General features: G+C 71.6%; 52 protein-coding genes and 1 riboswitch (1 of these 53 cut by a window edge). Of the genes, 25 read left to right on the forward strand and 27 right to left on the reverse strand.

Annotation, left to right across the window (positions count from 1 at the left end; genetic code table 11):
* Positions 1 to 803: heavy metal translocating P-type ATPase (locus tag ACGFZA_RS34720; protein ID WP_393684432.1), on the forward strand; the 803-nt coding region annotated here is incomplete at its 5' end.
* 31 nt (positions 804 to 834) lie between these two features.
* Here ACGFZA_RS34720 and ACGFZA_RS34725 read toward each other — a convergent pair.
* A complete protein-coding gene (locus tag ACGFZA_RS34725) occupies positions 835 to 1488 on the reverse strand; it encodes a GNAT family N-acetyltransferase (RefSeq protein WP_393684434.1) in 654 nt (217 codons plus the stop codon).
* Positions 1489 to 1637: 149 nt separating this feature from the next.
* Between ACGFZA_RS34725 and ACGFZA_RS34730 the strand changes: the two genes are divergently transcribed.
* Positions 1638 to 2786: a hypothetical protein gene (locus tag ACGFZA_RS34730; protein ID WP_393684436.1), complete on the forward strand. Its 1149-nt coding sequence runs from the start codon at positions 1638 to 1640 to the stop codon at positions 2784 to 2786.
* 10 nt (positions 2787 to 2796) lie between these two features.
* Here ACGFZA_RS34730 and ACGFZA_RS34735 read toward each other — a convergent pair whose 3' ends face one another.
* From ACGFZA_RS34735 to ACGFZA_RS34745, 3 genes are read right to left on the reverse strand one after another with little or no spacing between them, the layout of a single operon-like run.
* Positions 2797 to 3663 (reverse strand): biotin-dependent carboxyltransferase family protein, encoded by an 867-nt coding sequence (locus ACGFZA_RS34735; protein ID WP_393684438.1) that lies wholly within the window; start codon positions 3661 to 3663, stop codon positions 2797 to 2799.
* Positions 3660 to 4316 (reverse strand): allophanate hydrolase subunit 1, encoded by a 657-nt coding sequence (locus ACGFZA_RS34740; protein WP_393684440.1) that lies wholly within the window; start codon positions 4314 to 4316, stop codon positions 3660 to 3662. Before ACGFZA_RS34740 ends, ACGFZA_RS34735 begins: the two co-directional genes overlap by 4 nt.
* The gene (locus ACGFZA_RS34745) at positions 4313 to 5062 is read right to left on the reverse strand and encodes a LamB/YcsF family protein (protein ID WP_385288182.1); all 750 of its coding nucleotides are present in this window, start codon (positions 5060 to 5062) and stop codon (positions 4313 to 4315) included. The genes ACGFZA_RS34740 and ACGFZA_RS34745 overlap by 4 nt, the downstream gene beginning before the upstream one ends.
* A 428-nt stretch (positions 5063 to 5490) precedes the next feature.
* Between ACGFZA_RS34745 and ACGFZA_RS34750 the strand changes: the two genes are divergently transcribed.
* From ACGFZA_RS34750 to ACGFZA_RS34770, 5 genes are all read left to right on the forward strand, one after another.
* Positions 5491 to 5925: a hypothetical protein gene (locus ACGFZA_RS34750; RefSeq protein WP_385288155.1), complete on the forward strand. Its 435-nt coding sequence runs from the start codon at positions 5491 to 5493 to the stop codon at positions 5923 to 5925.
* The gene (locus ACGFZA_RS34755) at positions 5922 to 6692 is read left to right on the forward strand and encodes a hypothetical protein (protein ID WP_393684442.1); all 771 of its coding nucleotides are present in this window, start codon (positions 5922 to 5924) and stop codon (positions 6690 to 6692) included. Before ACGFZA_RS34750 ends, ACGFZA_RS34755 begins: the two co-directional genes overlap by 4 nt.
* Before the next feature lie 30 nt (positions 6693 to 6722).
* The gene (locus ACGFZA_RS34760) at positions 6723 to 7610 is read left to right on the forward strand and encodes a transporter substrate-binding domain-containing protein (RefSeq protein ID WP_385288150.1); all 888 of its coding nucleotides are present in this window, start codon (positions 6723 to 6725) and stop codon (positions 7608 to 7610) included.
* A gap of 37 nt (positions 7611 to 7647) precedes the next feature.
* Positions 7648 to 8295 (forward strand): hypothetical protein, encoded by a 648-nt coding sequence (locus ACGFZA_RS34765; RefSeq protein ID WP_385288147.1) that lies wholly within the window; start codon positions 7648 to 7650, stop codon positions 8293 to 8295.
* Between the two features lie 176 nt (positions 8296 to 8471).
* Positions 8472 to 9740 carry a Cmx/CmrA family chloramphenicol efflux MFS transporter gene (locus ACGFZA_RS34770; protein WP_385288145.1) on the forward strand — a complete coding sequence of 423 codons (1269 nt, stop codon included), beginning with the start codon at positions 8472 to 8474 and terminating at the stop codon, positions 9738 to 9740.
* A gap of 6 nt (positions 9741 to 9746) precedes the next feature.
* Here the strand turns inward: ACGFZA_RS34770 and ACGFZA_RS34775 are convergent, their stop codons facing one another.
* Positions 9747 to 10019, reverse strand: a complete 273-nt coding sequence (locus tag ACGFZA_RS34775; RefSeq protein ID WP_385288142.1) for a DUF4031 domain-containing protein — start codon at positions 10017 to 10019, stop codon at positions 9747 to 9749.
* Positions 10016 to 10384: a hypothetical protein gene (locus ACGFZA_RS34780; protein WP_326737818.1), complete on the reverse strand. Its 369-nt coding sequence runs from the start codon at positions 10382 to 10384 to the stop codon at positions 10016 to 10018. Before ACGFZA_RS34780 ends, ACGFZA_RS34775 begins: the two co-directional genes overlap by 4 nt.
* Before the next feature lie 157 nt (positions 10385 to 10541).
* Between ACGFZA_RS34780 and ACGFZA_RS34785 the strand changes: the two genes are divergently transcribed.
* The 3 genes from ACGFZA_RS34785 to ACGFZA_RS34795 all read left to right on the forward strand — a co-directional run bounded on the left by ACGFZA_RS34785 (position 10542) and on the right by ACGFZA_RS34795 (position 14069).
* On the forward strand, positions 10542 to 11462 hold the full coding sequence (locus ACGFZA_RS34785) for a MurR/RpiR family transcriptional regulator (protein WP_385288140.1): 921 nt from the start codon (positions 10542 to 10544) through the stop codon (positions 11460 to 11462).
* A gap of 67 nt (positions 11463 to 11529) precedes the next feature.
* A complete protein-coding gene (gene murQ / locus ACGFZA_RS34790) occupies positions 11530 to 12495 on the forward strand; it encodes an N-acetylmuramic acid 6-phosphate etherase (protein WP_385288139.1) in 966 nt (321 codons plus the stop codon).
* Between the two features lie 47 nt (positions 12496 to 12542).
* The gene (locus ACGFZA_RS34795; RefSeq protein ID WP_393684446.1) at positions 12543 to 14069 is read left to right on the forward strand and encodes a PTS transporter subunit EIIC; all 1527 of its coding nucleotides are present in this window, start codon (positions 12543 to 12545) and stop codon (positions 14067 to 14069) included.
* A 63-nt stretch (positions 14070 to 14132) separates the two neighbouring features.
* On the opposite strand, the gene ACGFZA_RS34800 is transcribed toward ACGFZA_RS34795, so the two are convergent.
* The 5 genes from ACGFZA_RS34800 to ACGFZA_RS34820 all read right to left on the reverse strand — a co-directional run bounded on the left by ACGFZA_RS34800 (position 14133) and on the right by ACGFZA_RS34820 (position 17586).
* A complete protein-coding gene (locus ACGFZA_RS34800; protein ID WP_385283426.1) occupies positions 14133 to 14738 on the reverse strand; it encodes a Uma2 family endonuclease in 606 nt (201 codons plus the stop codon).
* Positions 14739 to 14857: 119 nt separating this feature from the next.
* A complete protein-coding gene (locus ACGFZA_RS34805; RefSeq protein WP_393684448.1) occupies positions 14858 to 15742 on the reverse strand; it encodes an EamA family transporter in 885 nt (294 codons plus the stop codon).
* 122 nt (positions 15743 to 15864) lie between these two features.
* Positions 15865 to 16680, reverse strand: a complete 816-nt coding sequence (locus ACGFZA_RS34810; RefSeq protein ID WP_393684450.1) for an inositol monophosphatase family protein — start codon at positions 16678 to 16680, stop codon at positions 15865 to 15867.
* Between the two features lie 57 nt (positions 16681 to 16737).
* Positions 16738 to 17289, reverse strand: a complete 552-nt coding sequence (locus tag ACGFZA_RS34815) for a YciI family protein (protein ID WP_393684452.1) — start codon at positions 17287 to 17289, stop codon at positions 16738 to 16740.
* A gap of 51 nt (positions 17290 to 17340) precedes the next feature.
* Positions 17341 to 17586 (reverse strand): hypothetical protein, encoded by a 246-nt coding sequence (locus tag ACGFZA_RS34820; protein ID WP_385283437.1) that lies wholly within the window; start codon positions 17584 to 17586, stop codon positions 17341 to 17343.
* Positions 17587 to 17913: 327 nt separating this feature from the next.
* Between ACGFZA_RS34820 and ACGFZA_RS34825 the strand changes: the two genes are divergently transcribed.
* A complete protein-coding gene (locus ACGFZA_RS34825) occupies positions 17914 to 18270 on the forward strand; it encodes a hypothetical protein (protein ID WP_385283440.1) in 357 nt (118 codons plus the stop codon).
* Positions 18271 to 18440: 170 nt separating this feature from the next.
* Here the strand turns inward: ACGFZA_RS34825 and ACGFZA_RS34830 are convergent, their stop codons facing one another.
* The 3 genes from ACGFZA_RS34830 to ACGFZA_RS34840 all read right to left on the reverse strand — a co-directional run bounded on the left by ACGFZA_RS34830 (position 18441) and on the right by ACGFZA_RS34840 (position 21799).
* Entirely contained in the window at positions 18441 to 20834 is a 2394-nt protein-coding gene (locus ACGFZA_RS34830; protein WP_393684455.1) for an ATP-binding cassette domain-containing protein, read from the reverse strand.
* A gap of 82 nt (positions 20835 to 20916) precedes the next feature.
* Positions 20917 to 21327 carry a VOC family protein gene (locus tag ACGFZA_RS34835; RefSeq protein WP_385283446.1) on the reverse strand — a complete coding sequence of 137 codons (411 nt, stop codon included), beginning with the start codon at positions 21325 to 21327 and terminating at the stop codon, positions 20917 to 20919.
* A 10-nt stretch (positions 21328 to 21337) separates the two neighbouring features.
* On the reverse strand, positions 21338 to 21799 hold the full coding sequence (locus ACGFZA_RS34840; protein ID WP_385283451.1) for a helix-turn-helix transcriptional regulator: 462 nt from the start codon (positions 21797 to 21799) through the stop codon (positions 21338 to 21340).
* A 208-nt stretch (positions 21800 to 22007) separates the two neighbouring features.
* Between ACGFZA_RS34840 and ACGFZA_RS34845 the strand changes: the two genes are divergently transcribed.
* On the forward strand, positions 22008 to 22250 hold the full coding sequence (locus ACGFZA_RS34845) for a type II toxin-antitoxin system VapB family antitoxin (RefSeq protein ID WP_393684458.1): 243 nt from the start codon (positions 22008 to 22010) through the stop codon (positions 22248 to 22250).
* A complete protein-coding gene (locus ACGFZA_RS34850) occupies positions 22250 to 22669 on the forward strand; it encodes a PIN domain nuclease (RefSeq protein WP_393684460.1) in 420 nt (139 codons plus the stop codon). Before ACGFZA_RS34845 ends, ACGFZA_RS34850 begins: the two co-directional genes overlap by 1 nt.
* A gap of 63 nt (positions 22670 to 22732) precedes the next feature.
* On the opposite strand, the gene ACGFZA_RS34855 is transcribed toward ACGFZA_RS34850, so the two are convergent.
* The 3 genes from ACGFZA_RS34855 to ACGFZA_RS34865 all read right to left on the reverse strand — a co-directional run bounded on the left by ACGFZA_RS34855 (position 22733) and on the right by ACGFZA_RS34865 (position 25591).
* Positions 22733 to 24790, reverse strand: a complete 2058-nt coding sequence (locus tag ACGFZA_RS34855) for a glycosyl hydrolase family 28-related protein (protein ID WP_393684462.1) — start codon at positions 24788 to 24790, stop codon at positions 22733 to 22735.
* A gap of 326 nt (positions 24791 to 25116) precedes the next feature.
* Positions 25117 to 25359 (reverse strand): hypothetical protein, encoded by a 243-nt coding sequence (locus ACGFZA_RS34860; protein ID WP_393684464.1) that lies wholly within the window; start codon positions 25357 to 25359, stop codon positions 25117 to 25119.
* The gene (locus tag ACGFZA_RS34865) at positions 25349 to 25591 is read right to left on the reverse strand and encodes a hypothetical protein (RefSeq protein ID WP_385283464.1); all 243 of its coding nucleotides are present in this window, start codon (positions 25589 to 25591) and stop codon (positions 25349 to 25351) included. Before ACGFZA_RS34865 ends, ACGFZA_RS34860 begins: the two co-directional genes overlap by 11 nt.
* Positions 25592 to 25704: 113 nt before the next feature.
* On the opposite strand from ACGFZA_RS34865, the gene ACGFZA_RS34870 reads away from it, so the two are divergent.
* The 3 genes from ACGFZA_RS34870 to ACGFZA_RS34880 are packed head-to-tail and all read left to right on the forward strand — an operon-like array spanning position 25705 to position 27378.
* Positions 25705 to 26547: a helix-turn-helix domain-containing protein gene (locus ACGFZA_RS34870; protein WP_393684466.1), complete on the forward strand. Its 843-nt coding sequence runs from the start codon at positions 25705 to 25707 to the stop codon at positions 26545 to 26547.
* Complete coding sequence (locus ACGFZA_RS34875; protein ID WP_393684468.1) at positions 26528 to 26737, forward strand: DUF397 domain-containing protein; 210 nt, start codon at positions 26528 to 26530, stop codon at positions 26735 to 26737. Before ACGFZA_RS34870 ends, ACGFZA_RS34875 begins: the two co-directional genes overlap by 20 nt.
* Positions 26738 to 26787: 50 nt before the next feature.
* Entirely contained in the window at positions 26788 to 27378 is a 591-nt protein-coding gene (locus ACGFZA_RS34880) for a hypothetical protein (protein WP_393684470.1), read from the forward strand.
* Positions 27379 to 27469: 91 nt separating this feature from the next.
* Here the strand turns inward: ACGFZA_RS34880 and ACGFZA_RS34885 are convergent, their stop codons facing one another.
* The gene (locus ACGFZA_RS34885) at positions 27470 to 28840 is read right to left on the reverse strand and encodes a hypothetical protein (RefSeq protein WP_385283474.1); all 1371 of its coding nucleotides are present in this window, start codon (positions 28838 to 28840) and stop codon (positions 27470 to 27472) included.
* A 453-nt stretch (positions 28841 to 29293) separates the two neighbouring features.
* Here ACGFZA_RS34885 and ACGFZA_RS34890 point away from each other — a divergent pair, with 453 nt between their 5' ends.
* The 3 genes from ACGFZA_RS34890 to ACGFZA_RS34900 all read left to right on the forward strand — a co-directional run bounded on the left by ACGFZA_RS34890 (position 29294) and on the right by ACGFZA_RS34900 (position 38461).
* Positions 29294 to 30109 carry a hypothetical protein gene (locus tag ACGFZA_RS34890; protein ID WP_393684721.1) on the forward strand — a complete coding sequence of 272 codons (816 nt, stop codon included), beginning with the start codon at positions 29294 to 29296 and terminating at the stop codon, positions 30107 to 30109.
* A 155-nt stretch (positions 30110 to 30264) separates the two neighbouring features.
* Complete coding sequence (locus tag ACGFZA_RS34895) at positions 30265 to 34548, forward strand: S8 family serine peptidase (protein ID WP_393684472.1); 4284 nt, start codon at positions 30265 to 30267, stop codon at positions 34546 to 34548.
* A 226-nt stretch (positions 34549 to 34774) separates the two neighbouring features.
* Positions 34775 to 38461: a S8 family serine peptidase gene (locus ACGFZA_RS34900; protein WP_393684474.1), complete on the forward strand. Its 3687-nt coding sequence runs from the start codon at positions 34775 to 34777 to the stop codon at positions 38459 to 38461.
* 39 nt (positions 38462 to 38500) lie between these two features.
* Here the strand turns inward: ACGFZA_RS34900 and ACGFZA_RS34905 are convergent, their stop codons facing one another.
* On the reverse strand, positions 38501 to 39448 hold the full coding sequence (locus ACGFZA_RS34905) for a helix-turn-helix domain-containing protein (protein ID WP_393684476.1): 948 nt from the start codon (positions 39446 to 39448) through the stop codon (positions 38501 to 38503).
* A 298-nt stretch (positions 39449 to 39746) separates the two neighbouring features.
* On the opposite strand from ACGFZA_RS34905, the gene ACGFZA_RS34910 reads away from it, so the two are divergent.
* Together ACGFZA_RS34910 and ACGFZA_RS34915 are read left to right on the forward strand one after the other, a co-directional pair.
* Positions 39747 to 40475, forward strand: coding sequence for a DUF4232 domain-containing protein (locus ACGFZA_RS34910; protein ID WP_393684478.1), 729 nt, complete (start codon positions 39747 to 39749; stop codon positions 40473 to 40475).
* Positions 40476 to 40616: 141 nt separating this feature from the next.
* Entirely contained in the window at positions 40617 to 42446 is a 1830-nt protein-coding gene (locus tag ACGFZA_RS34915) for a DUF4157 domain-containing protein (RefSeq protein WP_393684480.1), read from the forward strand.
* Here ACGFZA_RS34915 and ACGFZA_RS34920 read toward each other — a convergent pair.
* Complete coding sequence (locus ACGFZA_RS34920) at positions 42443 to 44134, reverse strand: CocE/NonD family hydrolase (protein WP_393684482.1); 1692 nt, start codon at positions 44132 to 44134, stop codon at positions 42443 to 42445. The genes ACGFZA_RS34915 and ACGFZA_RS34920 overlap by 4 nt on opposite strands.
* Positions 44135 to 44243: 109 nt before the next feature.
* Between ACGFZA_RS34920 and ACGFZA_RS34925 the strand changes: the two genes are divergently transcribed.
* Together ACGFZA_RS34925 and ACGFZA_RS34930 are read left to right on the forward strand one after the other, a co-directional pair.
* Positions 44244 to 44960, forward strand: coding sequence for a TetR/AcrR family transcriptional regulator (locus ACGFZA_RS34925; RefSeq protein ID WP_393684484.1), 717 nt, complete (start codon positions 44244 to 44246; stop codon positions 44958 to 44960).
* 143 nt (positions 44961 to 45103) lie between these two features.
* Positions 45104 to 46459: an alpha/beta hydrolase family protein gene (locus ACGFZA_RS34930; RefSeq protein WP_393684486.1), complete on the forward strand. Its 1356-nt coding sequence runs from the start codon at positions 45104 to 45106 to the stop codon at positions 46457 to 46459.
* Positions 46460 to 46596: 137 nt separating this feature from the next.
* On the opposite strand, the gene groL is transcribed toward ACGFZA_RS34930, so the two are convergent.
* The 4 genes from groL to thrC all read right to left on the reverse strand — a co-directional run bounded on the left by groL (position 46597) and on the right by thrC (position 50934).
* Positions 46597 to 48222 carry a chaperonin GroEL gene (gene groL / locus ACGFZA_RS34935; protein WP_123524516.1) on the reverse strand — a complete coding sequence of 542 codons (1626 nt, stop codon included), beginning with the start codon at positions 48220 to 48222 and terminating at the stop codon, positions 46597 to 46599.
* Positions 48223 to 48666: 444 nt separating this feature from the next.
* Positions 48667 to 48873, reverse strand: a complete 207-nt coding sequence (locus ACGFZA_RS34940) for a cold-shock protein (RefSeq protein ID WP_003967346.1) — start codon at positions 48871 to 48873, stop codon at positions 48667 to 48669.
* A 447-nt stretch (positions 48874 to 49320) separates the two neighbouring features.
* Complete coding sequence (locus ACGFZA_RS34945; protein ID WP_148019364.1) at positions 49321 to 49599, reverse strand: MoaD/ThiS family protein; 279 nt, start codon at positions 49597 to 49599, stop codon at positions 49321 to 49323.
* Positions 49600 to 49638: 39 nt separating this feature from the next.
* The gene (thrC, locus tag ACGFZA_RS34950) at positions 49639 to 50934 is read right to left on the reverse strand and encodes a threonine synthase (RefSeq protein WP_393684489.1); all 1296 of its coding nucleotides are present in this window, start codon (positions 50932 to 50934) and stop codon (positions 49639 to 49641) included.
* Between the two features lie 17 nt (positions 50935 to 50951).
* A riboswitch (SAM riboswitch) is annotated at positions 50952 to 51078 on the reverse strand.
* A gap of 153 nt (positions 51079 to 51231) precedes the next feature.
* On the opposite strand from thrC, the gene ACGFZA_RS34955 reads away from it, so the two are divergent.
* Positions 51232 to 52179 (forward strand): glucosyl-3-phosphoglycerate synthase, encoded by a 948-nt coding sequence (locus tag ACGFZA_RS34955; RefSeq protein WP_393684723.1) that lies wholly within the window; start codon positions 51232 to 51234, stop codon positions 52177 to 52179.
* 53 nt (positions 52180 to 52232) lie between these two features.
* Positions 52233 to 53624, forward strand: coding sequence for a trehalose-6-phosphate synthase (locus ACGFZA_RS34960; protein WP_385283503.1), 1392 nt, complete (start codon positions 52233 to 52235; stop codon positions 53622 to 53624).
* On the opposite strand, the gene otsB is transcribed toward ACGFZA_RS34960, so the two are convergent.
* The 3 genes from otsB to ACGFZA_RS34975 all read right to left on the reverse strand — a co-directional run.
* Complete coding sequence (gene otsB / locus ACGFZA_RS34965) at positions 53601 to 54455, reverse strand: trehalose-phosphatase (RefSeq protein ID WP_393684492.1); 855 nt, start codon at positions 54453 to 54455, stop codon at positions 53601 to 53603. The two genes, ACGFZA_RS34960 and otsB, sit on opposite strands and share 24 nt — an antisense overlap.
* A 128-nt stretch (positions 54456 to 54583) precedes the next feature.
* Entirely contained in the window at positions 54584 to 54862 is a 279-nt protein-coding gene (locus ACGFZA_RS34970; protein WP_385283507.1) for a DUF3263 domain-containing protein, read from the reverse strand.
* Positions 54863 to 54978: 116 nt separating this feature from the next.
* A protein-coding gene (locus tag ACGFZA_RS34975; RefSeq protein WP_393684726.1) for an extracellular solute-binding protein crosses the window boundary here: on the reverse strand, positions 54979 to 55585 show its end. 608 nt of this gene lie beyond the right edge of the window; 607 of the gene's 1215 nt are visible here — the last part of the coding sequence; its start codon lies off the right edge, out of view; the stop codon is at positions 54979 to 54981.

Below are 55585 nucleotides of genomic sequence, written 5' to 3' on the forward strand. Positions count from 1 at the left end.
CCCAAGCCGTCGCCACCGGAGCCACCACCCGCACCGCAGCCCCCCTCCCCACCCCCGACGACTTCACCAACGTCCCCGGCCTCGGCGTCCAGGGCGTCGTCGAGGGCCACGCGGTCCTCGTGGGCCGTGAGCAGCTGCTGGCCGAGTGGGAGATCCACCTGCCCGTGGAGCTGGGGCGGCGCAAGGCCGAGGCGGAGGCCGCGGGCCGTACCGCGATCGCGGTCGCCTGGGACGGCGAGGCGCGGGCGGTCCTGGAGGTGGCCGACGCGGTGAAGGACACCAGCGCGGAGGCGATCGCGCGCCTGCGCGCGCTCGGTCTCAAGCCGATCCTGCTGACCGGTGACAACCGGGCGGTGGCCGAGGCGGTCGCCGCCGAGGTCGGCATCGACGAGGTGTACGCGGAGGTCATGCCTCAGGACAAGGTCGACGTCGTCAAGCGCCTTCAGGGCGAAGGCCGTTCGGTGGCGATGGTCGGGGACGGCGTGAACGACGCGGCCGCCCTCGCCCAGGCCGATCTGGGCCTCGCCATGGGGACGGGAACGGACGCGGCGATCGAGGCCGGCGACCTGACTCTGGTGCGCGGGGACCTGCGGGCCGCCGCGGACGCGATCCGGCTGTCGCGCCGGACCCTCGGCACCATCCGTACGAACCTGTTCTGGGCCTTCGCCTACAACGTGGCGGCACTGCCGCTGGCCGCGGCGGGTCTGCTGAACCCGATGATCGCGGGCGCGGCGATGGCGTTCTCGTCGGTGTTCGTGGTCGGCAACTCGCTGCGGCTGCGGGGGTTCCGGGCGAAGGCGTAGCGCCCCCGCCCTCCCCCGCGGGCGGCCGGGCTCAGCTCTCCACCGGGAGCCGGGCGTCCGGCCGCCCGCTGCCGCGAGCGAGGCGCTCTTCGAGCCGTGCCCGGCACTGCGGCCATTCGTCCGCCGTGATCGAGAAGATCGCGGAGTCCCGCAGGAGCCCGTCCTCGCCCGGGGCCCACGACCGGGACCAGTTCCTCAGTACGCCCTCGAAGCGCGCGCCCGCCGCTTCGATCGCGGCCCGGGAACGGTTGTTGCGGGCATCCGTCTTCAGGTCGACGCGCGCCACGCCCCACGCCTCGAACGCATGGCGGAACAGCAGGTACTTGGCCTCGGCGTTGATCCCCGAGCCCTGGGCGGAGGCGGCGAGCCAGGTGAAGCCGACCTCGACCGCGCTCAGCGTGTTCTCGTCCAGCCAGTGGCGGGGCTCCCAGTACGCCGTGACGCCGACCGCGCGGCCGGACGCCCGGTCGATCTGCGCGTACGGGAACAGCCTCCCGGTGGCGGTGCGGGCGAACTGGGATGCGAAGTACTCCTCGACCTCGTGGGCGCGGGGTACCCACGTGAACCGGTACGAACTCCGGTCCTCTTCCGCGGCGACCGCCAGATCCTCCGCATGCCGGCGCTCCAGCGGCTCCAGGCGCACGCGCGTGCCCTCCAGAACCGGTCCTTGCAGCGCGAAAGCCATCGCTCGTCCATTCAGTCGCCGTACGGAACGTCCTGGGCAGCCTCCCAGAGACCACGCGGCCCTGTCGTGCGATTTCGGCCGGGCCGAGGGTGCGGCAACGGGGCCTGTGGGCAGCGGCGTTGTCAGTGGCCGTGCCTACCATCGGAGCCATGACGACATGGCTGCACGACACGTTTCCCGGCCACGAGGTGAACCTCGCCTTCGCCCGGGGCCTGCCCGCCGACGCCTTCTTCGAGGGGCTGCGGGAGCAGAACCGCGAGCCGCTCGCCCGGGGCGAGGCGGACGGCTGGGCGTGGGCCGTGCACGACATGATCAACGAGGACGACGACACCGACTACGAAGAGGTCGACTACGGACGGCTCTGCCCGCAGGGGGCGGAAGTGGTCGTCTTCGTGACCGAGCCGTGCAGCGCGAAGGCGCACGGCCCCCACTTCGCGTACTACCGCGACGGGCGCACGACGCTCTTCTTCAGCTTCGAGGACTTCCGGCAGCAGCGGGTGGGCGACAACCCGGACTATCTGTCGGCCGAGCTGTTCGCGGCGGGCGTGATAGGCCCGGCGGCGGAGTGCGGGGAGTGGAGGGACGGCATACACGACTGCTACGACCACGAGGACACCGACGAGCTGCGACTGGTGCGGACGATCGGCGACGCCTTCGGCCTGCCCTCCCCGCCGCTGGCCGCACTGCCGCGCGACCCTTCTCCGCCCGCCGCGCCGCCCGTCGCCACGGAGCCGGTGGGCGCGGTGGGCGAGACAGGCCCGGCCGTCGCCCCGGGGACGTACGCCGTGCACGCCCGTGGCATCGATGTGACCGAGCTGGCCGCCGCGTGTGCGGACGCCGGGTATCCGGCCCGTACGCAGGGCGAGTCGGGCGGCTGGGCCTGGGTGACGTGGGACGCGGCGGCGGTGCGCGGCGGAGAGGTCTCCCAGCTGGCGGGCTTTCTCACCGGATTCCGCTACGACGAGCGCTTCGGCGGGCCGGACCGGGTCGAGACGGTCTTCCTGTCGGGTACGCCCGCATGCGCCTGCCCGAACGGGCGGAACTACAGCATCCAGCACTGCGAGGACCACCCGTTCCAGTTCCTGAACAGCCTGGGCGGGTTCGGGCGGACGTACTTCAACGTCGGCCGGGGCCGGGAGACGCAGCGCCACGGAGACCTGCTGGTGGGGGAACTGCTGGACGCCGGGATCGTCGGCCGGGAGACCCCGGCGTACGAAGCCGACCCCGGCTTCAACGCCGACGGCGCCGTCACGATGCGGATCATCGCCGACCACTTCGGTCTGCCCGCCACGGCCTGACCGCCACGGCTCACCTCCCGGCGCGCACGAACCGCACGACCGTTCCCGCCACGGCCTGCGCGGCCACCGCCAGCGCCGCTTCGGGGACGACGCCCACCACCGGGTAACCGCCCGTCGTCGGATGGTCGTTGAGGAACACCACCGGGCACCCGTCCGGCGGGATCTGGACCGCGCCGAGCACCATGCCCTCGCTGGGCAGTTCGCCGGTACGGGCACGCTCCAGCGGCGGGCCCTCGGTGCGCAGGCCGATGCGGTTGCTCTGCGCGGAGACGCGGTACGCCGAGGCGGTGAGCGTACGGAGAGCGGCGGGCGTGAACCAGGTGTGGCGGGGGCCGAGGTGCACCGGCAGCACGAGCACGTCGGGGACGCCCGGCCACGGCACCGTGTCGACGGGCGGCGCACCGGCCGGCGGGGGCGGCCCGAGCGGCAGGACGTCCCCGTCGCGCAGGGGTGCCGGGCCCAGCCCGGAGAGCAGGTCGGCGGATCTGCTGCCCAGCACCGGCTCCGGTGTCACGCCGCCCGCGAACGCCAGGTAGCCGCGCAGCCCGTGCACCGCGGGCCCCGCGTCCAGCACCGCACCCGCCGGCACGTGCACCGCGGCGCCCCACGCCACCGGCCGCCCGTCCACCGTCACCCGGCACGGCGCACCGCCGACGACCGCGCGCACCGCGCGGTCCGGGCGGACGGCGCAGCCGGTGGCGGTCGTCTCCAGGACGGCCGCGGTGACCGGGTTGCCGACGAGCCGATTGGCGAGTGCGGCGGCGGGTGCGTCGAGGGCGCCCGCCCGTCCGACGCCCAGGTGTGCGAGTCCGGCGCGGCCCTCGTCCTGCACGGTGGTCAGGGCCCCGGCGCGGACGACCTCGACGGACGCCGTCATCGCGCCGCCTCCACGAAGCGCACCCGGGCGCCCGGCCCCAGCAGGGCGGCCGGTTCGCGGTGCGGGTCCCACAGGGGGCCGGGGTCGGGCATCCGGCCGATGAGCTGCCAGCCGCCGGGGGACGGGCGCGGGTACACCCCGGTGTACGGACCGGCCAGCGCGACCGCGCCCGCCGGGACCCGGGTGCGCGGCGTCGCCCGGCGGGGCAGGTGGAGGTGGTCCGGCAGGCCGGTCAGGTAGCCGAAGCCGGGCGCGAACCCGCAGAAGGCGACCCGGAATGCGGTGCCGGCGTGGATGCGGGCCACCTCGTCGACGGCCACGCCCCAGGCCTCGGCCACGTGGGCGAGATCCGGTCCGTCGTAGAGGACGGGGAGCTCCACCGCTTCGCCGGCGTCCCGTTGCGGGGGCGGTACGGGCCAGGTCCGCAGCTCCCGGGCGAGGGCGGCCGCGCCCCGTGCGATGCCGTCGAGCAGCACCGTCCGCTCTCCGGGCACGATCTCGCGCACGTCCGGCAGTTCACCCGCCGCGCGGCGCCGCAGCACCTCGGCGTGGAAGGCCTGCGTCTCCTGTCGGCCGTCCAGTTCGACCAGCAGCGCGCGCGGTCCCGCCGGCAGCACGACGAGCGGCGGACCGGTGGGCCGTTCCGCACTCATGCGAACGCCCGGACCGCGACGCCCGCCTCTTCCAGCGCGGCCCGCACCCGCCGGGCGAGCGCGGCGGCCCCCGGGGTGTCGCCGTGGACGCACAGGGAGCGGGCGGCGACGGGTATCCGGCCGCCGTCGGCCCCGGTCACGCACCGGTCCACCGCGAAGCCCACGCTGCGGCGTACGACCTCGTCCGCGTCGTGCACCACCGCGCCCGGTTCCCCGCGCGGCACGAGCGTGCCCTGCGGGGTGTACGCGCGGTCGGCGAACGCCTCCTCGACGGCGGTCAGTCCGGCCTGTGCGGCCCGCACGAGGAGCCGGGAGCCGGGCAGTCCGAGGACGGCCGGGTCCCCGCCCGCCAGCCGGACTCCCTCGATCACCGCGGCGGCCTGCTCGTCGTCCCGGACGGTGCGGTTGTAGAGGGCGCCGTGCGGTTTGACGTACGAGACGCGAGACCCGGCCGCCTCGGCGAACACCCGCAACGCACCGATCTGGTACGCGACTTCGGCGGCCAGTTCGGCGGGCGGTACGTCCATGGCGCGGCGGCCGAAGCCCGCCAGGTCGCGGTAGGAGACCTGCGCGCCGATCCGTACACCCCGGGCGGCCGCCGAGTCGCAGACCCGACGCATCACGGAGGCGTCGCCCGCGTGGAAGCCGCACGCCACATTGGCGCTGGTCACGCAGGCGAGGAGCGCCTCGTCGTCGGTGAGCGTCCAGCGCCCGAAGCCCTCCCCCAGATCCGCGTTGAGGTCCATCACCGCGACGGGCCCCGCACCGTCCGCCGACGCGGGTCCGGCCGACGGCACGGGTCCGGCCGACACAGCCGGCCTGTCCGGCCTGCCCGTCCGTTCCGGACCACCCGGCCTGTCCGGCCTGCCCGTCCGTTCCGGACCACCCGGTCCGTCCGTCCTGCCCGTCCGGTCCGGACCACTCAGCCCGTACGGTCCGTCCGTCCTGCCCGGTCCGTTCGTCAGGTTCGTCAGATTCGTCACGGCCGCACGGTAGCGCCCGTACCGGCCGGGCGGGTCCGTCGCCCTCGGGCGAGGCGGAGTACGTGCGCCCCGGGCGCGCTCCCACGCGCACCGCCTCCGGTGCCATTCGAAGTTACGCACGAATGTGATTCACTCAACTACCCTGAGTATCAAGAGTGTTGGCAGATCCCTGACCCCCTTGTGGAGCCATCATGTCCCTGCTCGACCTGGCCGCCCAGCTTGCCCCTCACTTCTCCTTCTTCGCCGGCCGCATGGTCGACGGGGTGATGCAGAGCGCCGTGGAGCGGGTTGCCGACCGGAGCGTGGCAGCGGGCGAGGGCGTCTTCCGGAGCCTCGTCGCCCGGGGCGGGCCGGACACCGACGACGAGGCGGCTCTCACCACGGCGGACGCCGCCGAACTGGACCGGCTGCTCGACCAGCTGACCGACGGGGAACGGGCCCGGCTCGCGGCGGCGCTGGCCACGTGGCTGAACGGACCACCCGACCGCCAGGGCCTTGAGGAGCTGGTACGCACTCCGGATCCCGCGCCCGGCCCCTCGGTCCGGGTCGAGTCCCGGGGCAACCACAACACCGTGATCGGCAGCGTCGGCACCTTCAACCAGCACCTGAGAGACGACCGGTCGTGAGTCAGGACCCAGAGAGCCGGGGCCAGTTCTCCAACCAGTCGATCGGCGCCAACAACACGGTGGTCGGACGGGCCGACACCCTTCTCCAGATCTTCATCCAGCGGGCCTCCTTCGTGACAGGCTGGCTGTTCCTGGTCCTCGCTGTCGCCCTCGCCGGCTACGCCATCTGGAACTGGCCCGGCGGATCGCGCGGCCAGTACGTCGCCTTCTTCGCCTTCCTGCTGCTCGCCTTCCTGGCCTCCGTCATCCACATCACCCTGCGCCGGCCCGAACGCGGCCGGGCGTCCGGGGCTCAGGAGCGAGGCTCCAAGGACGGCTCGGGTCTCCGGCTTCCGGACCTGCTCCTCGTCGCCTCGCTCATCTTCTCCCTGATCAGCTGGTGGGCGTTCGAGGACGTCGCCCGGACCGGCGAGGTGGGGGCGACGATCCAGGTCCGCGGGACCCAGCCGTTGACCTCCGCCCCGGACAGCGTGCTCACCCTGACGCTGGCCGCGCCGGACCGTGCCGACCGGCGTGACCGGCTGCGGCTCACGCTGGAGATCGGGGAGGACGACCCGGACGCACCGGCCTGCTCCCACAAGACGAGAGTCCTGCTCACCGCGCTCACCGACGGCGTCACCCCGCGCCGGTCCGACCTGCCCGCCCGTTCCATCACCGATTTCGATCTCGCCGACCGGGCCGGCGTGACCTTCGAGCTGCGGGTACGGACCGCCGAGGGCTGCACCCTGCGGCTGGTGGACCGGCAGGGCGTCCTGCACGACGACTGACGACACATCACGGACGGAGTGAGGTATCAGATGGCAGCAGCAGCTCGGCGCCGATGGGCGGCCCTCACCGCAGCGGCCCTCCTGTACGTGACCGGTTGCACGTCCGACCCCCCGTCGATCCTGGGGAACGACACGGAGGTGGGAGCCAAGAGCGACCAGCCGGGCACGAGCTTCTCCCCGCACGACGGCGAGTACAACGGCTTCGACATCGCCGTCGTCGGAACACTCATGAACATGCTCGGCTACGAGACCCCGCGGTTCAGCGGTGTGCTGTCCAAGAACCGGGCCCAGCTGCTGCACGACGGAGACGTGCAACTGGTGGCCGCGACCTACTCGATCACCCCGACCCGGATGGCGCCCAAGGAAAAGGGCGGCGACGACCTCGACTTCGTCGGCCCGTACGCCTCCACCCACCAGGGCTTCCTCGTCCGTGCGAACGACCGGAGCATCCGCACCCTGGCCGATCTCTACGGCAAGGTGGTCTGCGTCTGGAAGGGCACGACCTCCGCCAACGAGCTCAGCAAGGCGGCGTACGACAAGATCGTCAAGCGCACCGAGGAGGACGCCGGCTACTGCGTGAACGCGCTCAAGGAGAAGGAGGTCGACGCGGTCTCCACGGACATGCTGATCCTCTACGGCTTCATGCAGGCCAACCCCTCGCTCAAGGTCGTACCCGGCATCAAGTTCGGGGAGCCCAACGACTACGGCATCGCCATGGCCAAGGGGCACCGCAAGGACTGTGTCCGGCTCCGCGACAAGCTCACGGAGTACGTGCGCCAGGCGACCTCCTGGGAACGCGATTTCCAGAACAGCCTCCCCGCCGTCCCCAAGGCGGTCCGTGACGAGGCCAAACCCGCCGAGAGCGACATCCAGGCCCTGTCCTGCGTCGACGAGCCGGGCGCGGCCACCGCCGACTGACCGGCACCGGCGCGCCGGGTCCCTCTACAGTCGCCCTATGACCGACAGCGTCCAGAGTCTCCGCAACCGCTGGCAGGAAACCCTCGTCGCCGCCCGGCGCGGCGACGAGGGCCCCGACGCGCTGCCGTACGCCGACAACCTGCTGGACCGGTGGGCCGAGCCCCAGCGGCGCTACCACACCACCGCCCACCTGACGGCGGTGCTCGACCACGTCGACACGCTCGCCGGTCACGCCGCGGACGCGGACGCGGTCCGGCTGGCGGCCTGGTTCCACGACGCGGTCTACCGGCCCGACCGTTCCGAGAACGAGGAGCGCAGCGCCGTCCTCGCCGAGCGCGCCCTGCCCGAGGCGGGTGTGCCCGCCGCGACCACCGCCGAGGTCGCCCGCCTGGTCCGGCTCACCGTCTCGCACGACCCGGCCGACGGCGACACCAACGGCGAGGTCCTGTGCGACGCGGACCTCGCGATCCTCGCGGCACCGCCCAGGGAGTACGCGCAGTACGCGGCCCGGGTGCGCGAGGAGTACGCCTTCGTCCCGGACGAGGCGTTCCGGGAGGGCCGGGCGGCGGTGCTGCGGCAGCTTCTGGAACTGCCGCGGCTGTTCCGTACCCCGCACGGGGCGGCCGAGTGGGAGGCGCGGGCCCGGCACAACCTGGGCACGGAGCTGGAGCTGCTCGCCCGCTGAGCGCGTATGCGCGCGTCCGTACACGCGTACAGCACGTACACGGACCGGAACCGGACCGGCGGACAGGCAGGCCGACGGACGGATCAGCGGGCGCGCGAACCGGCGGGCGGGGAATGCCACGGACCATTTCGCTGTTGGCACCTGTCATGCCCGACTCTGCCACTCGCCGCTCCCGTATGCCCCTGGCCGTATACATCCTCGGACTCTCGGTCTTCGCCCTCGGCACGAGCGAGTTCATGCTCTCCGGGCTGCTGCCGCCCATCGCCGATGACATGAACGTGTCGATCCCACGCGCCGGGCTTCTCATATCCGCGTTCGCGATCGGCATGGTGATCGGCGCCCCCCTGCTCGCCGTGGCCACGCTCCGGCTGCCGCGCCGCACCACGCTCATCGCCCTGATCTCCGTCTTCGGCCTCGGCCAGGTCGCGGGTGCGCTCGCGCCGACGTACGAGGTGCTCTTCGCGTCCCGCGTGGTCAGCGCGCTCGCATGCGCCGGGTTCTGGGCGGTCGGCGCCGCCGTCGCCATCGCGATGGTGCCGGTGAACTCCCGGGCCCGCGCGATGGCCGTGATGATCGGCGGGCTGTCCATCGCGAACGTGCTGGGGGTGCCGCTGGGCGCCTTCCTGGGCGAGAACCTGGGCTGGCGGTCGGCGTTCTGGGCGGTCGGGGCGGCCTCCGCCGTGGCGCTGGCCGGAGTGGCGACGATGATCCCCCGTATCCCGCTGCCGGACGAGAAGCCGCAGCTCAAGCGGGAACTGGCGATCTACCGCGACCGGCAGGTGTGGCTCTCCATCGTGCTCACCGCGCTCGCGGCGGGCGGGGTGTTCTGCGCGTTCAGCTATCTGGCGCCGCTGCTGACGGATGTCGCCGGGCTGGACTCGGGCTGGGTGCCGACCGTGCTCGCGCTCTTCGGGGTGGGCGCACTGGTCGGTACGACGATCGGCGGCCGGGTCGCGGACGCGCACCTCTTCGGGGTGCTGCTGAGCGGTATCGCGGCGTCGACGGTGTTCCTGGCCGCGCTGGCGCTGTTCGCGTCGAACCAGGCCGCCGTGATCGTGCTCTCGTTCCTGCTGGGCCTGTCGGCGTTCTACACGGCTCCGGCGCTCAACGCCCGCATGTTCAACGTCGCGGGCGCCGCCCCGACCCTGGCGGGCGCGACGACCACCGCCGCGTTCAACCTGGGCAACACGGGCGGCCCCTGGCTGGGCGGCACGGTGATCGACCTGGACTTCGGTTTCGAGGCCACCGCGTGGGCGGGTGCCGCGATGACCGTGCTGGCGCTGGTGACGGTGGTCGTCTCGCTGCGGTTGCAGCGCAGCCGCGCTTCCTCGTCCCTGCGGGTGGCAGGCGCCCCGGCCGCGGCGTCGCGGGACGCGGCGCGGCATCCGGCACCGCACGACGCGCAGGACCCGTCGCAGGTGTGCGCGCCCTCGTCGGCCGGCTGAGCGGACTCAGCGGGGCGCGGGCCGGCCCTTCGGGCGGCGCAGGCCCGCCTCCGTGATCCGGCGGACCAGTTCCTTGGAACCGATCTGCCGGGCACCGGCCCGGACCGCGTCCTCGTACCGGGCTTCGGGTACGTCGTAGTGGTCGCGTTCGAAGGCGCGGGGCGGGCAGCCGATGGCGGCGGCGAAGGCGTGGAGCTCCTCGAAGGAAACATCGCTGACCAGGTGCGACCAGAGCCGCCCGTGCCCCGGCCAGTCCGGCGGGTCGATGTAGACGGTCACGGGCGCAGTATCCCGGTCAGCGCGCCGACCGGGGCGACGGCCACGGCGGCCTTGGTGCAGACCCAGTGCGGGTCCGGGCCGAGCTCCGGCTCGACGTCGAGGGCGTGCGGGTCGCCCGCGTCGCAGACCGGGCACAGCGGCCAGCGGCCGTACTCCTCAAGCAGCGCGTCCTGGACGTCCTGGGCGACGAGGCCGACGACGAACTCCGCACCCTCCGGCCACTGCTCGACCCACCAGCGCCGGTGCGTCACCGCGTCCTCGACCATCGAGACGATCTGCGCCTCGGCGACGTCTCCGGCGGCGAGGTCGGCCATGACGAGTGCGCGGGCGGTGTGCAGCGCCTGCTCCAGGGGGTTCGGCTCCATGCACCCATTGTCCACCTGCGCCCACCACTCCCCTTGCGCGTTCCGCCGAAGCCTGCCGGGGGCCGGGACCCGCTCATCGGAAGCTCGGACCGGTTCCGCCAGAGGTCGGGACCAAAGGGGGGTTGACGGACACCGGGGTTGAAAATATCTTTCAAAGGTGACCAATGACCTGAAGGAAAGTTTCAGCGCCGATTCGCCGCCCGCCCCGGCAGCCCTCGCGGCCAAGGTGCGGACGCTCGCGCCGTCCATGACCCGCTCCATGCAGCGGGTCGCCGAGGCCGTCGCCGGCGACCCGGCCGGCTGCGCTGCCCTGACGGTCACCGGTCTCGCCGAGCTCACCGGCACCAGCGAGGCGACCGTGGTCCGCACCGCCCGCCTCCTCGGCTATCCCGGCTACCGCGACCTGCGCCTCGCGCTGGCCGGTCTCGCCGCCCACCAGCAGTCCGGCCGGGCGCCCGCCGTCACCGCGGACATAGCGGTCGACGACCCGATCGCCGACGTGGTCGCCAAGCTGGCCTACGACGAGCAGCAGACCCTCGCCGACACCGCCGCCGGGCTCGACACCGTGCAGCTCGGTGCCGTCGTGTCCGCGGCCGCCACCGCCCGCCGGATCGACATCTACGGCGTGGGCGCCTCCTCGCTCGTGGGTCAGGACCTGGCCCAGAAGCTGGCCCGTATCGGCCTGATCGCCCACGCCAACATGGACCCGCACCTCGCGGTGACCAACGCCGTGCAGCTGCGCTCCGGCGACGTGGCCATCGCGATCACCCACTCCGGCTCGACGGGCGACGTCATCGAGCCGCTGCGCGTCGCCTTCGACCGCGGCGCGACGACGGTCGCGATCACCGGCCGCCCCGACGGCCCGGTCACGCAGTACGCCGACCACGTACTGACCACGTCCACCGCCCGCGAGAGCGAGCTGCGCCCGGCCGCCATGTCGAGCCGCACGAGCCAGCTCCTGGTCGTGGACTGCCTCTTCATAGGAGTCGCGCAGCGTACGTACGAGACGGCGGCCCCGGCCCTGGCCGCCTCCTACGAGGCGCTGGCCCACCGCCACAACCCCCGCACCACCCGCTGACCAGCGGCAGACGCCCGCACCCGCACCCGCAGAACCGTACGAGTTCAAGAAAGCAGAGCCGCTCTCCATGACCTCCCTCACCGACGCCGACGCCACCACCCCCGACGGATACGGCGAACTGCGCGCCCAGCTCGCCACCCTCACCACCGAGGCGTTCCGCCCCGAGCTCGCCGAGATCGACCAGCTGGCCACCTCGGAAATCGCCCGGATCATGAACGGCGAGGACCGGACCGTCCCCGCCGCGGTCGCCGAGCGGCTGCCCGAGATCTCCGCCGCGATCGACGCCACCGCGGCGCGCATGGCGCGCGGCGGCCGGCTGATCTACGCGGGCGCGGGCACCGCGGGCCGGCTCGGCGTGCTGGACGCCAGCGAATGCCCGCCCACCTTCAACACCGACCCCGCCGATGTGATCGGCCTGATCGCGGGCGGCCCGTCCGCCATGGTCACCGCCGTCGAGGGCGCCGAGGACAGCAAGGAGCTGGCCGCCGCCGACCTCGACGCACTGGACCTCACCGCCGACGACACCGTGGTCGGCATCTCCGCCTCCGGCCGTACGCCGTACGCGATCGGGGCCGTGGAGCACGCCCGCGCCAAGGGCGCCCTGACCCTCGGCCTGTCCTGCAACGCGGACTCCGCGCTGGGCGCCGCCGCCGAGCACCCGCTCGAAGTCGTCGTCGGCCCCGAGCTGCTCACCGGCTCCACCCGTCTCAAGGCGGGCACGGCGCAGAAGCTCGTCCTCAACATGCTCTCGACGATCACGATGATCCGGCTCGGCAAGACGTACGGAAACCTCATGGTCGACGTCCGCGCCTCCAACGAGAAGCTGCGCGCCCGTTCCCGGCGGATCGTCTCGCTGGCGACCGGCGCCTCCGACCAGGAGATCGAGGCCGCGCTGGCCGCCACCGACGGTGAGGTGAAGAACGCCATCCTCACCATCCTCGGCCAGGTCGACGGCCCCACGGCCGCCACCCTGCTCTCCGCCTCGGACGGCCACCTCCGCGCCGCGCTCGCCGCGGCCCCCCGTACCACCTGACCCCCCGCTCCACCTCCGCTCCCCCGCACAGCAAGGCACCACGCACCATGGCTACAGAAGACAAGAACCGCGCCACTGCCGCCGCGATCCTTCCGCTCGTCGGTGGCGCCGCGAACGTCAGCTCCGTTGTCCACTGCATGACCCGGCTCCGGCTCGGTCTGCACGATCGTTCGCTCGTCCAGGACGAGGCACTGAAGGCTGTGCCCGCCGTCATGGGCGTGGTCGAGGACGACACGTACCAGATCGTTCTCGGTCCCGGTACGGTCGCCCGCGTCACCCCGGAGTTCGAGAAGCTCGTCGAGGAGGGCAGGGCCGCGGCCCCCGCCCCGGCCTCCGCCACCCCGCTCACCGCGGAGGAACTGGCCGCGCAGGGCGCGGAGATGAGGGCGGCCCGGAAGGCGAAGAACGCCACGCCGTTCAAGCTGTTCCTGCGCCGGATCGCCAACATCTTCGTACCGCTGATCCCGGCCCTGATCGGCTGCGGCATCATCGCGGGCCTCAACGGCCTGCTGGTCAACCTCGGCTGGCTGACGTCGGTCACCCCCGCCCTGGCGGCGATGGCGTCCGGCTTCATGGCACTGATCGCGGTCTTCGTCGGCTACAACACGGCGAAGGAGTTCGGCGGCACGCCGATCCTCGGCGGTGCGGTCGCGGCCATCATCGTCTTCCCGGGCGTCGCGAACATCGAGGCGTTCGGCCAGAAGCTCTCCCCCGGACAGGGCGGTGTGCTCGGCGCCCTGGGCGCGGCGGTGCTCGCGGTGTACGTGGAGAAGTGGTGCCGCCGCTGGGTGCCGGAGGCGCTGGACGTCCTGGTCACCCCGACCCTGACGGTCCTGATCTCCGGCCTGGTGACGATCTTCGGTCTGATGTACGTGGCGGGTGAGGTCTCCACCGCGATCGGTACGTTCGCCGACTGGCTGCTCTCCAACGGCGGCGCGGGCGCGGGTCTCGTCCTCGGCGGCTTCTTCCTCCCGCTGGTCATGCTGGGCCTGCACCAGGCGCTGATCCCGATTCACACCACGCTGATCGAGCAGCAGGGCTACACGGTCCTGCTCCCGATCCTCGCCATGGCCGGGGCCGGCCAGGTCGGCGCGGCCATCGCGGTCTTCTTCCGCCTCCCGCGCAACGAGTCGATCCGCCGCACGATCAAGTCCGCCCTGCCCGCGGGCTTCCTCGGTGTCGGCGAGCCGCTGATCTACGGTGTCTCGCTGCCGCTGGGCCGCCCGTTCATCACGGCGTGCGTGGGCGGCGCGTTCGGCGGCGCGTTCATCGGCTTCTTCAACCAGCTCGGCGACGCGGTGGGCTCCACCGCGATCGGCCCCTCCGGCTGGGCGCTGTTCCCGCTGCTGGACGGCAACCACGGCCTGGGCGCCACGATCGCGATCTACGCGGGCGGTCTGGTCGTCGGCTACCTGGCGGGCTTCGTCGCCACGTACTTCTTCGGCTTCAGCAAGGACCTGCTCGCGGAGTTCAACGTCTCCCAGGAACCGGCCGCCTCGACCGTCGCGGCCACCGGGCCGGCGACAGTCGGCGCCGGGCCCGAGACTCCCGCGAAGGAACCTGCGGGGGTCTGACGGACCACATAACAGCGGAAACGGCGGCACCCCTGCGGGGTGCCGCCGTTTCCGCTGTCCGCCTCAGACCGGAAAGGCGTCCGTGGCCAGCGTGACATCGAAGGGCGCCGGCATGACGAGGGGCTTGCCGAACGGCACGGGGTCGGAGCGCTTGTACGTACCGTCCTCGTTGGGCTCCGTGAACAGCGTGGCCATCGCCCCGCGCGTGTCGAACCGGTCGATCAGCAGGTACACCGGCACCCCGGCGCGGGCGTAGGCGCGGTACTTCTTGGTGCGGTCGTCGCGGGCGTTGCCCTTCGAGGTGATCTCGACGACGAGGAGTGCCTCGGAGACATCAACCGGATCGCTGCTCTCGGAGTCGGCGGCATCGATCAACTCGGCCGGCATGACCACGAGGTCGGGAACGTACAACTTGTCGAGGGGTGCCACGTGCACGCCCAGGGTCTGATAGATCTCCAGCTCTTCGGGCAGATTCGCGTAGAGACGGCGCTGGACCTTGGCGGCAATCCCGTTGTGATGCGCATGAGGCGGCGGTACCAAGACGATCTGCCCTTCGTCGATCTCGGCGCGCCACCCCTCGGGCACGTCCAGTTCCTGCCAGGTGCGCAGCAGGTAGTCCCAAGGGCGGTCTTCAGAGTCCTGCTGGTGCTCGACCATCGCGGCGGTCATCGCGGGTCCCTTCTTCTGAAGCCTGTCCAGGGAACATAGATCGACGGTTCAGCGGCTCGGGGCCGCTTGCCTCAGCGTCCCACGATCGTGTGGGCGGCGCACCGAACACCGCGCTCTGTTCACCGGCCGGCCGACGCAGGCTCGGCGGACCGGCTGACCGCCCCCACCGTGACGAGGGCGATCCCCCCGCAGCACACCGCCAGCAACAGCAGCTCGGCGGCGGACGGAGCCGACGCACTGCCCAGGGCCCAGTCGCCGAGCCGGACGGTGAAGGGCACCGCCAGCTGCACCGCGGCCGTGAAGACCGGGCCGCGGAGCAGAATCAGCCGGTGCTGGACGAGGTACGCGGGCGCGTAGACCGCGGCGCCCAGCAGCACGATGCCGCCCGTCGCGGCCGGGGTGGGCGGATGCGCGAGGAGTCCGGGCAGGGACATCGGGAGCAGCAGACAGGTGGCGGCTGCGAGGAGCACCGGCAGCACGGCGAGCGGCGGCAGCCCGGACAGCCGGTCCCGGTAGAGGAATCCGTACACCGCGAAAGCGACCGTCGCCGCCGCCACCAGCAGCAGTCCCCCCGCGTCCAGGTCCCCGGCGTCGGCCCCCAGCGCCGCGTATCCGGCGGCCGCCGCGCAGGCGAGGAACGCCCCCGCCGCCTTGCGCGGTCCGGACCGCTCGCCGAAGAACAGCGCACCGACGGCCACCGAGGCACAGGGCATCAGCGCGACGACGAGGTTGGTGAGCGAGGTCCCGATCCGCGGGATGGCGAGCAGGGTGCCGGCCGCGTATCCGGCGAAGCCGAGGAGGCCCAGCAGCCACACGGTCCCCGGCCGCGCGGCGGCCCGCCTCAGATCGGCCCGGCCGCTCGCGGACGACGCGGCGACGGCGGTCAGCACCAGACAGCACACGGCGGTCCGGCCCACGGCCACGGTCAGCGGTTCCGTACCGGTGACGAGAGCCCCGGAGAGCAGCCAGGTCCCGGCGAGCAGCAGGACGAGCACGACGGGCATCGGCGGCCTTTCCGTGCGGAGGGACGTGGGAAGCGAGCGCGCGAAGGGACTCGGGGAAGGGTTCCGCGGAGGGACTCGGGAAGCGGCTCAGGGAAGGAGCTCGCCGGGACGGGGTACGGAGATCAGCGGCCGGCCGGAGCCTGTTCCCTGACCAGCTCGACCAGCGCCGCGTGCGTCTCCCGGTCCGCCGCCGCGATCAGTCCGCCCGCTCCGGTGTGCAGCGGCTGGCCGTGGATGCCGGTCACCACGCAGCCGGCCGCTTCGCAGAGCGCGATCCCGGCGGCGAAGTGGACGCTGTCGCGCAGATCCCCGTCGGTGAGGTACGCGGCCCTGCGGCCGGCGGCGACCCAGGCCACGGCCAGCGTGGTGGAGACGACGCGCGGCCGGAACCGCTCGGCGAACCCCGGGGCGGCCAGGAGGCTGACCGCTCTGAAGTCCGGTGCGTTGGGGAACGGGGCATCGAGGTTGACGTCGACCAGCCGGGACCCCGGCGAGGGCGACAGCTCCTCGTCCACGCCGTCCCCGCGGACGCGGGCGGACCTGCCGTCGGTCCAGAACACCTCGCCGCTGAACGGGTCGGCGGAAGCGGCCGCCGTGGTGCGGGACCCCACCCGCAGGGCGACGTTCACCGCGACCAGCATGTTCTGCACGGCGTAGTTCAGCGTCCCGCACAGCGGATCGACCAGCCACCGGCGCTCCGCACCCGCCGCTCCGCTCTGTCCGCTCTCCTCGCCGGTCACGGCGTCATCGGGGCGGGCGGTCCGCAGCACGTCGAGGATGGCCTTCTCCGCCGCGAGGTCGGCGGCCGTCGCGAAGTCACCGCCGGACTTCTCCACGCGGGACAGCGACGTCCCGTACATGTCGCGGACCACCGCCGCGCCCGCTTGGGCCGCCCCGAGGGCCAGTTGCGCATCGCTTGCCGTGCTCATGCTGATCATGCACGCAGGCTATCGGCGGCCCTCCCCGGCACCGCACGGGGCCGCCGCTCCCCCACGTCAGGACGAGCGGCCGCCGAACTGCCAGCGGTGCACCTCGACTCCGGCGTAGCGGCCCTGGGTCAGGACGGCGCGTGCCGCGTCCGCGTCCGGAGCCCGGACCAACGCCGCCGTGCCCAGCCAGGTGGCCCCGTCGTCGGACAGCAGCGGCCCGTACGCGATCAGCTCGTCCCGGCCCGGCGGAACCTCCAGGTCGACGGCGCGCCCGTCCCCGACGCCGAGGCCCAGCACCAGATAGCGGTTGCCGTCGGTCGGGCCACCGGGGAATTCCCACATGGTGCGGCCCAGCGCGTTGCGCCAGCGCCGCAGCAGGACGTCGCGGTAGACACCGGCCTGGTAACCGGGTTCGTCGAAGGCGAACGCGCGGGCAGCGGCCGGATCGGGGACGTCGACGATGTGCACGCTGCCGGTGGCCGTGTCGCCGACGAGGGTCGGCCCCCGGGCGATCATCTCCTTCGCGTACCCGTCCATGTAGGACCAGTGCTCTTCCAGCAGTTCGTCACGCAGCGCCATGGAACCCGGCCGGTCGCGGTGGTAGCAGAGAAACTCCATGCGCGAAGAATCCCTTCCGTACGCGGCCAGGTCGAGCGGGTTTCCGCGATATCACCGCGGCAGCTGCCCCTGTCGGTTGATCTCCGTGACCCGCGCCCGCAGAGCGAGACCGGGCGGGGCCGGCCGGACGGCGTCGGGCGGACAGTCCCACTCCGCGCCGCCTCCGGGGGGCCTCAGCTGCACATACGGGCCGACCCACCCCATGACCCGGCCCACCCGGCCGTCGCGCACATCGACGGCGAACGTCCCCCGATCCGGCACGGAGGTCTCCGGGCCGCAGCCGCCCTCACCTGCCATGTCAGGCCGCCTTCCCGCACAGCGGCCTGTTCCGCTCCTTCATCTCCATGATCCATTCATTCCACGCTGAGTAACCGAAATGCATACTCAGCGTGTCAATCTTCCGCGGGCCCGAAATCAGCACATGTCACGCACTTCATGCACCGAACCGGAGCACGCCCCGCCGCGCCGCACGCAGCCGGTCACGCCAGGCGCTCTGCCGCCGCGCGACAGCCCACCCCTCCACGGGTATCACCATGCGAGACCAAATGTCCCACCCCTCAAGACGATTGATAGCGTCCAGGCTTCGCGTGACCAGCCGGGTCACCGAGCGGAAGGTTGAGCCGGATGCCCAAGACCGTCATCCACGTGTTCCACGACGACGACGCCTCGATCACCACCGGGACCCGCGTGGCCCAGCGCATCCAGGAGGTCGCCGCCGAGCACGACACCACCGTCGAGGTTCTGTGCTTCGGCCCGGCCCAGCGCCTCCTCGCCGACGCGGCCCGCTCCGAAGCGAGCGCGGTCTTCAACCGGCAGGTCGACGAGCTGATAGCCGAGGGCGTGACCGTGGGCGCCTGCGTCAACGCGGCCCGCGCGGACGGGACCGAGGCCGGGCTCGCCGGGCGCGGGCTGCGCCTGCGGGTGGCCCGGGACGAGTTCCTGCGCTTCACCCTCGAAGGCGCCACCGTCATTTCCTTCTGAGGCGCCACGTCCGCGTCCGCGCAACACGGCCGCCTCCGCCCGACGCACCACCGTCAACTCCGCCCGACGCGCCACGACAGCCTCCGCCCCCTCCGCCCCACGGGCACCCGGACGAAGCCGGGCCCGGGGCTCGTGCCCCGGGCCCGGCTTCGTCCGACACCGCGCCCGCGTCAGCCGCCGACGTACGCCGCCAGGTGCTCGCCCGTGAGGGTGGAGCGGGCGTCGACGAGGTCCGCGGGCGTGCCCTCGAAGACGACCTTTCCGCCGTCGTGACCGGCACCCGGTCCGAGGTCGATGATCCAGTCGGCGTGCGCCATCACGGCCTGGTGGTGCTCGACGACGATGACGGACTTGCCGGAGTCGACGAGCCGGTCGAGCAGGCCCAGCAGTTGCTCGACATCGGCGAGGTGAAGTCCGGTGGTCGGCTCGTCGAGGACGTAGACGCCGCCCTTGTCGCCCATGTGGGTGGCCAGCTTGAGGCGTTGGCGCTCGCCGCCGGACAGCGTGGTGAGCGGCTGCCCGAGGCTGAGGTAGCCGAGGCCGACGTCGGCGAGCCGGTCGAGGATGCGGTGCGCGGCCGGCAGATGCGCCTCGCCCGCGCCGAAGAACTCCTCCGCCTCGGCCACCGACATCGCGAGGACCTCGCTGATGTCACGGCCGCCGAGCTTGTACTCCAGCACCGCCGGCTGGAACCGCTTGCCCTCGCAGTCCTCGCAGGGCGTGGCGACCCCGGCCATCATCGCCAGGTCCATGTAGATGACGCCGGCTCCGTTGCAGGTGGGGCAGGCGCCCTCGGAGTTGGCGCTGAACAGCGCCGGCTTCACGCCGTTCTCCTTGGCGAACGCCTTGCGGATCGGCTCCAGGAGGCCGGTGTACGTCGCCGGGTTGCTGCGCCGCGAACCGCGGATCGGGCTCTGGTCGATCGACACCACGCCCTCGCCCGCCGGGATCGATCCGTGCACGAGCGAGCTCTTGCCGGAGCCCGCGACACCCGTGACGACGACGAGGACCCCGAGCGGGACGTCGACGTCGACCTTCCGCAGGTTGTTCGCCGTGGCGCCGCGGATCTCCATCGCGCCGGTGGCCTCGCGCACCGTCTCCTTGACGGCGGCCCGGTCGTCGAAGTGCCGGCCGGTGATCGTGTCGCTCGCCCGCAGCCCCTCGACGCCGCCCTCGAAGCAGATGGTGCCGCCGCCCGTACCGGCACCGGGGCCGAGGTCGACGACATGGTCGGCGATGACGATCGTCTCCGGCTTGTGTTCGACGACGAGCACCGTGTTGCCCTTGTCGCGCAGCCGCAGCAGCAACTTGTTCATCCGCTCGATGTCGTGCGGGTGCAGGCCGATCGTGGGCTCGTCGAAGACGTAGGTGACGTCGGTGAGGGAGGAGCCCAGGTGCCGGATCATCTTGACGCGCTGTGCCTCACCGCCCGACAGCGTGCCCGCGGGCCGGTCCAGCGAGAGGTAACCGAGGCCGATCTCCACGAACGAGTCGAGGGTCTGCTGGAGCGCGTCGAGCAGCGGCGCCACCGACGGCTCCTCGATCCCGCGCACCCACTCGGCGAGGTCCCTGATCTCCATCGCGCACGCGTCGGCGATGCTGATCCGCTTGATCTTCGAGGAGCGGGCGCCCTCGCTCAGCCGCGTGCCGTCGCACTCCGGGCAGGTGGTGAAGGTGACCGCACGCTCCACGAACGCCCGGATGTGCGGCTGCATCGCCTCCTTGTCCTTGGACAGGAAGGACTTCTGGATCTTGGGGATCAGCCCCTCATAGGTGAGGTTGACGCCGTTGACCTTGACCTTGACCGGTTCCCCGTAGAGGAAGTCCCGCAGTTCCTTCTTGGTGTACTTGCGGATCGGCTTGTCCGGGTCGACGAAGCCGGACTGGGCGTAGACCTGCACGGTCCACTGGCTGTCCGACTTCCAGCCGGGGATGGTGAACGCGCCCTCGGAGAGCGACTTGCTGTCGTCGTAGAGCTGGCTGAGGTCGATGTCGGAGACCGAGCCCCGGCCCTCGCACCGCGTGCACATCCCGCCGGTGCGGTGGAAGGTCGCCTTCTCCGCCTTCGTCCTACTGCCGCGCTCGACCGTGATCGCGCCGGTGGCCCGGACCGAGGCGGTGTTGAAGGAGTACGCGCTGGGCGGGCCGATGTGCGGCTTGCCGAGCCGGCTGAACAGGATGCGGAGCATCGCGTTGGCGTCGGTCGCCGTGCCGACCGTGGAGCGGGGGTCGGAGCCCATCCGCTGCTGGTCGACGCTGATGGCCGTGGTCAGCCCTTCGAGTACGTCGACCTCGGGCCGCGCCAGCGTGGGCATGAAGCCCTGCACGAAGGCGCTGTACGTCTCGTTGATCAGCCGCTGAGACTCCGCGGCGATGGTGCCGAACACGAGCGAGCTCTTGCCCGATCCGGAGACACCGGTGAACACCGTCAGCCGGCGCTTCGGGATCTCGACGCTGACGTCCTTGAGGTTGTTCACGCGTGCACCGTGCACACGGATCAGATCGTGGCTGTCGCCCACGTGCGGCGCGGCCGATGCCGTGTCCGCCCTCTTGGCCCTGCTCATCGTGTCTCCATCTGTTGGCGGGACCCGCTCGTGCGGTCCCGTCGGTGTCGTACGGGTCACGGTGGTGCGGTCGGGCGCCGGCTCAGCGCCGTTCCTGGATACGGATCAGGTTGCCGGCGGGATCGCGGACGGCGAAGTCGCGTACGCCGTAGGGCTGCTCGGTCGGCTCCTGAACGATCTCGGCGGTGCCGGCCTGCACCTTCTCGAACGTGGCGTCGAGGTCGGCCGTGTCCAGGAGGACGCGGGCGAAGGTGCCCTTGGCCATCATCGCGACGACGGTGGCGCGCTCCTCGTCGGTGACGGAGGGATCGGCGTACGGCGGCTCCAGCACGAGGGACGTGCCGGGCTGACCGGCGGGGCCGACCGTGATCCAGCGCATCGCGCCCTGGCCGACGTCGCCCCGTACCTCGAAGCCGAGCACGTCGCGGTAGAAGGCCAGCGAGGCGTCCGGGTCGTCGTGCGGAAGGAAGCTGGAGTGAAGGTTGATGTCCATGTCCTTCACGCTAATCCGGCTTCTTGACCGGCGCTTCTCGATTCCTGACCGGTCGTGTCACCTGCTTCTCCACACACGACGGCACCCCGCCCCCGGCCTGCTCGGCCCGCTCGGCCTGCTCCGCCTCGCGCCGGTAGACGCTGGGCGGGACCCCGACCAGTTCGGTGAAGCGACTGCTGAAGGTGCCCAGCGACGAGCAGCCGACCTCGAAGCAGATCTCGGTGACGCTGAGGTCACCGCGCCGCAGCAGGGCCATGGCCCGTTCGATGCGCCGCGTCATGAGGTAGCCGTACGGGGGCTCGCCGTAGGCGCGCCGGAACTCCCGGCTGAGATGCCCGGCCGACATGTGCACACCTCGCGCGAGCGCCTCGACGTCCAGCGGCTGCGCGTACTCCCTGTCTATGCGGTCCCGGACGCGGCGCAGCCGCGCGAGATCGCTGAGGTGCTGAGCAGGATCGGTTCTGCTGGTCACCCGTGGAATCGTGCCACGCCGGGCGGGCGGATGTCCGGTGTTCAGGCGTCACCCCCCTGCCCCGGGCGCCGGGCACCGGCACAGATGTGGCTGGGGAGGCGGCCAGGACAGCGAAACGATATCGCTTGACCCGCGTACGCGATATCGTTTGTGGAGGCATGACCAACAGGACGCGGTCAGCAGGCCGGGCAGCAGGAAGGTGGCGGACATGGCCAGGACAGTCATCGATCTCGACGAGGCCATGGTGGCCGAGGCCATGCGCATATTCGGCACGAAGACCAAAGCCCAGGCGGTGCGCCTCGCCATGGAGGACGCGGTCAAGCGTCATCTGCGGCAGGAGGGCTTCGACGCCATGGATGCCGGCGAGCTCGACTTCAGCGAGATCGTCGAGACCACCGGCCCCCGCAACGCCGACGGAAGCCTCAAGCGCGACGGGGGCCGGGCCGCCTGATGCAGGACCGCTTCCTGATCGACAAGTCCGCGCTCGCGCGCTGGACGAAGCCTGCGGTCAAGCAGGCCCTCAAGCCGCTGCACGAGCGCTACCTGCTCGCCGTCTGCCCGCCCACCGAGTACGAGATGATCCACTCCGCCCGGGACAGCTCCGAAGCGACCCGGATCCGCACCTGGCTCCACGCCTTCGACTATCTGCACATGACGGACGACATCTTCACCCGCGCGCTGGAGGTCCAGCGCCACGCCCTCCATGCGGGCTTCCACCGCGCGCTGTCGCTCCCGGACCTGCTGATCGCCGCGACGGCGGAGCTGAACCGGCTGACGGTCCTTCACTACGACGGCGACTTCGACATGATCACCTCCGTCACCGGCCAGCCCTCGCAGTGGGTTGTCCCCCCGGGCAGCGCCGACCGGTGAACGCCCGGTCCCCGTCCCCTGCCGCGGCATTCCGCGACCGGGGGCGAGACCGTCAGGGAGTGGTCACCACGTTCCCGGCGCCGGCGGCGGGACGACCGGCGGGCGGTCGTCGCAGGTGATCGTGTTCGGCAGCAGCCAGGGGGCGAGCCAGTCGCCGCCGTTGCCGCCCAGGTCCGCGAGGGAGAACTCCGAACCCGTTGCGGGGAAGTTGAACGAGCCGCAGTTGTTGACGCCGACCGCGCCCACGTTGCGCGCGTCCACGTTCTCGAAGCTCGCCCCGCCCGCCGCGCGGGCGCTCAGCACCGAGGTGCCCGTCCCGTCGACCCGGATGTCCTTGAAGTGGACCCCCTCGATGCCGTACTGGTCCTTCACGCCCCAGTCGGAGACGAGCATGATCGCGTTGTAGGTGCTGTCGAGGTAGTGATCACCGGTGACCCGGATGTCGGCGGCGTCGATGCTCCTGTCCAGGGCGAAGATCCAGAGCGCGCCGAGACCGATGTTCCAGTTCAGCTCGTACGTACCGGCGCGGACCGTCGTGTTGTCCGTGAGGTTCAGTTTCCCGGCGAACGGTTCGGAGCCGAAGCGGGAGCCGATGTGCAGGGCGCTGCCCTCGCGGACCGGGTCGGCGATCAGGTTGTCCGCGACGGTGTTGTCGGTGCCGCCGTAGATCGCGATGCCGTTGGCGAGGACCGGGGTCTGAACGGTGTTGTGGTCGAAGGTGTTGCGGGCGTTCGCGGTCTTCTCGGACCACATGGCGAGGCCGTCGTCGCCGGAGTTGCGTACGAAGGTCTGCGTCACCCGTGAATCGGTCACGCCGGTATGGAAGTTGATGGCGTCGGCGATCTGGTCGACGATGACGTTGTCGCTGATCCGCAGGTTCTGCATCGGCCCGTCGAACCACATGCCGACCTTGGTGTGGCTGATGTGCAGGCCCTCGATCGTCGAGTCGCTCATCGCGCCGCCGATGGCGTTGACCTGGTCGGTGTCGATGCGTTCCCGTACGTCGCCCTCGATGGCGAAGCCGGAGAGGTGGACGTTGCGGCTGCCGCCGTCGGCCGCGTCCTTGCCGTAGAAGCCGACGCCGGTGTGGGTCGAGCCGTCCGGCGCCGGGGCGGCGAGCGCGGTCTCCCGGCCCTTGATCTTCGTGTACCAGTTGCCCGCGCCGGTGATCGTGACGTCGTCGACGACGATGTGCCGGTCGACCCGGTACGTGCCCGGCGGGATGTACACCTTGAGGTGGGCGCGCCTGGCGAAGGCGATGGCCTTCTCGATCGCGGTCGCCGCGTCGCGCCGGCCGGTCGGATCCGCCCCGAAGGCAAGGACGTTGGCGGCGAGGAGTTCGACGTGCGGACGGCCGACGAGCTCCGAGTCCAACAGGTCGACCGTCGTCGACGCGGCCCGGCTCCCGGCCGGGACGGTCAGCCGTACGGTGTCGCCCGCGCGGTACGTCCGGCCGAGCAGGAGCCGCTGCTCGTCGTAGAAGTGGCTGGGCCGGAAGGGCTTCGCGACGACCGGCGCCGGGGTCGTGGCCGCGGGCACGCAAGAGCACTCGGTGATCCACCAGTCGGGGTGGAGCAGCCCGGCGCCCGGGTCGTTGGAGAACGGGTACTGGTTGTACAGCCAGGAGTACTGCGAGGTCAGCGTCATCGTGGAGCGCTTCGTGCCGTTCACCGCGACGTCCAGCGGCGCCGTGATCCCGCCGCCGCCCGGCGCGTCCGGAATGCTGTAGCGCACGGTGATCGCGTTGGCCGCCGAAGGCAGCGTGAACTCGACGTGCTCGCCCGGGGCGAGTGAGACCGCCTTACGGCCGGACGCCTCGGCCGGGAGCGTGTACGCGGTGCGGTCCGGGCCGATGACCCTCCCGTTCGTCACCGCGTTCTCCGCCTCCTGCTCGGCGAACGCCACCTTCGCTCCCCGTCCCGCGACGAGGGCCGGGTCGAGGGCGGCCCGGGTGACGACGGGCGCCGGGGCGGCGGCCGGACGGGCCCCCGCAGGCGTACCGGCCAGCACGCCGAGGCCGAGCGCGGCCACGGTCAATGAGGAAACGGTGGCCGCGTACACGCCTGTGGGGCGTCGCGGTCTTCGTGCCCGCGATCCGAAACCGGTGGTCTTCCGTGACATCGCAGGCCCGTTTCTCTGAGGAGGAGGGAGGAGGAGAGGAGGAGGACGGAGGAGGAGGGGCGGTGCGCGACCCGGACGTCCGGGTGGAACGGCCGCCGGGAAGGTGAGGCGACAGTAGGACCCGTACGTCCCGCCCCACAAGACTCCTGTAGGGAGATTTTCGCGAGCTTGCCGATTAACTGCGTGTTCTCATCCTCTTTTTGCGTTCCCAGGCCGCCCGGTTACAGAAGCCGACCCGTGCCCGGCGAGCGGCCTCGCACCGCGCGAGGAGATCGGTCGCACGCCGGTGCGCCACTCCCTCACCCTGCGGGAGGAGAACGGGGAGCTCACCGAGGCAGCTGCCCCTCCCGGTTGACCTCCGCCACCCGCGCCCGCAGCACGAGCCCCGGCGGCGCCGGGCGCACACTGGCGGGCGGACAGTCCCACGCCGCCCCGCCGCCGGGAGGACGCAGCCGCACAGACGCGCCCACCCGGCCCATCACCCGGCCGATCCGTCCGTCCCGGGCATCGACCGCGAAGGACCCGGGCTCCGGCGTGCACGCCTCCAGGCCGTCGGCGTCAGCCGTCACGACCGGCCCCCTTGTCCTCCAGCACCTGTGACAGCCTCAGCGCCGTGTCGAGGTTGCAGCGGCCCAGATCCAGGAGCGGAACCGGCTCGTCACCCGAGATCGAGACCGGGTCGATCCGCAGCGAGGGCAGTACGACCCCGACCCCCGCGAACCCTCCCCGCAATCGCGCCACCAGCTCCTCCGCCTCCCGCACCCTGCCCGCCGCCGCCTTGCGCCGCTCTGTAGTCGCCATGATCCATTCCTTCCACTCTGCGTGGTTCCGATGCATACCCAGCGTGGTCAATCACTCGATAGCCTGGAAGAGGTGCCGTTCCAACAACCGCACGTGTGTCACGGGGAGTTGTCATGCCAGGTCCCAGGAAGCTCGACCCCTCCTCCTCTCCACGCGCCCTTCTCGGCGCCGAACTCCGCCACCGAAGAGAGAACGCGGGCCTCTCCCAGACCGAACTGGGCGCCCCGCTCTTCGTCAGCGGCTCGTCCATCGGACAGTTGGAGTCCGGGGTGCGCCGGATGCAGATGGACCAGGCGGAGAAGTTCGACGAGGCGCTGGGCGCGGACGGCTTCTTCGTGCGGAACTGCGCGGCGCTGAAGAAGTCGAAATACCCGGACCACTTCGCCGAAACAGCGGAAGCGGAGGCCCGCGCCACGACGATCAAGGAATACGCACCGCAGCTCATCCCAGGCCTGCTCCAGTCAGAGGCCTACGCGCGGGCGGTGTTCCGGGAGTACCGGCCGACAGCGGTCGCCGCCGCGATCGACGAATTGGTGGCAGCCCGACTGGAGCGCGCGCAACTCCTCGCCGATCCAACACAGCCGATGTTGTGGGCAGTCCTGGATGAGGCGGTGCTACGACGGACCGTCGGCGGACCTGAAGTGATGTCAGGCGCCCTTCAGCACGTCGCCGAGCTGGCCCAACAGCGGCGAATCATCGTGCAAGTACTCCCCTTCTCTGCCGGAGGTCATGCCGCAATGGGAGGCGGACTGAAGCTCATGGCGTTTCCCGATGCGCCTCCGCTTGCCTACCTGGACGGGCTCGGTTCCGGACAACTCCTGGACGATCCAGGCACGGTGGGCGGCTACGAACTGACCTACGATCTGGTGGTGGCCAGCGCGATCTCACCGGCAGCGTCCCTGGCCTTGATCGAGTCGGTGGCGGAGGATTACGAGCATGAAGCTGAGCGGTTCTGACTACGACCTTTCCACGGCCGTCTGGCGCAAGTCCACGTACAGCGATGGCAGCGGCGGCAACTGCCTCGAAGTCCTCGACGGCGTCCCCGAGGCCCTCCCCGTCCGCGACTCCAAGGTGACGGACGGGCCGGTGCTGGTGTTCCGTACGGGGGCCTGGTCGACGTTCGTGGCCGGCCTGAAGAGGTCCTAGCCGGCTTTTCAGCCGCGTTCGCGGGCCGGGGCGCACGAGTGGGGGCGAGAGTGTCAGTCAGAGCGAACGCAGCCGGCAGCACCGCGCGTGCCTGGCTGGGGCCGGGCCTGGCGGTGGTGCTCCTTCTGCTGCCCTTCGGCGGCTACGGACTGGCCCGGGCCGGGGCCGTACCCGAAGGGACTCCGGTCGTGCTCGGGCTGCTGTCCGCCGCCGTCGGCTTCCTTCTCTTCCCTGCGCTGTACGAGGAACGGGCCCCGTTCCGGCACTCGTCGTCGCGTCTGGTCGCGCGCACCCTGACCGGCGAACGCTCCGTCGACCTGGACCGGATCGCCACGGTCCACCTGCTGACGACCTTTTCGTACGGCAGGGTGTACCGAACCTTCGTCGTGCGCGACAGCCACGGCGTGCGCCTGGGCATCACGACCGAGCGCAGCCGTCGGAAGCTTCGCCGCGCAATCGAGAAGGCGGACGCGAACCCCTCGCACGACGCCCCCGGCCCCCGTGTCAGCCGTGCGGCCCGGACCTGTCTGGGCCTCGCCCCGGGGCGAGGACTCGTCAGCCATACGGCAGTCGCCCTCCTGCTGCCGGCGGTGCTCATGCCTCTGTATCTCGTCATTGCGTTCCGGCTCGGCGGGCATTGAGCCGTGCCCCGGTGCCGGGATCGGGCGCCGGGACACGCACGGCCCGCCGGGTGTCCGCCCGGCGGGCCGTACGCACAGGGGTGATCAGCCGTCAGTTCCGTGCCGCGCGGCGGCGCATCAGCAGGACCGTGCCCGCACCCGCCGCCAGGGTCGCGGCAGCCGCGCCGGCCAGGGGGAGCGTCGAACCGGAGCCGGTGTTCGCCAGGCCGCCGCCGGTGGCCGAGGAGCCGGACGTACCCGAGGTGCCGGTCGTCGCGGAGCCGGTCGCCGCCGAGCCTCCGGTGGACGCCGAGCCGCCGGTGGTCGCCGAGCCGGAACCACCGGTGGAGGACGTCGAGCCGTCACTGCCGGTCGAGCTGCCGCCCGTGGAGGACGTCGAGCCGTCGCCACCCGTCGAACTGCCGCCCGTGGAGCCCGCACCACCGGTCGAGCCGCTGCCGTCGTCGAGCAGCAACGTGGCCGTGTCGTTCTTCTTGTTCTTGTCGTAGGGGCGCGCCTCGCCTTCGAGGGACACGGATACCTTGGCTCCGGCCACCGCCTTGTCGATGCGCAGCGTGAAGGCCCAGGTGTCGGTGAAGCCGGCCTTCACATACGGGGAGGTGTAGGGGTAGCAGCTGTAGCTCCCGGTCCCGACCTTCGTGCAGCGGTTGTCCTTCTTCGTCACCGTCGTTCCGGCGGGCACCTTGACCAGGGCCGTGACCAGCGGCGCGACATCGTCTTCGTAGTGGTACACCCAGCCCGGTCCCGCGTTGGTGAACTTCGTCTCCAGCGTGACCGTCTTGTCGACGCGGCCGGTCTGCTGTGCCGACACCTGGAAATCGGCCGTGTTCACCACGTTCACCCCCAGGGAGGAGGAGTCCCACTGGTCCTCACCGGACCGGGACGGGTGATCACCGTCTCCCACCGGTGTGGTCGAGGGCAGCTCGACCAGATTCACCGCAGGTCCGCGCCCGGGGAAGCTGTGGATGGGGCCGCCCTCGGAGGGGTCCATGCTCTTCCTGGGGTCGTAGGTGCTGACCGTCACGGAAACGCTGTCGTTCAGCGCGTGGTCGAGGACCTTCACCGACAGCGTCTTCTCCGGGGCGTAGATGCCACCGGCCTTCACGGCCTGGTCGTACGCACAGACCACGAGCCCGGCGTTGGACTCGATGTCGCGTCCCACTCGATCACAGTTGGAAGGCAGCTCCGGTATGGCGAGCCCGGCGCCGACGCCATAGCTCAGGTAGACCTTGTCGAGTGGAGTGGCGCCCTTGTTCGCGAAGGTTCCGGGCAGTTCGACGCTGCTGCCGATCTTCACTCCGTCGAGGGACGTCACCGGTCCCAGCAGCAGATCCCCGGTCGCGGCGCCACCTGCCGCGGAAGCCGGAGCAGCGGCCGCGGCCATGGCGATCAGGGCGACGGCCCCGACCGCGGCGGCGGTCGTGCGCAGCGGGCGGAAGCGGTCGGCAACAGTTCCGGGCATGGGCGATCCCTTACAGCGAAGCGATGAATACGTACGGGGGAACTGCGGCGAAACATCAGTTCCGGTACACCAGACGCGCCACGACGACAGACGGTTGTACACATCGGCACCACCGGAGGTCCGTCCACCGCGACGGATGGTCCCGCCGCCCCCGGGCGGGCGCTCACGGTCCGGGGCTCAAGCGTCGAGATCCGAGCGCTCTTTCAGTGGAACGGGTGGCGGGATTGATTCCCACCCACCCTCCCTGCCTGCCGGGTTGACTTTTAGCGATCGACTTGCGACGGAGGGTAGCGACGCTCTAGCGTCAGCCGGGACACGACGGCCCCCGCCGGTGCGCAAACACCGAGCAGGGGCCTGACCAGTTCGATCGAAACGAGCGATCTCATGGCTGCCGGCCAGTTTAGTGCTGCCCCTCCTTCCCCGCCCGGGCCCGCGCCCGCGCTCGGCCATCCGATGGCGAACCCCGGATACGGCAAGCGTTCCGCGCCCGGTCAACGCCCCCTCACCGGGGACGACTTCGCCCACCTCCTCCCCCGTGACGCCGCTGTCGCCGCGTACATCGACGGCCTGTGCGACGGCGCCGACATCTCCGTGAAGACCCTCGCCAAGGTGCTCCCGTACGGGCAGTGCGCGCTGCGGACCACGCTGAACCGGCTCCAGGAGGCCGGGCACCTGCGCCGGGGCAGCGAATGCGTCGCGACGGACGAGGTGCTGCTCTGGGTCACGCGGACGTTCTTCTCCCGCACCGCGCGGGACGACACGTGGTGGGCGGCGTACATCCGGGGTGACGTACCGCAGACGCCCCCACGCCCGACCCGCTCCCGGTCGTTCATCCTGCTGGCCGCTCTCGGGAAGGCCGCGCCCGCACTGTCGCTGCCCGAAGTGCACTGCGTGCGACTGGAACCGCAGGTCAGCGAGTGGTTCGAGCGTGGCGCCACCGAGGCGGAGATTATGTGCGCGCTGACCCAGGGGCTGCCGGTGGAGGTCTACAGCCCGGTCGGGTTCGTCGGCCGGAGGCTGCGCGACAAGCTGCCGCCCGCCCGCGTCGCCCCCGTGCGCCAGGTCGTCCTGCGAACCCTGGAGTGCAGAGAGTGCCGGGCCCCCGGCAGCCCCGAGGCGCTGCGCGGCGGCATCTGCGGCGCGTGCCGGGGCAAGCCCGCCGACGTAACCGGCGGTCCGGCGGGGGCCGTTCCCGTACAGGGCGTGCGGGCCAGGATGAGCGCGGTGCGGGCGGGCCTGGTCCCGCGAGCGGACCGCACCCGCAGGTGACACCCGGGCGGAACCGCCCTCACCGGTAGCGCCCTGCCCCGTTCCATGGCGGCTCTACGACATGTCGAATTGTCGCCACCTCCATCTGGTGCGCCGGGCCCGCCCGACTCTGTAGACCCGGGGAGCACACCCACCCCGGAAGGAGCAGGACAACCATGTCCCGCAAAACAACCCCTGCCAGACGACGGCTCACCGCCGCCGTCCTCGCAGCCGGGCTGACCGGTCCCCTGTTGGGCCTGTCCGCTCTTCCCGCCCAAGCGGCTCCTGTGCCGCGCCCACTGGGCGCCGCCGTACCCGATGTGCCGAAGCAGGCCCTCAAGTCCGAGCGGGACAAGCTCGGTTCACACGACCGCACCCTGCTCCAGAAGGCCGAGAGCAAGAAGGCCGCCACGGTCACCCTGCTGCTGGCCACCGATCGCGGTGACACGGCCGACGTGCGTCGCCGCATCACCCAGCTCGGCGGCACCGTCGGCGAGGTCACCGACAAGCTCGGGTACGTGCGCGCCACCGTGCCCACCGGCAAGGTCTCCGAGCTGGCCGCACTGTCCTCGGTCCGCGCCGTCGACCTGAACGAGACGTTCAAGATCCCCGATCCGTCGCCGGTCACCGGTGAGGACCGGAAGCAGGACCACTCGTCCGGCACGGAGAGCGGCAGCACTCCCGCCGCGCCCGGCAAGGGGACCCCAGCCGACAACCCGTATCTGCCCACCGGCGAGACGGGCGCCACCGACTTCACGTCCGCCCACCGCGACTGGGACGGGCGCGGCGTGACCATCGGCATCCTGGACACCGGCGTGGACGCCGCGCATCCGGCGCTGCAGAAGACCACGACCGGCGAGCCGAAGATCAAGAACTGGCTCACGGCGACCGACCCGCTCACCGACGGCGACCCGACGTGGCTCCAGATGAGCCGCAACGTCACCGCCACCGGCGGCGCGTTCCGCGTCGGCAGCGTGGACTACAAGGCGCCGGACGGTGCGTACGAGTTCCAGACCTTCGCCGAGAGCACGACGTACGGCGGCGAGCTGGGCGGCGACGTGAACCGCGACGGCGACTACAAGGACACCTTCGCCGTCCTCTACCGGCCCGCCGACCACCGCGTGTGGGTCGACGCCGACCTGGACCACACCTTCGGCGACGGCGACGTCGTCGAACCGTACGCGCAGAGCGGGAAGTTCGCCTCGTTCGGCACGGACGACCCGAGCACCCCCGTCGCCGAGTCGATGCCGTTCACCGTCGAGTACCGCGACGACGTGGACCTGTCGCCGCTGGGCGGCACCAACGCCGGCAAGAGTGCCGACTACGTGAACATCGGCATCGTCTCGGGCGCGCACGCCACGCACGTCGCCGGGATCAGCGCGGGCAACAGCCTGTTCGGCGGGAAGATGAACGGCGCCGCGCCCGGCGCGAAGATCGTCTCCGAGCGCGTGTGCCTGTTCGCGTCCGGCTGCACGGCGTACGCACTCGCCGAGGGCATGATCGACGTGGTCGTGAACCAGCACGTCGACGTCGTCAACCTGTCGATCGGCGGACTGCCCGCCCTCAACGACGGCAACAACGTACGGTCCGTGCTCTACAACCGGCTCATCGACGACTACGGCGTCCAGATCGTGTCGTCGGCCGGCAACGACGGGCCCGGCATGAACACCATCGCCGACCCCGCCGTCTCCGACAAGGTGCTCGCGGTCGGCGCGTCCGTCAGCAAGGACACCTGGTGGGCCGATTACGGCTCCCGGGTGCGCGCCTCCCAGTCCCTGTTCCCGTTCTCCGCGCGCGGACCGCGCGAGGACGGCGGCATGAAGCCGGAGATCGTCGCCCCGGGCGCCGCCGTGTCGTCCATACCCACCTGGATGCCCGGCGAGAGCGTGCCCGACACCGGCTATGAACTGCCCGCCGGATACGGCATGTTCAACGGTACGTCGATGGCGTCCCCGCAGGCCGCGGGAGATGTCGCGCTGCTCCTGTCGGCCGCTCGGCGCTCCGGTACGAAGGTGACGCCGGCCGCGCTGCGCTCCGCGCTGACGAGCTCGGCGACGTTCCTCGCCGACCAGCCCGCGTATGCGCAGGGCGCGGGACTCATCAACGTTCCGAAGGCGTGGAAGCTGCTCGCCAAGGGCGCCGAGCCGACGTCGTACACCGTCGACGCCCCCGTGTGCGGGGCGCTCGCCGGAATGCTCGCCACCCCGAAGTCCGGCACCGGCGTGTACAACCGCTGCGCCCCCGAGGACGGCGGCCAGACCACCACCCGCACCAAGGAGTACGACGTCCGGCTGACCCGCACCGGCTCCGGCAGCGGTGTCGCACTGCTGTCGTGGCTGGGCAATGACGGCACGTTCAGCGCCCCGCCCGTCGTGCTGCTCGGCAAGGGCAGGGCGACCACCGTCACCGTCCGCGCGCGGACCGGCTCCACCGGTGCGCACTCGGCGCTGCTGCGCGTCGACGACCCGGCGACCCCCGGTGTCGACAAGCTCGTCCCGGTCACCGTCGTGGCCGCCGCCGACCCGGCGAAGTCCTCGTACACGGTCAGCTCCAAGGGTTCGGTGGACCGCAACCAGACGCGTTCGGTGTTCGTGTCCGTGGCCGAGGGCGCCTCGGCGCTGAAGGTGGACCTGAGCGGGATCGCGGGCGACAGCCAGACCCGGTTCCTCGCCGTCGACCCGCAGGGCATGCCCGTGGACGAGACCGCCGTCAGCCTCTGCTACACGAACTTCTCGGACGCCGGGACCTGCGACCCTGCCTCGCGCACCTACGAGCAGCCGATGCCCGGCATCTGGGAGTTCGAGGTGGAGGCGCGGCGCACGTCGCCCGTCATGGAGAACCCGTACCGGCTGAGCGCGTCCGTTCAGGGTGCCACGTTCGACCCGGCGTCGTCCGTGGTCGCCGAGGCCGCCCTGCACGCGCCCACCGAGCAGGCCTTCACCGCCGTCAACCGGTTCGCGCCGGTGACCGCGCACGCGACCGGCGGCTCGCTCGGCGCCCTGTCGCAGGCCAGGCCCACCGTCGCCTCCCAGGTGACGACCGGCAAGCAGATAACGGTGCCGCGCGACGCGACCCGCCTGGAGGTCGTGCTGGGCAACGCCTCCGACAAGGACGCCGACCTCGACCTGTACCTGGTCGCCCAGTCCGGTGCCCTGGTCGCCTCGTCCACGCACGGCGGCTCGCGTGAGTCGCTGACCATCAACAACCCGAAGCCCGGCTACTACTACCTGTACATCGCGGGCACCGACGTGCCCTCCGGCTCCACCGAGTTCGACATCCAGGACACGATGTTCTCGAAGTCGCTGGGTGCGGTGACGGTGGACGACGAGAAGCCGGTGAAGCTGGCCACGGGACAGTCCATGAAGATCGCCGGGCGCCTCGTCGCGGAGACCGTGCCCCCGGCCGGCCGCCGTCTGGTCGGCCGGTTCTCGATGGCGAACGACGCGGGTACGCCCCTGGGCAGCGCGGACGTGCTGCTCGGCAACGTCACCGTGCCGTCCCTCGACGTCACCGGGTCCTTCGGCCCGGCCAGCGGCTTCGGCTTCAACGACCAGGGGCAGGTGGCCGGTTCGGCGCAGGTCTCCGCGGTCACCCGGCCGGTCCGCTGGGACGCCGAGCACGGCGTCACGCTGCTCGACAACACCGGGGTGCGCAACGGCAGCGCCCTGGGCCTGAGCCAGTCCGGCGCGTACACCACGGGTCAGGTGACGCTGACGGCCGGCGGCACCCGCGGCGCCGTGTGGGACGCGGACGGCAAGCTCACCACGCTGCCGCTGCCGGACTGGGAGGCGTACAGCTTCGACCGCGGCTTCGCGGTCGACAACGCCGGTAACGTCGTCGGCAACGCCACGGGGTACATCAAGAACCCGGCGACCGGCGGCAACCTCCAGGTCAACGACCCGTTCATCTGGTCCGCGAAGGACGGGTTCCGCAGGCTGCAGCACCTGACCGACCAGCGCACCCTGACCGAGCCGCTCGCGATCAACGAGTCGGGCGTCATCGTCGGCCACTCGTACAAGGCGGGCGTCCGCCACGCGGTGAAGTGGAGCATGGACGGTTCGGTCACCGACCTGGGCACGCTGCCCGGCATGACCGACAGCACCGCCGAGGGCGTCAACGCGTCCGGTGTGATCGTCGGCAAGAGCGGCGACGACGCGTTCGTCCTGAAGCCGGGCGGCACCATGACCCGGCTGCCCGACCTGGGCTTCGACGCCCAGGCGCTGGCGGTGAACGACGCCGGCTGGATCGCCGGCACCGCCGAGTTCGAGCCCGATGTCGAGACGGCGGTGCTGTGGGACCCGCAGGGCCGGATGTACGACATCGGCTCCATGGTGGACCGCAAGCACTGGGTGGCCCTGGAGGGCCTCGGCATCAACAACCGGGGTGAGGTGGCGTTCTACGCCACCGACGTGACGGCCCAGGGATCGACGAAGATCGTCATCGCCAAGCTGCCGTCCTGACCGTGTCCTTCCCGGCTGCCCGCTCGCGGGCAGCCGGGAAGGCACCTGCGCCTCACCCGGCCGGCGGCTGACGGGTTCCGTCGGCCGCCGGCCGCTTTTCGTCGGCCGCCTGCCCTCATCCGTGAGCCGGCGGCCAGGGGAATCTCGGCGTCCGATTCTCGCCATGGCGGGAACTCGACACCGTCCGCCGGTGCGCCAGGTGCCCCGCACCGGATAAACCGTTCCCATGCGATCCATACCCAGACGCCGCTACCTCCCCGCCGCGACCGCGCTCACCATGGCGCTCATCGGTTGGGGATCGGTCACAGCCCCGGCGGCCGACGCCGATCCGGCCGCCGGGACCGGGGCCAGTGCGCCGGCCGGCAAGTCCTACGCGATCACCCTCGTCACCGGTGATCTCGTGCACTACACCGACCTGCCCGGCAACCACGACGTGGTGACCGTGGACCCTGCCGAGGACGGATCCGCCGGCGTCGAGGTGCAGACCCGCGGCGACGACACGTATGTCATCCCGCGCCAGGCCATGTCGCTGCTCGCAGCCGGAAAGCTCGACGAGCGGCTGTTCAACGTCACCGGACTGGTGGCGATGGGCTACGACGACGCGCACACGGACACCGTCCCGGTGATCGCGACCGCCCCGGCCGCCGCCCGTACGGCGAAGGCCCCGGCCACGCCCAAGGACGCCGAGTCGGTCCGTACGCTCTCCTCGATCCACGCGAACGCGCTGCGCGCCGACAAGGGCCGGGCCACATCGTTCTGGAAGGGCATCGCGCCCGGCTCCGACCCGAAGTCCCTGTCGGGCGGCATCGGCAAGCTGTGGCTCGACGGCAAGGTCGAGGCCTCGCTCGCCACCGAGACCGCGCAGATCAAGGCCACGGACGCATGGCAGCAGGGCCTGGACGGCACGGGCGTCAAGGTCGCCGTGCTCGACACCGGCGCCGACCTCGACCACCCGGACCTCGTCGGGCAGGTCGACGCCACCGCGAGCTTCGTGCCCGGCCAGAGCGTCGACGACGGCAACGGCCACGGCACGCACACCGCCTCCACCATCGCCGGTACCGGAGCCGCCTCCGGCGCCAAGGAGAAGGGCGCGGCCCCGGGGGCCCGCCTCCTGGTCGGCAAGGTGCTCGGCAACGAGGGCACCGGCGAGGAGTCGTACTCGATCGCGGGCATGGAGTGGGCCAAGGCGCAGGGCGCGGACATCGTGTCGATGAGCCTCGGCACCCCTAGCGGGTCCGACGGCACGGACCCGACGTCGCAGGCCGTGAACGAGCTCTCCGCGGACGGCGGTCCGCTGTTCGTCATCGCGGCGGGCAACGCCTACGACCCGGGCACCATCGGCTCCCCGGGCGCCGCCGCCTCCGCGCTGACGGTGGCCGCGGTCGACAGGAACGACGACCGCGCCGCGTTCTCCAGCCAGGGCCCGCTGATCCGCACGCACAGCCTCAAGCCGGACGTCTCCGCGCCCGGCACGGACGTGTCCGCCGCCGCCTCGCAGTCGGTGCCGGGCTGGACGGGCGGCCTGTACCGGACGATGAGCGGTACGTCGATGGCGACGCCGCTCGTCGCGGGATCGGCCGCGATCCTCAAGCAGCGGCACCCCGACTGGACGGGCGAGCGCATCAAGAACGCGCTGATGTCGACGTCGGACAAGACCGCCGAGACGCCGTACGCGGCGGGCACCGGCCGGGTGAACGTGGCCTCGGCCATCAGCTCCACCATCGAGGCGACGGGCTCCGTGGAGGCCGCCGCGTACGACTGGCCGAACGCCGACGCGAAGACGGAGACCCGCACGGTCGCCTACCGCAATGACGGCGACGCGGACGTCACGCTGGCCCTCGCCCTCGACACGGACGCCGACGCGTACACGCTGTCGCAGTCCTCGGTGACCGTCCCCGCGCACGGCACCGCCACGGTGACCCTGACCCTCGACCCGTCGAAGGTCCCCGCGGGCACCACGTTCTCCGGCCATGTCGTCGCGACGGACACCGCGACCGGCCAGGCGGTCGCGCACACCGGCTTCGCCCTCTTCAAGGAGGCGGAGATGTACGACTACACCATCAAGCTGACGGGCCGGGACGGGAAGCCGCAGGCCGGCAACGTCACGCTGCACACGGCGGACTCCACCGACGCCGCGGTCATCGCCGTCGACGGTACGAAGACGCTGCGTCTGCCGCCCGGCCGCTACACCACCACGTCTTACGCCGAGGTGCCCGGCGACACCGCCGACTCGCTCGGCCAGGCGCTGCTGATCTCCGACGAGGCCACGCTCGGCGACGGCCACTCGTCCGGCACGGCCGACCTGGACGCGACGAAGTTGCGGAAGGCATACGCGGTCCCGGAGCGGGAGAGCGAGGAGACGCAGGCCGTCTTCAACCTCCAGCGCACCTACGACGCCGGCGCGGGCATCAACTGGTCCACCTCCTGGATTCTGGCCGCCAAGTACGACTCGCTGTATCTGGCGCCGACGAAGAAGGTGTCGGACGGTTCGATGCGCGCGTTCCTGCACTGGCGGCTGCGGCAGAAGGCCCTCGACGCCGAGACCGGCACCGGGCGGGACATCGAGCTGACGTCCCAGCCGAACACCACCTACCACGACGGCTCGTCGACCCTGCGCACCGTGTACGCGGGCCGGGGCACGGCGGCCGACTACACCGGCCTCGACGTCCGCGGCAAGGCCGTGATCATCGACCGGACCGCCGACGTCACCCCGGCCGAGCGTGCGCAGGCCGCCGCCGACGCGGGCGCGACGCTGCTCGTCGTCGTCAACGACGCCCCGGGGCGCCTGTACCAGAGCTACGGCGTCGCCGGCGGGCTCACCGTCGCCTCCGTGCGGCAGGGCGACGGCGCACGCCTGGTCTCGGAGGCGAAGTCGGGGAAGGGCCGGCTGCACGTGAAGCAGCAGCAGTACCCGGACTACAGCTACGACCTGGTGCAGCAGTTCAAGGACGTCATCCCGGACAAGTCCCTGGCGTACAAGCCGGACGACCACGATCTGGCCCGCGTGAACAACAGCGTGTACGCGGCGCCGGGCACCCTCGGCTACGGCGGGCGCTACTTCATCCCGGCGTGGGGCGCGGGTCTGGGCGGTGACGCCTACGAGAAGTGGTCGCGGACGACGACGGAGTACGTCACCGGCGACACCACCGCCGTCGGGTCCTGGTACGAGCAGCACACCGGACTCGACGCGGCGGACGGCTACTTCGAGCGCGGTTCGACGGACTCGTACGCCGGTGGCCGCCGCTACGACGGCGGCTGGTTCAAGCCGGTCCAGGGCGCGCGCCTGGGCGACACGTACGTCCCGTACCAGACGAGCACCAACACCCTGAACTGGAACGTCGCGATGTGGTCCGGCGGTGACGACGGCCATGTCGGGGCCGGCGGCGGCACCAAGCAGACCACGCTCTACCGCGGCGACACCCAGCTGGCCACGTCCAAGGCCCAGTCGGGCCGTGCCTCCAACATGACGGCGGGCTCGTACAAGCTCGTCGCGACCGGGCAGCGCACCACCGCCGCCTGGCCCGGCACCACGAGCACGAGCACCACGTGGGGCTTCGACTACAAGCCGCTGCCGACGGGCACGGCCCGTGCCAATGTGCCGATGCTGAACCTCACCTACGACGTCGCCACGGATCTGCAGGGCACGGCCAGGGCGGGCAAGCGCCTCACCCTGGGCCTGCGCTCGGCAACGTACGACGGGGCGAGCGCCGCCACGTCGGCCACCCTTCAGGTCTCGTACGACGACGGGGCGACCTGGCGGGACGCCAAGCTCAAGCGGGCCGGTGACGGCCGCTGGACGACGGTCCTGGACACGCCGCGCACCGCGAAGTCGGTGTCGCTGCGGGCCGCGGCCGGGGCGCCGGACGGGCTGACGATCGGCCAGGACGTGATCCGGGCGATCACGCTGAAGTAAACAGGGCCTGGATCAGGGTGGGTGTGGCCCGAGGGGGGGTCACACCCACCCGTGCTGTCCGGCGTACCAGCCCAGCTGGAGCCGCGAGGTCGCGCCGGCGTGGGTCATCATCAGCTGGATGCGGCGCTGCACGGTCCGCGCCGAGAGCCCCACCTGGGTGGCGACGGCGGTGTCCGTGAGCCCGGCGAGCAGGAGCCGCAGAATGTGCACGTCGACCGGGTCGATGCCGACGTCCGCCGCCTCCTGGTAGGGGCTGCCGCGCTCCCACACCTGCTCGAACAGTTCCCGGGCCATGTGGGCAAGGCCGCCGCGCAGCACGACCGCCGGGTCGACGTCGGCGTCCCGACCGTGCAGCGGCAGCATCGCCACAGATTCGTCGCAGAGGATCAGCTTGTACGGCACTTCGGTGACGGTCCGGACCTGGACCCCGTCGGCCAGGGACTGCGCGACGTTCTCCGCGGCGCCCGGTTCGCGCAGGAAACCCTGGTCGATGACGGCGCGGACCCGCACGTCGCGGGCCATGGCCGTCACCTCCTCGCTGTCCGCCGGGGTGACCGCCTGGGGCCTGCCCGCCGAGAAGATGTCGATGGTGCGGCGTGCGGACAGCTGCAACTGTCGGTAGCGGGTGCCGATGGCCTCGCTGCCCTCGACGATCTCCACGAGCTCGCGCTGGGCGCGGTCCGCGGTCGCCATGCGGTACGTCTCCGTGAGCCGCGCCACCGTCACCTCGGCGCGCTGCAACCGCTCGCGGTGCGCTGCGAGCTCGGCGCCCAGCGCGACGGCCGGGGGCGCTGCGGAATACCGGTGCCCGTCGACGGCGCGGACGACGAGGCCACGGGCCACCAGGGAGCGCAGTGCCGCATCGACCCGTCCGGCGGGCAGACCTGCGGCCTCGCCGATCGCTTCCGCCCCGGCCGACGGCTGAGCGATCAGGATCTGGTAGACGGCCGCTTCATCCGGCACGATCCCGAGCTCGTCGAGTTCCATGCCCTCACCCTCCGCTGTTCGGTGACCATCGGGGCACCGAGTGCATGGTAAGCCCAGGGCGTGTCAGCCGTGTGGCGCTGAGTCATCGCGGGATCAGCCGCCCCGCACTCAACTCCCATCCCATTTCTTGGATCTTGGCCTCTCCGGACATCGTCACCTCACGGTCGGCGGTTCATCCGGGAGCGGTAACAGATCCGGATTCCGCGTGACCTCACCGCTCGGCCACGGTCACACTCGCCTGTATCGCTTGCACACAGGCCGACCCCGGGGGCCGGTCACGGGGGAAGAGGACTGCACCATGAACTCAGGCACGTTCAGATCCGGTTCCGTACGTCGGACGCTGCGCAGCACCCTCCTGGGGGCGGGCGTCGTCGCGGCCCTGCTGGCGGCCACCGCCTGCCAGCCCTCCGGGGATGACGACCAGTCCGCCGGCCCGTCGAGCTCCGCCCCGGCGGCCGAGAGCCCGTCGAAGGCCGCCGAGCCCTCGGGCGACTCCGGGACCGGGAGCAGCGGCGCGACGGACGAGGCGAGCGGGGACAGCGGCGAGACCGGCGGCGGGAACGGCACCAGCCACCAGGACTGCAAGACCACCGACCTCACGACCGCAGTCGAGCTTCAGGACGCGTCCGGGGAGACCCCCCGCCACTTCCTGCTGACGGTCACCAACGGCAGCAGCGCGCCGTGTGTCCTCAACGACGCACCGCTGGTGCGGCTCGGAGCCGGTGACAGCGCTCCGACCGTCGAGCTGCTCGAAGAGCCGGACACCGAGCCCGTGGTCGTCGAGGGAGGCGGCAAGGCGTACGCCGGTCTGTACGTCTTCGGCAACGACGAGGGGGGCGAGGCGGAGTACGACCAGTCCACCCGGTTCACCGCCACCCTGGTCGCCGGTGAGGGCACCGAGCTCAACGGCACTCTCGTCTTCGGCCTGCCGGGCGGACTCCGCTCCGTCTCCTACGACGACGCGGCGCGGGTGAACGGCTGGGCCGGCACCGAGGGCCTGGCCATGCGCCCGATCAACCAGCTCTGACCGCTCCGCGCAGCGGGCCCGGCGCCGGCGCCCCACCGCCCCGCCGGGCAACGCTCTCTGCCCCCGGGGTACCTGGCCCCGCCCCGTATGTCCCGGGTATACAGGAAAGGTTCACCCCGCCCAGCCCGGAAGGTCACCCGGATGCGCCCGCACGCTTCCAAGCCCGCCCATGACGACGCAGGCCCCGATCGTGCGGCGGCGGGCAAGCCTTCGCGTACGCCGGAGAGAGCCGCAGGCGCCGCGCGGCAGGAGTCGCTCCCGCAGGGGCCGCCGCTCCAGCTTCCGCTTCCGCGCGCGGCGGGAAACGCTGCCGTGGTCCAGCTGCTGCGGCAGGCGGGCCACCCCGGAGCCGAGGAGGCTCACCAGCACGGCGGGGACTGCGGGCACGGGCATCAGCAGGACGGGCCGGCCTCGGTGCAGCGCTCCGCCGTGCATGACGTGCTGCGCTCCGCCGGGCAGCCGCTGGACAGCGGAACCCGTACGGACATGGAGGCCCGGTTCGGCGCCGACTTCACCGACGTACGCATCCACAACGACGGTGCCGCCCGCACCTCGGCCGCCGAGATCGGCGCTCGCGCGTACACCTCGGGAAGCCACATCGTGCTGGGCGAAGGCGGAGGCGACCGGCACACCCTCGCCCATGAGCTGACCCACGTCATCCAGCAGCGCCAGGGACCGGTGAGCGGCAGCGACAACGGCGGCGGACTCCGGGTCTCCGATCCCTCCGACCGGTTCGAGCGGGAGGCGGAGGCGCAGGCGACGCGCGTCCTGTCCGGCAGCGCCCCGGTCCGTGCGGCAACCGACGCGACGGCCCACACGCACGGCTCCGGCGAGCCGTCCGTGCAGCGGATGCGCAGCGACAACCCCCACGCCTCCGGCGGCGCGCACAACGGCTGGGAGCTGACCGCGCACCACGTCGTCGCCCACTCCCAGCTGACCGGCGCCCTTGAGTCCATGGACGGCGAGAAGCGGGCGACGCTGCTGCGCCAAGCGGTTCCCGAGGTGATCACCGACACGATGCTGGCGAATCTGAAGGTCGAGATCCCGCCGCACATGAACCGGGACGACTTCAGGACCCGGTTCCGCGCCGCGCTGGTCAAGAAGGGCGGAGGCGACACGGCCGAGTTCCTGGGGAACAACCTGAACGAGATCCGCTACGCCTTCTACGAGTGGCAGGGCGGCAACCAGTTCCTCGGCCCCAACACCAGCCTCCGCGCGGAACCGACCGCCAGCGGCGAGGACACGGACTACGACGGCCAGTCGTTCTCTCCGCTCGGCGACGCACGGTTCACGCAACTCACCGCGCTGGGAGACGAACTGAAGGCCGCGAACGCGGCCGGGGACAAGAAGAGGCAGGCTCGCCTGCTGCGCGACATCCTGAGCATCACCGTGAACGCCGCCCCGCGTCCGTTCGACGCCGGGGCCTGGACCGAGGTCACCTCCGTGGCCGAGGTGGACCGGCTGGCCGGCGCCCTGGGCCGGGACCACATGCGGGACTACACGTACTTCATGATGCGGATGGACGACATCGAGAACGGGAGGTACACGGGGATCTCCCAGAACGAGGAGAAGACGAAGTTCTTCTACTACGGCGAGCCGATCCATCCCATGGAGATCAAGGGCTCGTTCATCTACGTCAAGCTGAACACCGCACAGGAAACGGTCGTCACGAAGGAAAAGGTCTCGCTCACCGAACTCCTGCCGGGCGCCCAGCTCGTCGCCGGCACCATGGAATTCGGCCTCCCGGCCGGCGGCCGCGTCAACAACGGCTCCCTCACCCTGCCCGGATACGCCGGATCGGTCCCCGTCGAGGAGGTGGCGCCCGGCCGCTACCGGGTGAGCCAGAACATCTACCGGAACCGGAAGCTCGATACCGACGCCGCCGGAATGAGGCTGGCCGACTTCTGCGTGGAGGTCGGCGTCCCGACCTCCACCTTCCTGCCCCGCGTGCTGGTGGAGGCGCTCGCCTAGAGTTCCTTCTCCGCACCGTACGGCAGCACCAGCGCGGAGTCCGCGTGCACGGTGACGCGCACGGACACGAACTCCGTCGCCTCCACGCGGGGTTCGCCCGTGCCCGGGTTCGGCGCGTAGCGCGGGTGTGCACCGGCGCTGATCTGCCAGCGGATGCGGTGTCCCGCGGCGAAGCGGTACGCGGTGACGCTCATCGGGACGGTGACGTGCGCCGGGTCCTCGTCCGGCGTGCGCAGCCGGGCCATGCCGTCGCAGACGTTGGTGGAGCGGCCGGCCGCGTCCACGTCGCACAGCCGGGTGAAGACGTCCCCGTGCCCGGTGTCCGTGGACGCGCTGATCCTCGCGGAGACCGCGCCCAGCACCGTGACGGGCTCGGTCAGGACCGGGCCGGTGAACGTGAGGACGTCGCCGCGGGATTCCAGGGTGCTGTTGTCGCGGGCGCCCGCAGTGCCGGAGAGCAGGGGACCACCGAGGGAGGGGGTGGGGTCGGCCGGGTCGTGGCGGAAGGCGGCCAGGGGTGCGGTGTCGGTGGGCGGCTGCCGGGTGAGGTGGCCGTCGCCGGTCGGGTACCACGCGGTGGTGACGGGGGTGAGCGGCCAGGCGTCGAGGTCCTGCCAGGCCGCGTCCGCACCGGCCGTGTGGATGCGTACGGGGGTGGGGCGCAGCTCGGAGGGGTCGTCGCACAGGTGGGCGCGGAGCCAGGCCAGGCTCTCGGCGAACACCTCGGGCCAGCCCCGTTGCAGGGCGGAGGTGTGGGTCCAGGGGCCGACGAGCAGGGCGGCCTCGCGGCCTGCCGCGCGCAGCCGGGCGTACTGCTGGAACGTCTGGTCGACGAGGGCGTCGTGCCAGCCGGTGATCAGGGCGGTGGGGATACCGGGGCGGTCGGCGGCCTCGGCCGCCGACGCGCCCTGCCAGTACGGGTCGTCGGCGTCCGGGTGCGTCATCACGTCGTCGAGCCAGGGCACTTCCTGCCCGCGTCCGGCCGCGTACGCGCCCCGGAGCGGGCGGGCGGTGACGATGTCGTTCAGGTGGCGCTTGAGGCGCAGCGTCGCCTTGATGAACGGCCGCATGCCGCGGTGCTGGTAGGTCATGCCGGCGCCGACCGCGAGCGCGTTCTCCAGATGGAGCACGCCGTCGGTGTGGAAGAGGGCGTACGGGTCGTGCAGGCCGACCTGGACCGCCATGGCCTTCAGTTCCGGCGGCGGGTCCAGGGCGAGCGCCCACTGGACGTAGCCGAGGTAGCTGGGTCCCACGGTGCCCAGGGTGCCGTTGAACCAGGGCTGTTCGCGCAGCCAGTCCACCGTGGCGAGGCCGTCGGCGGCCTCGTTGCGCCAGAGGTCGAAGGTGCCGCCCGAACCGCCGGTGCCCCGGCAGCTCTGCAGGATCACGTGGAAGCCCTGTTCGGCGAAGAGCATCCCGTACTGGGGGGACCAGGGCACGCCCCGGCCGTAGGGCGACCGCACGAGGAGGGTGGGGAAGTCGCCCTCGTCACGGGGGAAGTAGTGGTCCGTGATCAGGGGGCTGCCGTCGGCGGCGGGCACGGCCAGTCCCGGTTCCCAGCCGGCCCGGTGGCGCCTCGCCGGAAGCCCGCGCCAGGTGGCCCGCATCATCCGGGCGGAGAACGGGGGCTTCGCGGCCGACGGCGTCCAGGCAGGCCTCGGCAGGGCGTCGTGCGTGCGTGATGTCATCGTTCGCCTCCATCGCTCCATGTATTCTCGTACTGTGTACGAGAATACATGGGTGCTTGGATGAACGGCAGACAGCAGCCGCAGTGGTGAGGAAGGGAACAGCAGGCTCGTGACCCGTGCCGAGGGGTCCGGCGCCGCCGGCGTCGACCCCCGAGAACTCTGGCTGAACCCGGAACGGCCCCGCCGGGGACGCAGGCCCGCCTTCAGCCGCGAGGCGATCACCGTGGCGGCCGTCGCCCTGGCCGACACCGAAGGGATCGACGCGGTCACCATGCGGCGGGTCGCCGCGGAGGTGGGCGCCGGCGTCATGTCGCTCTACAGCTACGCCCCCGACAAGGAGACGCTGCTGGACCTGATGATCGACCACGTCAACGGCGAACTCCCGGCGTCCGCCCCGCTCACCGGCGACTGGCGGGCCGACCTCAAGGCCATCGGACACCTCCAGCGCGACCACATGCTCCGCCACCCCTGGCTGGCCACCGCCGTGCCCGCCCGCCGGACACTCGGGCCCCGCACCCTCGCCTTCCTGGAACACGCCCTGGCGGCCCTGCGCTCCAGCGGTCTCGGCGGCGGCGCCCGGCTGGAGGTCTTCGCCCAGCTCACCGCGTTCGTGGCCGGGCACGTCGCCCACGAGGTGGCGCAGGCTGAGGCCGCCCAGTCGCCGGACCGGGCCGCGGCCGAAGCGCTCTACCTCGCCGCCGTCGCCGCCGACGGCCACCACCCGGAACTGGCCGAGGCCCTCGCCTCGGCCGGACAGCCGGTCACCCCCGACGCCACGTTCACCCGCTTCCTGAACCGTTTGGTGGACGGCCTCGACGCGGGCTGACCGGACGGCCGGACTCATACCCGGGTAGCAGGCACCGGCCGGCCGACTCGGCACTCCGGTATCACGCGCCGGAGGGGCCGGGACGGGCATCGTGGGGCGTCCGCCGCCCAGCGCACACCGTGCCACCCGAACGGGGAGTTCCAGTGACCGCAGTCCCGCGTGCCCGCCATCGCCACCGCAACCGCAACCGCCGCCAGGTGCTCGCCACCGGGCTGGCCGCCTCCGCCGCGCTTGCCGCGTCCGCCGTGCCGTCCGCCGCAGCCGGAAGACCCGGGACGCCGACCGGAACCGGAAGCGCCCGCACGGGCGGCACGCGGACCGCGACCGCCCGCTCGGGCGTGCTGCCGACCGCCCGACTGCCGCGCCCCACCGGCCCGTTCGACGTCGGCTCCACCACCTTCCACCTCGTCGACCGCACCCGGACCGACCCGTGGGCGCCGGACACCGCCCCGTACCGCGAGCTCATGATCAGCGTCCGCTACCCGGCCGCGCCCGGCGGATCCGCGCCCCGCGTACCGCAGATGTCCGCCGCCGCGGCCGCCCACTTCGGAGGGCCCGAGGGCGCCGCCGCCCTGAACCTGGGGATGGCGCCGGGGACCGTCGACTGGGGCGCCACGCTCAGCCACGCCCGGCAGGACGCGCCCGTGCACCCCCGGGCCGGGCGGCTGCCCGTCGTCCTCTACTCCCCCGGGCTCGGCGACCCGCGCACCTGGAACACCGCGCTGGTGGACGACCTGGCGAGCCACGGCTACGCCGTCGTCACGGTCGACCACACCTACGAGGCGACGGAGGTGGAGTTCCCCGGCGGCCGGCTCGCCACCATGAGGATCTTCGACGGCGCCCCGCCCACCGACCCGGACGCGGTCAGCGCCCTGCTGCGCAAGGTCGTGGCGGTACGGGTCGCCGACACCCGGTTCGTCCTCGACCGGCTGCCGGCACTGAACCGGACGCGCTTCGGGGACGTACTCGATCTGCGTCGGGTCGGGATGTCCGGCCACTCCGCGGGCGGCTTCACCGCGGCCCAGGCGATGCACGACGACCGGCGGATCCGGGCGGGCGTCAACCTGGACGGGCAGATGGACTACGTCGGCGGAGAGCTGCCGGACGGGAGCCGGCTGAGCACGGTGGCACTGGAGGGGCTCGACCGGCCGCTGCTGCTGATGGGGACGCGGAGCGAGGGATCGGGCGACTACCGGCAGCAGCCTTCCTGGGCGGCGTTCTGGCGGAACACCCGCGGCTGGAAGGCGGACGTCACCCTGACCGGCTCGCGCCACGCCTCGTACACGGACGCGCAGTCGCTGCTGCCGCAACTGGCCCGGCAGGGCGCGGAGCCCGGCGGCGGACTGACGGAGGCGGTGGGCACGGTACGGCCGGACCGGGCGGCGGCCTCGACCCGGGCGTATGTGACGTCGTTCTTCGGACGGTGGCTGCGCGGCCACGACGACCATCTGCTGGACGGCCCCTCGGCCCGCTTCCCGGAGATGGTGTTCACCCCGTAGCGCGGGGGCGCACCCGCACGACACCCGCCCCGGAGACGACTCCGCGCGGGCGCACACACACGGCACCGGCCCCCGGGGACGAATCCCCGGGGGCCGGTGTCATGTACTGCTGTGCAGGAACTACCGATCCGTCAGGATCAGAAGTCCATGTCACCGCCCGGCATGCCGCCCGGGGCGCCGCCGGCAGCGGCCTTCTCCGGCTTGTCGGCGATGACGGCCTCGGTGGTGAGGAAGAGCGCGGCGATGGACGCGGCGTTCTGCAGGGCGGAGCGCGTGACCTTCGCCGGGTCGAGAATGCCCTCGGCGATCATGTCGACGTACTCGCCGGTCGCGGCGTTGAGGCCGTGACCGATCGGCAGGTTGCGCACCTTCTCGACGACGACTCCGCCTTCGAGACCACCGTTGACGGCGATCTGCTTGAGCGGGGCCTCCAGCGCCAGCTTGACGGCGTTGGCGCCGGTCGCCTCGTCACCCGAGAGCTCGAGCTTCTCGAAGACGGCCGAGGCCTGGAGCAGAGCCACGCCACCACCGGCGACGATGCCCTCCTCGACGGCGGCCTTGGCGTTGCGCACCGCGTCCTCGATGCGGTGCTTGCGCTCCTTGAGCTCGACCTCGGTCGCGGCACCGGCCTTGATGACGGCCACGCCGCCGGCCAGCTTCGCGAGGCGCTCCTGGAGCTTCTCGCGGTCGTAGTCCGAGTCGGAGTTCTCGATCTCGGCACGGATCTGGTTGACGCGGCCCTGGACCTGGTCGCTGTCACCGGCGCCGTCGACGATCGTCGTCTCGTCCTTGGTGATGACGACCTTGCGGGCGCGGCCGAGCAGGTCGAGACCGGCGTTCTCCAGCTTGAGGCCGACCTCCTCGGAGATGACGGTGCCACCGGTGAGGATGGCGATGTCGCCGAGCATGGCCTTGCGGCGGTCACCGAAGCCCGGGGCCTTGACGGCGACGGACTTGAAGGTGCCACGGATCTTGTTGACGACCAGGGTCGACAGGGCCTCGCCCTCGACGTCCTCGGCGATGATCAGCAGCGGCTTGCCGGACTGCATGACCTTCTCCAGCAGCGGAAGGAGGTCCTTCACGTTGCTGATCTTCGAGTTCACGATCAGGATGTACGGGTCGTCCAGGGACGACTCCATGCGCTCCATGTCCGTGGCGAAGTACGCCGAGATGTAGCCCTTGTCGAAGCGCATACCCTCGGTGAGCTCGAGCTCCAGACCGAAGGTCTGGGACTCCTCGACGGTGATGACGCCTTCCTTGCCGACCTTGTCCATGGCCTCGGCGATGAGCTCGCCGATCTGGGTGTCGGCGGCGGAGATGGAGGCGGTCGAAGCGATCTGCTCCTTGGTCTCCACGTCCTTGGCCTGCTCCAGGAGGGCGGCGGAGACGGCCTCGACGGCCTTCTCGATGCCCCGCTTGAGAGCCATCGGGTTCGCACCCGCGGCCACGTTGCGAAGGCCCTCGCGGACGAGCGCCTGAGCGAGAACGGTGGCGGTGGTCGTACCGTCGCCGGCGACGTCGTCCGTCTTCTTGGCGACCTCCTTGACCAGCTCCGCACCGATCTTCTCGTACGGGTCCTCCAGCTCGATCTCCTTGGCGATGGAAACACCATCGTTGGTGATCGTGGGGGCGCCCCACTTCTTCTCAAGGACGACGTTGCGGCCCTTGGGGCCGAGGGTGACCTTGACGGCGTCGGCGAGCTGGTTCATGCCGCGCTCAAGACCGCGCCGGGCCTCCTCGTCGAAGGCGATGATCTTGGCCATATGAAGTGGTCCTCCCGGACAGGGGTGGATTTCTCCGGACCGAGTGGCGCCCGCGACGGACGGCCTGCCTGTCTGCCGGTTCCTTGCCCCGGAGACCTGCGGGCCTCACCGGCCCGGTCCAAGTTTCTGTCACTCTCACCCAGAGAGTGCTAAGCCAATAATTAGCACTCGACCCCATCGAGTGCAAGCGCCTCCGGCCCCCTGAGGGGTGACGGCCGGACGACGGGAGGGCGCGAGCCGCCGCCTCGGAGCCCCGACAGCCGCGGGGGCCGCCCCGCCGAAACGGGCCGGGACGCGGCAGACCACCGCCATCGCAACGGGCCGGGACGCGCGGAGCACCGCCATCGAAACGGGCCGGGACGCGCGGAGGGCCCGTACCTGTGGGGTACGGGCCCTCCGTGCGTGAGTAGTGTCGTCGACCGACTGCGTCGAACCCGGCCGGGCTCAGCCGACGGCGAGCTTGACCATGTCCGCCTGCGGCCCCTTCTGGCCCTGCGAGATCTCGAATTCAACTCGCTGACCCTCTTCGAGGGTGCGGTACCCGTCCATCTGGATCGCGCTGTAGTGGACGAAAACATCCGCACCACCGTCGACCGCGATGAAGCCGTACCCCTTCTCCGCGTTGAACCACTTGACGGTGCCCTGAGCCATGCCTAACTCCCCTATTACTGGCCCTTGCACGGGACCACACTTCGCGGACCCGGGTCAGAACTCACCCTCCGAAAGGAGAGGGTGTGTGCGCCGGAACGCGTCGACCGCGGCCGAATGTATCTGCCCAACTGCCCTCTGCAACAGGTCAATCGGACGAGAATTCTGAGCCGCGCCGATCGCCCCAATATGGGGATTTCGTGAGAATCCAGGGCAAGTCAGGCCAGGCAAAGGCGACTTAAGGCGCAAGGGGCTCACGTACTTTGGCTGCATCTTGTCGTGGCCAGGCGCATTCTCATATGCGGGCGGCACGGGCAGCGGAGGGGGCTTCCCTCACCCTACCGCGCTCAACCATGCAGAATTGCCCCCTCCGCTTCTCTCGCAGAGGGGGCAATTCCGGTGACTCGGTGAAGTCGGGCCGGCCCGCGTGGCGGGCTCGGACCCGTGGGCTCAGCAGCCGCCGGCGACGGCCGGGATGATCGAGATGCCGGCGCCGTCCGGGGTGACCGCGTCCAGGCCGCCCTCGAAGCGCACGTCGTCGTCGTTGACGTACACGTTCACGAAGCGGCGCAGCTTGCCCTGGTCGTCCAGGACGCGGGCGGCGATGCCGGGGTGGTCCTTCTCCAGGGACTCGATGACCTGGGAGAGGGTCGCGCCCTCGGCCGGGACCTCGGCCTGGCCGCCCGTGTAGGTGCGGAGGATGGTGGGGATACGGACCTTGACGCTCATGGTGTGCCCTTCCTGAAGTCTCGGGTGGTCGAAAGCTTCTCAGCTGGTGGTGGCGAGTCCGGCGGCGCGGAAGGCTTCCAGGCTCGGGCGGATCGTGGCGCTCGCCTGCGAGGTGGCGGCCACGGCGTCCAGCGTCTTGAGGCCGTCTCCGGTGTTCAGGACGACGGTGGTGAGCGACGGGTCCAGCAGGCCGGCCTCGATCAGCTTCTTCGTCACGCCGACCGTCACCCCGCCCGCCGTCTCGGCGAAGATGCCCTCGGTGCGGGCCAGCAGCTTGATCGCGTCGACGACCTGCTCGTCGTTGACGTCCTCGACGGCGCCACCGGTGCGGCGGGCGATGTCCAGGACGTACGGGCCGTCGGCCGGGTTGCCGATCGCCAGGGACTTGGCGATCGTGTTCGGCTTCTGCGGCCGCACCACGTCGTGGCCGGCCTTGAAGGCGGCGGAGACCGGGGAGCAGCCCTCGGCCTGGGCGCCGAAGATCTTGTACGGCTTGTCCTCGACCAGACCGAGCTTGATCAGCTCCTGGAGCCCCTTGTCGATCTTCGTCAGCTGGGAGCCGGACGCGATCGGGATGACGATCTGGTCGGGCAGCTGCCAGCCGAGCTGCTCGCAGATCTCGTAGGCGAGGGTCTTGGAGCCTTCGCCGTAGTACGGGCGCAGGTTGACGTTGACGAAGCCCCAGCCCTCGCCGAGCGGGTCACCGATGAGCTCGGAGCAGAAGCGGTTGACGTCGTCGTAGTTGCCCTCGATGCCGACCAGCTCACCGCCGTACACCGCGGCCATGACGACCTTGCCCTGTTCCAGGTCGTGCGGGATGAACACGCACGAGCGCAGGCCGGCACGGGCGGCGGCGGCGCCCACGGCGCCGGCCAGGTTGCCGGTGGAGGAGCAGGACAGGGTGGTGAATCCGAAGGCGCGGGCGGCCTCGACGGCGATCGCAACGACGCGGTCCTTGAAGGAGTGCGTCGGGTTGCCGGAGTCGTCCTTGACGTACAGGCCGCCGGTGACGCCCAGCTCGCGGGCGAGGTTGTCGGCCTTGACCAGCTTGGTGAAGCCGGGGTTGATGTTGGGCTTGTCCGCGACATCGGAGGGAACCGGCAGCAGCGGCGCGTAGCGCCAGATGTTGTTGGGTCCGGCCTCGATGCGCTTCTTCAGCTCGTCCGGGGAGCCGCTCGGCAGGTCGTACGCCACTTCGAGCGGCCCGAAACAGGACGCGCAGGCGAAAAGGGGACCGAGTGCGAAGCGTTCTCCGCATTCGCGGCAGGAAAGCGCCGCGGCGGGACCGAGGTCCAGGGAAGATTCAGTGTTTGCTGCAACAGTCTCAACAGCCATGATGGCGAGGCCCTTTCTCCTCATCTTCCTCGCGACGCATTTCGTCACGAGACGGAATTGGCACCTTCCCCACCTGACCTCGCGGTCGGCGGGAGGGTTGCCGGGACTTCAACGGGCCGTTCCCTCTGTCCCTCTGGATGAGCGCTGTGGCACTGGACCATGGATCCAGGCGTTTATCGGCGGACGGACCCCGGCATGCGACGGCCATCTGCGTTGTTCAAGACTGTAACCGAAGCACCGGACTGTTGAGATAGTCGTCCGAACCGCGAGATGGATCACATACAGGGAGTATCGACCGTGCTGGAAGAGGTCGAACGCTGGCTGACCAGGCGTTCCTGGTCAGCCGCCGACCGTCCGCTGGACCGTCTGCTGCACGCCCGAAACGGTGCGAACGGGCCGAGCGTGAGCGTGGTGCTGCCCGCACTGAACGAGGCGGAGACGGTCGGTGACATCGTCGCGACGATCCGGCGCGAGCTCATGGAGAAGGTCCGGCTGGTCGACGAGCTCGTGGTGATCGACTCCGGTTCGACGGACGCCACCACCGAGGTCGCCCGCCGCGCCGGCGCCCGGGTCGTCCACCGCGACGCGATCCTTCCGCGCGTCCCCGCCGTCCCCGGCAAGGGCGAGGTGCTCTGGCGGTCGCTCCTGGTGACCGGCGGTGACATCGTCTGCTTCATCGACGCGGACCTGAAGGACTTCTCGGCGGACTTCGTCTCCGGCATCGTCGGGCCGCTGCTGACCGACCCGGACGTGCAGTTCGTCAAGGCGATGTACGACCGCCCCCTCGGCAAGAGCGCGGGGCAGGGCGGTCGCGTGACCGAGCTGGTGGCCCGGCCGCTGCTCAATCTGCACTGGCCGCAGCTGGCCGGCTTCGTCCAGCCGCTGGGCGGCGAGTACGCCGTGCGCCGCTCGCTCCTGGAGCGGCTGCCCTTCCCGGTCGGTTACGGAGTGGAGCTGGGCCTGCTCGTCGACGCCCTGCACACGGTCGGCCTGGACGCGCTCGCCCAGGTGGACGTCGGGGTCAGGATCCACCGCCACCAGGACGGCCAGGCCCTCGGACGGATGGCGGCCGCCATCTACCGCACGGCCCAGCTGCGGCTCTCCAGGGGGCATCTGGTCCGCCCGTCGCTGACGCAGTTCGAGCGCGGCGAGCACGGGTTCGTGCCGCGTACGTACGCGGTGGACACGGAGGAGCGGCCGCCGATGCGGGAGATCGAGGAGTACCTTTCACGCCGCGCGGCGTGACACCGGCCGACTTCGCACGTTTGGACGCTTCGCGATCGGGCTAGATTCCGCCCATGGTCTCCGAGCACGCCCCTCAGCCCGCTGCCCAGGTCCTCGTCGCGTCCAACCGCGGCCCGGTCTCGTACACGCTGCGGGAGGACGGCACCCTCGACTCGCGGCGCGGCGGGGGCGGACTCGTCTCCGGACTGAGCGCCGTGGACGACAAGATGTGGGTCTGCGCCGCCCTCGGGGACGGTGACCGCGAGGCGGTGCGGCGCGGTGTCGGCGAACCGGGTGTCCGGATGCTCGACATCGACGCGGAGGTGCACGCCGACGCGTACAACGGCATCGCCAACTCGGTGCTCTGGTTCGTCCACCACCTCCTCTACCAGACCCCCGTCGAGCCCGTCTTCGACGCGGAGTTCCGCCGCCAGTGGGCCTCCTTCGAGACGTACAACCGGGCCTTCGCCGCGGCGCTCGCCGAGGAGGCGGGCGAGGGTGCGGCGGTCCTCGTACAGGACTACCACCTGGCGCTGGTGCCCGGCATGCTCCGCGAGCTCCGCCCCGACCTGCGGATCGGCCACTTCTCGCACACCCCGTGGGCGCCCGTCGACTACTTCCGGCTGCTGCCCGACGACATCGCCGAACAGCTCCTCCACGGCATCCTCGGCGCCGACCGGGCGGCCTTCCTGACCCGCCGCTGGGCGGACGCGTTCATCGGCTGCTGTACGGAGATCCTCGGCGGCACCGGCCACACCCGGATCGGGGTGCACGGCCTCGGCGCCGACGCCGACTTCCTGCGCCGCCGCTCCCACGAGGCGGACGTGGACGAGCGGATGGCGGCGCTGCGGGAGCAGGTGGGCCCCGGACGGAAGACGATCGTGCGGGTGGACCGTACGGAACTCTCCAAGAACATCGTCCGCGGTCTGCACGCCTACCGCGCCCTGCTCGACGGGCGGCCCGAATGGCGCGGGCGCGTCGTCCACATCGCGTTCGCCTACCCCTCGCGCCAGGACCTGGCGGTCTACCGGGAGTACACCGCGGAGGTGCAGCGCGTCGCCGACGGGATCAACTCGGCGTACGGGACGGCGGACTGGACCCCGGTCGTCCTGCACGTCAAGGACGACTTCGCCCGCTCGCTCGCGGCGTACCGGCTGGCGGACGTCGCGCTCGTCAACCCGATCCGGGACGGGATGAACCTGGTCGCCAAGGAGGTCCCGGTCGTCTCCGACGACGGCTGTGCGCTGGTGCTGTCGCGCGAGGCGGGGGCGTACGAGGAGCTCGGTCCCGACGCGATCACGGTGAACCCGTACGACGTGTCCGCCACCGCCGACGCGCTGCACGAGGCGCTGACGATGGCGGACGACGAGCGGACGGCCCGCACGAAGCGGCTGGCCGCGACGGCCACCGCGCTGCCGCCGCAGCAGTGGTTCCTCGACCAGCTAGAGGCGCTCCGCCAGGGCTGACAGGAACGCCACGACGGCCCCCGGCCCGGGGAGCGCGAGATCGGCCCGTTCGGCCAGTTCGGGCACTTCCGTGCCGCTGCAGACCAGCAGGCCGGGTGTGCCGTCGGGGCCTTCGGTGCGGAGCTTCTCCACGGCGGCGTACGCGGCGAGGTCGCCCAGGTCGTCGCCCGCGTAGAGCACGGACTCGGCGCCGGTCTCGCGCACGTACTGGGTGAGCGCCACGCCCTTGTCCATGCCGGAGGGGCGCAGCTCCAGGACCAGCCGGCCCGGTTCGACGATCAGGCCGTGGCGGGCGGCGAGTGCGCCGAGGGGGCCGCGCAGTGCCTCGAAGGCGGCCTGCGGGTCGGCGGCGCGGCGGGTGTGGACGGCGAGCGCCTGACCCTTCTCCTCTATCCAGGTGCCGCGCCAGGAGTCGAACCTGTCGAGTACGCCGGGGAGTTCGGCCCGGACCGCGGCGACACCGGGGTGCGGGGCGGGGGCGCGGACGGTGCCGGAGACGGCGTCCCAGCGTTCGGCTCCGTAGTGGCCGAGGACGACGAGATGGTCGAGCCCCGCGACCCCGGCGAAGCCGCCGTAGCGGACCGCGACCCCGGCCGGGCGGCCGGTGATCACGGCGATGGACGCGACCTTGGGGGCGAGTGCGGCCAGTGCCTCGACGGCGCCGGGGTGGGCGCGGGCCTGTTCGGGGTCCGGGACGATGTCGGCGAGCGTTCCGTCGAAATCGAGTGCGATGACGGCACGGTCGGGCCGGGCGAGGAGCGCGGCGAGGCCCTCCTGTCCGGCGGAGGTGGCCGGGGCCGGCAGGGGTGGGGTGTGCGAATGGCTGCCCATGGGGCGAGCCTAACGACCCGGTGCGCGAGAGGGAGCGGATCGGCCACCGGCGTCCCGCGGCTTCGCGTCCGAGCCGGTGGAAGGCGGGCGGAGGACGGCAGGCGGAGGAAGCGACGCGGGGCCGGCTGTCATCGCCGCCCCCGCCGGGCCTCCCGTACGCGCCGCAGGCGGTTGACCGTCACCGGGTCCGCCTCCAGCGCCCGCCGGTCGTCCAGCAGGGCGTTCAGCAGCTGGTAGTAGCGGGTCGGGGAGATCCCGAGCTGTTCCCTGATCGCCCGCTCCTTCGCCCCGGGACCCGCCCACGACTGCCGCTCGACCGCCAGGACCGCGCGGTCCCGGTCGGACAGCGGGGCGGCGGCGTCGGGGCCTTCGGGACCCTGGGGGCCGTTCGGGGGGAGGGCGGTCATATCAGCCAATATATTGCGCCGCCGGCCCGGACACAGGCCCGGTCCCGGGACCGGCCGGGGTCCGTCGCAGCTCCGGGGCCGGGTCTGTTCGCAGGGCCGGCCCCGGGTCCGGGTCCCTACTCCGCGCTCTCCGCGGCCGTCGACTCCTGGGCGATGCGTTCGAGCACGCTCTCCGGGTTGGCGCCCGGCTCGACCGCCTTGCCGATGTTGCCCTTGATCGACTCACTGGCGGCGGCCCAGGACGTCTTGCCGAACGGGTAGAACTCCGCGTCCGGCAGTGTGGCCAGGAACTTGTGCAGCGGCTTGTACTTGGCGTCGTCCTCCATCGCGGCGGACGCGCTGTCGGTGACCGGCAGCAGGTCGTACATGTCGGCGAACTCGATCACGTTCTTGTCGCTGAACATGAAGTCGAAGAACTTGCCCATCTCGACCCGGTGGCCGCCCTGCTTGAACCCCATGATCCAGTCGGCGACGCCCATCGACCCGGTGATGGGTCCGTCGGGGCCGGGCAGCTGCACCATGCCGACGTCCACGCCCTGCTTCTGGGCCTCCTCCATCAGGGTCGGGTGGCCGTTGAGCATGCCGACCTCGCCCTTGCTGAACGCCTCGAAGGCCTTGGCCCGGTTGAACTTGCCGGGGGCGACGGGGCCGACGAGCCCCTTGTCGACGAGGTTCGACTTCAGCCAGTCGAAGGTCTTGACGTTCTCGGCGGAGTCGATGTCG

The organism is Streptomyces sp. NPDC048211, assembly GCF_043202315.1.
Taxonomy (GTDB): domain Bacteria; phylum Actinomycetota; class Actinomycetes; order Streptomycetales; family Streptomycetaceae; genus Streptomyces.

What these genes read in the sequence shown, in the direction of transcription:
- ACGFZA_RS34725 (WP_393684434.1), bottom strand. Translation starts at nt 1,488, where the DNA reads ATGGCTTTCGCGCTGCAAGGACCGGTTCTGGAGGGCACGCGCGTGCGC.
- ACGFZA_RS34730 (WP_393684436.1), top strand. Translation starts at nt 1,638, where the DNA reads ATGACGACATGGCTGCACGACACGTTTCCCGGCCACGAGGTGAACCTC.
- ACGFZA_RS34735 (WP_393684438.1), bottom strand. Translation starts at nt 3,663, where the DNA reads ATGACGGCGTCCGTCGAGGTCGTCCGCGCCGGGGCCCTGACCACCGTG.
- ACGFZA_RS34740 (WP_393684440.1), bottom strand. Translation starts at nt 4,316, where the DNA reads ATGAGTGCGGAACGGCCCACCGGTCCGCCGCTCGTCGTGCTGCCGGCG.
- ACGFZA_RS34745 (WP_385288182.1), bottom strand. Translation starts at nt 5,062, where the DNA reads ATGGACCTCAACGCGGATCTGGGGGAGGGCTTCGGGCGCTGGACGCTC.
- ACGFZA_RS34750 (WP_385288155.1), top strand. Translation starts at nt 5,491, where the DNA reads ATGTCCCTGCTCGACCTGGCCGCCCAGCTTGCCCCTCACTTCTCCTTC.
- ACGFZA_RS34760 (WP_385288150.1), top strand. Translation starts at nt 6,723, where the DNA reads ATGGCAGCAGCAGCTCGGCGCCGATGGGCGGCCCTCACCGCAGCGGCC.
- ACGFZA_RS34765 (WP_385288147.1), top strand. Translation starts at nt 7,648, where the DNA reads ATGACCGACAGCGTCCAGAGTCTCCGCAACCGCTGGCAGGAAACCCTC.
- ACGFZA_RS34770 (WP_385288145.1), top strand. Translation starts at nt 8,472, where the DNA reads ATGCCCCTGGCCGTATACATCCTCGGACTCTCGGTCTTCGCCCTCGGC.
- ACGFZA_RS34780 (WP_326737818.1), bottom strand. Translation starts at nt 10,384, where the DNA reads ATGGAGCCGAACCCCCTGGAGCAGGCGCTGCACACCGCCCGCGCACTC.
- murQ (WP_385288139.1), top strand. Translation starts at nt 11,530, where the DNA reads ATGACCTCCCTCACCGACGCCGACGCCACCACCCCCGACGGATACGGC.
- ACGFZA_RS34795 (WP_393684446.1), top strand. Translation starts at nt 12,543, where the DNA reads ATGGCTACAGAAGACAAGAACCGCGCCACTGCCGCCGCGATCCTTCCG.
- ACGFZA_RS34800 (WP_385283426.1), bottom strand. Translation starts at nt 14,738, where the DNA reads ATGACCGCCGCGATGGTCGAGCACCAGCAGGACTCTGAAGACCGCCCT.
- ACGFZA_RS34805 (WP_393684448.1), bottom strand. Translation starts at nt 15,742, where the DNA reads ATGCCCGTCGTGCTCGTCCTGCTGCTCGCCGGGACCTGGCTGCTCTCC.
- ACGFZA_RS34810 (WP_393684450.1), bottom strand. Translation starts at nt 16,680, where the DNA reads ATGATCAGCATGAGCACGGCAAGCGATGCGCAACTGGCCCTCGGGGCG.
- ACGFZA_RS34815 (WP_393684452.1), bottom strand. Translation starts at nt 17,289, where the DNA reads ATGGAGTTTCTCTGCTACCACCGCGACCGGCCGGGTTCCATGGCGCTG.
- ACGFZA_RS34820 (WP_385283437.1), bottom strand. Translation starts at nt 17,586, where the DNA reads ATGGCAGGTGAGGGCGGCTGCGGCCCGGAGACCTCCGTGCCGGATCGG.
- ACGFZA_RS34825 (WP_385283440.1), top strand. Translation starts at nt 17,914, where the DNA reads ATGCCCAAGACCGTCATCCACGTGTTCCACGACGACGACGCCTCGATC.
- ACGFZA_RS34830 (WP_393684455.1), bottom strand. Translation starts at nt 20,834, where the DNA reads ATGAGCAGGGCCAAGAGGGCGGACACGGCATCGGCCGCGCCGCACGTG.
- ACGFZA_RS34835 (WP_385283446.1), bottom strand. Translation starts at nt 21,327, where the DNA reads ATGGACATCAACCTTCACTCCAGCTTCCTTCCGCACGACGACCCGGAC.
- ACGFZA_RS34845 (WP_393684458.1), top strand. Translation starts at nt 22,008, where the DNA reads ATGGCCAGGACAGTCATCGATCTCGACGAGGCCATGGTGGCCGAGGCC.
- ACGFZA_RS34850 (WP_393684460.1), top strand. Translation starts at nt 22,250, where the DNA reads ATGCAGGACCGCTTCCTGATCGACAAGTCCGCGCTCGCGCGCTGGACG.
- ACGFZA_RS34855 (WP_393684462.1), bottom strand. Translation starts at nt 24,790, where the DNA reads ATGTCACGGAAGACCACCGGTTTCGGATCGCGGGCACGAAGACCGCGA.
- ACGFZA_RS34865 (WP_385283464.1), bottom strand. Translation starts at nt 25,591, where the DNA reads ATGGCGACTACAGAGCGGCGCAAGGCGGCGGCGGGCAGGGTGCGGGAG.
- ACGFZA_RS34870 (WP_393684466.1), top strand. Translation starts at nt 25,705, where the DNA reads ATGCCAGGTCCCAGGAAGCTCGACCCCTCCTCCTCTCCACGCGCCCTT.
- ACGFZA_RS34875 (WP_393684468.1), top strand. Translation starts at nt 26,528, where the DNA reads ATGAAGCTGAGCGGTTCTGACTACGACCTTTCCACGGCCGTCTGGCGC.
- ACGFZA_RS34885 (WP_385283474.1), bottom strand. Translation starts at nt 28,840, where the DNA reads ATGCCCGGAACTGTTGCCGACCGCTTCCGCCCGCTGCGCACGACCGCC.
- ACGFZA_RS34890 (WP_393684721.1), top strand. Translation starts at nt 29,294, where the DNA reads ATGGCGAACCCCGGATACGGCAAGCGTTCCGCGCCCGGTCAACGCCCC.
- ACGFZA_RS34895 (WP_393684472.1), top strand. Translation starts at nt 30,265, where the DNA reads ATGTCCCGCAAAACAACCCCTGCCAGACGACGGCTCACCGCCGCCGTC.
- ACGFZA_RS34900 (WP_393684474.1), top strand. Translation starts at nt 34,775, where the DNA reads ATGCGATCCATACCCAGACGCCGCTACCTCCCCGCCGCGACCGCGCTC.
- ACGFZA_RS34905 (WP_393684476.1), bottom strand. Translation starts at nt 39,448, where the DNA reads ATGGAACTCGACGAGCTCGGGATCGTGCCGGATGAAGCGGCCGTCTAC.
- ACGFZA_RS34910 (WP_393684478.1), top strand. Translation starts at nt 39,747, where the DNA reads ATGAACTCAGGCACGTTCAGATCCGGTTCCGTACGTCGGACGCTGCGC.
- ACGFZA_RS34915 (WP_393684480.1), top strand. Translation starts at nt 40,617, where the DNA reads ATGCGCCCGCACGCTTCCAAGCCCGCCCATGACGACGCAGGCCCCGAT.
- ACGFZA_RS34920 (WP_393684482.1), bottom strand. Translation starts at nt 44,134, where the DNA reads ATGACATCACGCACGCACGACGCCCTGCCGAGGCCTGCCTGGACGCCG.
- groL (WP_123524516.1), bottom strand. Translation starts at nt 48,222, where the DNA reads ATGGCCAAGATCATCGCCTTCGACGAGGAGGCCCGGCGCGGTCTTGAG.
- ACGFZA_RS34940 (WP_003967346.1), bottom strand. Translation starts at nt 48,873, where the DNA reads ATGGCTCAGGGCACCGTCAAGTGGTTCAACGCGGAGAAGGGGTACGGC.
- ACGFZA_RS34945 (WP_148019364.1), bottom strand. Translation starts at nt 49,599, where the DNA reads ATGAGCGTCAAGGTCCGTATCCCCACCATCCTCCGCACCTACACGGGC.
- thrC (WP_393684489.1), bottom strand. Translation starts at nt 50,934, where the DNA reads ATGGCTGTTGAGACTGTTGCAGCAAACACTGAATCTTCCCTGGACCTC.
- ACGFZA_RS34960 (WP_385283503.1), top strand. Translation starts at nt 52,233, where the DNA reads ATGGTCTCCGAGCACGCCCCTCAGCCCGCTGCCCAGGTCCTCGTCGCG.
- otsB (WP_393684492.1), bottom strand. Translation starts at nt 54,455, where the DNA reads ATGGGCAGCCATTCGCACACCCCACCCCTGCCGGCCCCGGCCACCTCC.
- ACGFZA_RS34970 (WP_385283507.1), bottom strand. Translation starts at nt 54,862, where the DNA reads ATGACCGCCCTCCCCCCGAACGGCCCCCAGGGTCCCGAAGGCCCCGAC.